Source organism: Achromobacter agilis (assembly GCF_900496965.1).
GTDB classification, from domain to species: domain Bacteria; phylum Pseudomonadota; class Gammaproteobacteria; order Burkholderiales; family Burkholderiaceae_B; genus Achromobacter; species Achromobacter agilis.
In genome coordinates this window covers 1-53,314 of sequence record NZ_UFQB01000007.1, presented here as the reverse complement: position 1 = coordinate 53,314, position 53,314 = coordinate 1, and the positions used below count along the sequence as shown (strand labels likewise).

The following is a 53,314-nucleotide window of genomic DNA, read 5'->3' as shown; positions in this document are numbered from 1 at the left end:
GACCGCCAGTCCGCCCAGCAGCGCGGGCCGGCGGCCCCAGGCGTCCGCCAGGTGCCCCCACAGCAGCACGCCCACGGCGAAGCCCAGGAAGAAAATGCCCATGACGGACTGGGCGGCGCCCGCGTCCAGCCGCCAGTGGCGGGCGAGATCCGGCAGGGCGGGAGCAAGAATGGTTTCGGCGATCTGGGGCAGTGCCAGCAGCGCGATGATCAGGCCGCGCGGCGGCAGGCCGTCGCGCAGGCGGAGGGCAGGAGACATCATGGACCTGGAGCAAAAGGGCACTAGCGTATCCAGGCGAGAGCAAGCAAAATCACGATATCTAGCCAAAAAACATCGCATATCTGACATGCCGCACTATTCGCCAGATGCCGTTGCCGATCCGGACACGGCCGCCTGCCCCGTGGTGGGCATGGCCGTCGACACGCGCGCGCACGCCTCCGATTGGCATGCGCACCGGCGAGCGCAATTGCTCTACCAGGCGGAGGGCGGCGTCACGCTGTATCTGCCGGACCGCGTCGGCCAGTTGGCGCCGCTGCAGGCCGCGTGGCTGCCCGCGGGGTGCGCGCACCGCACCGCCATGCACGGCAGGTTTGCCTATCGCAGCCTGTATTTCGACGTGGCGGCCTATCCCGGGCTGCCCGTCGAACCGATGATCCTGGACGTGAATCCGCTCTTGCGCGAGCTGATTCTGCGCGTGACGCAGTGGCCAGCGGACGCGGCGCTGGACGCGGGCCAGGCGCGCATCGTGGACACGCTGCTCGACGAGCTGGCCGCGGCGCCAGCGGCGCCCCTGCACCTGCCCATGCCGCGCGACCGCCGGCTGGCGCCCATCGCGCGCGAGCTGCTGGCCAACCCGGCCTGCCCCTTGTCCATCGATGACTGGGCCGGCCGCGTGGGCGCCAGCGGCCGCACGCTGGCGCGGCTGTTCCTGGCCGAAACCGGCCTGCCGTTCGGCCGCTGGCGCACCCAGTGCCGCCTGCTGGCGGCGCGGGCCCGGTTGGCCGAAGGCGCGTCCGTGACCGCGGTGGCGCATGCGATGGGATACGCCAGCGACAGCGCGTTCATTGCCATGTACCGGCGCACTTACGGCGAACCCCCAGGACGAAAAAAGGCGCCGGCACGATCCTGATGCCGGCGCCCGGTACCGCGCGGATGCTTAGAACGTGTGACGCACGCCCACGCCCGCGGCCGTGCTCTTCAGGCCGTCGATGAAGGCGTAGTCCTTGCCGTACGAACCGTAGGCGTACAGGTTGGTGCGCTTGGAGATGTCGTAGGTGTAGCCCACGCTCCAGACGTTCATGTTGGTGTCGCCGCCGGTGAGTTTGTCGTTGTTCGGCGAGACGTGCTGCCACGAGGTGAACAGGCTGCCGGCGCCGCCGACGGGCAGGGTGGCGCCCAGCATGTAGGAGTTGGCCTTGAAGCCGTCCACGAAGCGGTTGGTGCCGAACTCGTCGCTGAACGGCGTGCCGGCGGGCAGGTCCTGGCCGACGAACCAGCCGTCGGTGGTGCGGCCGTAGGCGGCCGCCAGCTTGACCACTTCCAGGTCGTACGACACGCCCAGGGCATATTGGCGCGGGGTGGCGTCGTGGTCGATGGCGGCGCGGTTGGAGCCGTTGAGCTGGTCGTACGTCAGCGCGATGTTCAGCGGGCCTTGCACGTAGCGCAGGCCGGCGGTGATGCCGCGGGTGTTGTCGGCGGTGCGGAAACCGGTCTGGTCCGCAGTTGTGTCGTCCGCGTTGAAGGAATAGCCGACGCCCATCTCGAAACCGTTCACCGAGGGGGTGCGGTACATGACCATGTTGTCCCAGCGCATGGTGTTGGCGGCGCTGAAGCCCAGGCCCAGGTTGGATTGCGTGTAGCTGGTGTAGAACGGATCGATGTCGGCGAGGTAGTTCGAGCCGATGGTGGCCTGGCGCCCGAATTCCAGCGAGCCCCAGGCGTCGTTGGCGAGGCCGATGGTGGCCTGGCGTCCGAACAGGCGACCGGACTGCCCGCGCTGCCCGTTGGCGGAGTCGAAGCCGCTTTCCAGCTTGAATACCGCACGCAGGCCGTCGCCCAGATCTTCGGAACCGCGCAGGCCCCAACGGGAGCCGGCCTGGATGCCGTTGATCATGCCGAGCTTGCTACCGCTGTAGCCATCGCCCTTGATCTTGTTGTAGCCAATGCCGGTGTCGATGACACCATAGAGAGTGACCGACGTTTCTGCCTGAGCGACGCCTGCAAAAGTGGTGAACATTGCGGCTGCGAGCAACGTCTTTTTCATCCGGGAGGACTCCTGTAGAAGGGTTGAAAAAACAAAAAGGGAACACCACGCAGCGCATAGCGCCAAGTGGTGTTCCCAGCCTTCATTGTAGGACACCGGCCTTGGCCGGCGGATTCAGCCCTTACGGCGAGCGCGCTTTTCCTCGCGCACGAAGATGAACGCGCCAACCAGCACCATGGCCGCCAGCGCATACCAGGTGATGGCGTACACCAGGTGATTGTTGGGGAACGTCAGCACCGTCAGGCCGCCGACGGGGGCCTTGCGGGCATCGCGTGCGCCATCCACGGCGTCCGCATCGATGAAGTACGGCGCCACGTCCGCCAAGCTGCGCGCGGCGGCGATCGCGGGAAGGTCGCGCGAGTACCAGAGGTTGGCCGCGGGATCGTTGTTGCGCAGGAAGCCGCTGCCCGGCTCGCCCATGCGCAGCAGGCCCGTCACGCTGGCCTGCGCGGACGGTTGCGCCGCATCCGCCTGGCCCTTGCGCCATTCCGGCAGCACGAAGCCGCGGTTGACCAGCACCGTGCCGCCGTCGGCAAGCTGCAAGGGCGTCATGACCCAATAGCCGCTGCCCAGTTCGGTCGCCGCCTGCACCAGCGTCTGGCGGTTGTATTGATAGACGCCGGTGACCGAGACGCGGCGGTATTCGGCGTTGTCGGAGGTCAGCGCGGACCATTCCCCGCGGCCCGGGGCCGGCGTGGCGGGCGCATGGGCGCGCGCGTCGACCTGCGCGATCAGGGCGTGCTTCCAGGCCAGGCGATGCACCTGCCAGGTGCCCAGGGCGCACAGGCCCGCGAAAATGGCGACGGCAACCACCCCCAGGATGACCAGGGTGGTTGCGCTGCGCGGATTACGGGGGGGGTCGCCGGAAGAAGATTCTTTTACTGCGGGCATCAGGGCATTTTGCGCATGTCGTGGGTGGACATGGGCATCATATTGGAGTTCAAGTGATACATGATCCAGATGGATCCGCTGAGCGTAATGACGACCAGCACCAGCGTGAATATTAACGCCAACATGTTCCAGCCGCTTTCCGACTTGGTGTCCATGTGCAGGAAGTAGACGATATGGACCACGATCTGCACCACGGCGAACGCCAGGATCACCAGCGCGGTGGTGCGCGAATCCGCGAAGACCCGCTCCATGACCAGCCAGAACGGAATGGCGGTCAGGATGGCCGCCAGCACGAAGCCGGTCATGTAGCTCTTGAGCGTGCCGTGGGCGGCGCCATCGTCGTCGTCATGGTGCCCGTCGTGGCCGCCCGGATGGGCCAGGTGATCCGTATGCGCGGTCATGGCAGGACTCCCATGAGATAGACAAAGGTGAACACGCCGACCCAGATCAGGTCCAGGAAGTGCCAGAACATGGACAGGCACATCAGGCGGCGGCGGTTTTCGGGGATCAGGCCATGCATCTGCACCTGGATCATCATCGTCACCAGCCACACGATGCCGAAGGTGACGTGCAGCCCGTGCGTGCCGACCAGCGTGAAGAAGGACGACAGGAAGGCGCTGCGCTGCGGGCCCGCGCCCTGGTGGATCAGGTGCGCGAATTCGTAGAGTTCCAGCGACAGGAAGCCCAGGCCGAGAATGCCCGTCACGGCCAGCCAGAGCTGCGTGGCGCCGATGCGGTTGCGCCGCATCTCCAGCATGGCGAAGCCGTAGGTGATCGATGACAGAAGCAGCAGCGAGGTGTTCACCGCCACCAGCGGCAGGTCGAACAGGTCGGCGCCCGACGGGCCCGCCGCGTAGTTGCGGCCCAGCACGCCGTAGGTGGCGAACAGGCAGGCGAAGATGAGGCAGTCGCTCATCAGGTATACCCAGAAACCCAGCAGCGTGCCGTTCTTGGGATGGTGTTCGCCCGGAACGTGGAATATGGGCTCCGAGGACGGCGTCGCGCCGCCGGGCAGGGTGGGGGCGAGGGTATCAGACATTATTTTTCACCAACAATTGCGTGCGGGCGTCTTCCGTGCGCACGACCTCGTCGGCGGGCACGTAGTAATCGCGCTTGTAGTTGAAGGTATGAACGATGGATACCAGGATCAGCGCCGCGAACGACAGCACCGCCAGCGGCCACATGTGCCAGATCAACGCAAAACCCATTACCACGCTGATGCCTGCCAGCACGATGCCCGCCCACGTGTTCTTGGGCATGTGGATGGGGATGAAGCCCTGCTGCGGCCGCTGGTAGCCGTGCTGCTTCATCTGCCACCAGGCGTCCAGGTCGTGCACGCGCGGCGTGAAGGCAAAGTTGTAGTTGGGCGGCGGCGAGGATGTGGACCATTCCAGGGTCCGGCCGTCCCAGGGGTCGCCGGTTTCGTCGCGCAGCGACTCGCGGCGGCGGTAGCTCACCACCAGCTGGATCAGGAAGCTGGCGATGCCGCAGGCGATCAGCAGCGCGCCGAAGGCCGCCACCTGGAACCAGATCTGCAGCGACATATCCTCGAAGTGGTTGACGCGGCGCGTCACGCCCATCAGCCCGAGCACATACAGCGGCATGAAGGCGACATAAAAGCCCACCAGCCAGAACCAGAATGAGCACTTGCCCCAGAAGGGATCGAGCCGGTAGCCGAAGGCCTTGGGGAACCAGTACGTGATGCCCGCCATCAGGCCGAAGAGCACGCCGCCGATGATCACGTTATGGAAGTGCGCGATCAGGAACAGGCTGTTGTGCAGGGCGAAGTCGGCGGGCGGCACGGCCAGCAGCACGCCCGTCATGCCGCCGATCACGAAGGTCACCATGAAACCCACCGTCCACAGCATGGGGACCTCGAAGCGGATGCGGCCGCGGTACATCGTGAACAGCCAGTTGAATATCTTGGCGCCCGTCGGGATCGAGATGATCATGGTCGTGATCCCGAAGAACGAGTTCACGCTGGCCCCGGACCCCATGGTGAAGAAGTGGTGCAGCCACACCAGGTACGACAGCACCGTGATCACGACCGTGGCGTACACCATCGAGGCATAGCCGAACAGACGCTTGCGGCTGAAGGTGGAAACCACCTCGGAGAAGATGCCGAAGGCGGGAAGGATCAGGATATAGACCTCGGGGTGGCCCCAGATCCAGATCAGGTTCACGTACATCATGGCGTTGCCGCCGAAGTCCGCCGTGAAGAAGTTGGTGCCGACGTAGCGGTCCATGGACAGCAGGGCCAGCACCGCGGTGAGGACCGGGAAGGCCGCCACGATCAGCACGTTGGTGCACAGCGCCGTCCAGGTGAAGATGGGCATGCGCATCATGCTCATGCCGGGGGCGCGCATCTTGACGATGGTGACCAGCAGGTTGACGCCGGATAGCAGGGTTCCCACCCCCGCTATCTGCAATGCCCAGATGTAATAGTCCACGCCCACATCCGGACTGCTCGCGATGCCGGATAACGGTGGATAGGCGAGCCAGCCGGTGCGCGCGAACTCGCCCACGAAAAGCGACATCATGACCAGTATCACGCCGCCGGTCGTCATCCAGAAGCTGAAATTGTTCAGGAACGGGAAGGCCACGTCGCGCGCGCCGATCTGCAGGGGAACGATGTAGTTCATGAGGCCCGTGACCAGCGGCATGGCCACGAAGAAGATCATGATCACGCCGTGCGCGGTGAAGATCTGGTCGTAGTGGTGGGGAGGCAGGTAGCCCGTCGAATCGCCGAACGCCACGGCCTGCTGCAAGCGCATCATGATGGCGTCGGCGAAGCCGCGCAGCAGCATCACGATGCCAAGCACGACATACATGATGCCGATCTTCTTGTGGTCGATGCTGGTGAACCATTCGTGCCACAAGTAGCCCCACTTGCGGTAGTACGTGATCGCGCCCAGAACCGCGATGCCGCCGATCGCCACCACGATGAAGGTGGCGAGAAGGATCGGCTCGTGGAACGGAATGGCGTCCCAGGTCAGTCGACCGAAGATCAGCTTGGTGAGGTCTGGTTGATCAGGCATCTCGATTCCACCATAAAGACCAGGATTTCATGAAGTCCGCGCCGCATCCGCACCGCCGCTGCCGCAACCCGCTACAGCACCAGTCCCTGCGTGGCCGTGCACATCGCGCCCACGTATTTGCGCGCCGGCGCGCCGTCGAGCCCCAGGCGCTGCCGCGTTTCCGGGTCCAGGGTCGTGACGTTGAGCGCGCCGGGGATGCCCATGCCGCCCTGCGCGTCGATGGCCATCGCATCGCGCATGCACATCCGGTTGGGTTCCACGCAGCGGTTCACAACCGCTTCGAACAGGCCGGGCGCGACGGACGCGTAGCGCTGGACGGGATTGCGTTCGCTGGGCTGTTCCAGCTTCAGGTAGGTGTCGCGGCTGAGCGCGGCGCCGGAAGCGCGCGCGTCGGCCACCCATTTGTCGAAGCCCTGCTGGTCCAGGCCATGGAACTTGAAGCGCATGCCGGAGAAGCCGGAGCCGCTGTAGTTGGCGGACAGGCCTTCATATTCGCCGGGATGGTTGATGACGGCATGCAGCGTTGTCTGCATGCCGGGCATGGCGTAGATCTGCCCCGCCAGCGCGGGGACGAAGAAGGAATTCATCACCGTCGACGAGGTGATCTTGAACTGGATCGGGCGGTCGACGGGGGCTGCCATTTCGTTCACGGCCGCGATGCCCTGTTCGGGGTAGACGAACAGCCATTTCCAGTCCAGCGCCACCACTTCGACCACCAGCGGCTTAGTGTCGGGAGGCACTTCGCGGCCTTCCGACAGGCGCGCGAGCGGGCGGTAGGGGTCGAGCTGGTGCGTGCTGACCCAGGTCAGGGCGCCAAGCGCGATGATGATAAGGAGCGGCGCGGCCCAGATCAGGAGCTCCAGCATGGTGGAGTGGTTCCATTCCGGATCGTAGCGGGCGGTCTTGTTGCTGGCGCGGTAGCGCCACGCGAACAGCAAGGTGAGGATGATGACCGGGACGATGATGAGCAGCATCAAGCCGGTCGAGATGAGGATCAGGTTCCGCTGCTGCACGGCCACGTCGCCCGAGGGCGAGAGCAGCACCGCATTGCATCCGGTGAGCAATGGCAGGGCGGTAAACAGGATCAATCCGCGGAGCCTTGGGAAGGACGGCATGACCATACCCCGAAACGTAACCGTGGGAAGTAAACGCAACACTACGCTGGAAGCCGCGAAAAATCTAGGGTAAAAAGAACAAAAATATGCGGGGCAAGGCATGCGGACCAGGGCTGCATCCCAGGAATGGGGCGGCTCTGCGCAAGACGGGCTCTCCGCGTACAGGTGTGTTGCAGGATCGTAGACAAGGCGTATTTCGAACCTCCTTCAGCGAGCAATCACATGGCGACCACCACGCAATATCCGGGCCACGCTCCTTCATTTCCCCAACCGCCCGCGGCGGGCGGCGGCAGCCACGCCAAGGTGGCGCCGGGCGAAATCGCGGTGGGCGTGGTGGTTGGCCGGGCCTCCGAATACTTCGATTTCTTCGTCTTCGGGATCGCCTGCGTGCTGGTGTTTCCGCAGGTCTTCTTCCCCTTCGAAGCGCCGCTGGAAGGCACGCTCTGGTCCTTCGTCATTTTCTCGTTCGCCTTCATCATGCGGCCCATCGGCACCGCGCTGTCGATGGCCGTGCAGCGACGTTGGGGCCGCGCAACGAAGCTGACCATCGCGTTGTTCCTGCTTGGCACGGCCACGGTGGGCATGGCGTTTTTGCCGAGCTACAACGCCATCGGCGTGCACGCCATCGTCCTGCTGTCGGCCTTCCGCTGCCTGCAGGGGCTGGCGCTGGGCGGGTCCTGGGACGGTCTGCCATCGCTGCTGGCGTTGAACGCGCCGCCCAACCGCCGCGGCTGGTACGCGATGCTGGGCCAGCTGGGCGCGCCCGTGGGCTTCATGGTGGCCAGCGCGCTGTTCCTGTTCCTGCACGTGACGCTGACGCAAGCCGACTTCCTCGAATGGGGCTGGCGCTATCCGTTCTTCGTGGCGTTCGCCATCAACGTGGTCGCCCTGTTCGCGCGGCTGCGCCTGGTCGTCACCGAGGAATACACGCAGCTGCTCGAAGAAGGCGAACTCGAACCCATCAGCACCGGCCAGATGGTGCGCGAACAAGGCTACAACCTCTTCATCGGCGCGTTCGCCGCGCTGGCCAGCTATGCCTTGTTCCACCTGGTCACGGTGTTCCCGCTGTCATGGATCGCCGTCAGCGCCACGCAGCAGATTCCAGACGTGCTGATCGTGCAGATCATCGGCGCGGCGCTGGGCATCCTCGGCACCATCGCCTCGGGATGGCTGGCCGACCGCATCGGCCGGCGTACCACGCTCGGCCTGCTGGCGGCGCTGATCGCGGTGTTCGCCCTGTTCACGCCGTGGCTGCTGGGCGGCGGGCCGAAGGCGCAGGACGCGTTCATCCTGGTGGGGTTCGTGCTGCTGGGGCTGTCCTACGGCCAGGCGTCGGGCACCGTCACCGCCAATTTCACCCGGCGCTTCCGCTACACCGGCGCGGCGCTCACCTCCGATATGGCATGGCTGATCGGCGCGGCGTTCGCGCCCCTCGTGGCCCTGGGCCTGTCGGCGCGCTTCGGGCTGGTCGCGGTCAGCATCTACTTGCTGTCGGGCGCGGCTTGCACGTTGCTCGCGCTGCGCATCAACAAGGTCCTGGAAACGCGGGACTAAAAAAAAGGCCGCGCTGTCCGCCAGCGCGGCCCGGCCGTGGCGGCCGGCTAGCGCACCGGCCAGCCGTACATCAAGCCGCCGTCGCGCCATTGCGCGTTCAGCGCGCGCGGCAGTTGCATCGGGCTGCTCATGCCCAGGTTGCGCTCATAGCTCTCGCCATAGTTGCCCACCTGTTTGACGATGTTGTAGGCCCAGCGGTCGTCCACGCCCATGTTGCGGCCCATGCCGGGCGTGACGCCCAGGATGCGCTGCACGTTGGGATTATTGACCTTCAGCTGCGCGTCGACGTTCGAGGAAGAAATGCCGAACTCTTCGGCCTCCAGCATGGCGTAGAACGACCACCGCACGACGTTGATCCAGTTGTCGTCGCCCTGGCGCACCATGGGGCCCAGCGGGCTCTTGGAAATGTTTTCCTGCAGGATCTCATAGCTGCCGGGGTTTTCCAGCGTCATGCGCGTGGCGGCCAGCTGCGACTTGTCGGAGGTGAAGGCGTCGCAGCGCCCGGCGGCAAAAGCCCGCACGATTTCATCGTATTTTTCGATGACCACCGGCTTGAAGTGCAGCGAGCGGGAACGGAACCAGTCGGCCAGGTCGAGTTCGGTTACGGTGCCGGGCTGCACGCAGATCGTGGCGCCGTCCAGTTCCTTCAATGCCTTGATCCCCAGCTTGCGCGCCACCATCACGCCCTGGCTGTCGTAGTAGTTGACCGCCACGCTCAGCAGGCCCAGCGTGGTGTCGCGCGCCATCGTGGGCGTGACGTTGCGTGTCAGCACGTCAACCTCGCCGGACTGCAGCGCGGTGAATCGCGCCTGCGTCGTAAGCGGCGTCAGGCGGAATTTCGTCGCATCGTTGAACACGGCCGCCGCGATTGCGCGGCACATGTCCACGTCCAGCCCGTGCCAGACGCCTTTGCTGTCCGGGGCGGAGAAGCCCTGGATGCCGGTCGAGACGCCGCATTGCAGGTATCCCCGTTTCTTGACCGCGTCGAGCGTGGGGCCGGCGAGCGCCTGGCTGGATACGGCGGCAAGCGCCAGGGCGCAGATGGCGAGTTTGCGTTGCGGCATGTCGTTCTCCTGGCGGCGGGGCGGGCCCGGCGCGGGATGGGTTGATGGAACAGGCATCAGGCGGCGCGCGCCGCCGGCTTCGACACTTTTTCCAGGCTTTCGGTCAGGGCCTGGTCCAGGATCGAGATGGCGCGGTCGATTTCCGCGTTGCTGACCGTCAGCGGCGGCGCGATCCGCCAGACGGAGCCGCGTTCCGGGCGGCGGCGGATGTTCATCGACAGGCCCAGCTCGAAGCAGCGCTGCGTGGTCAGGGCGCCCAGCTCATGAAAGGGCTGGCGCGTTTCGCGGTCCTGCACCAGCTCCACGCCCAGCAGCAGGCCCAGGCCGCGCACGTCGCCGATGGCTTCGTGGCGCTGCTGCAATTCGAGCAGGCCGCGGCGCAGGTAGTCGCCTTGGGTGCGGGCCCGTTCGATCAGGTGTTCGCGCTCGATGGTTTCGAGCACGGCCAGGCCCACCGTGGCCGGCAGCGGATCCGATACGTGGCTGGTGTAGAAGGTAAAACCCTTCTCGTGCACGTCCTGTTCGATCGCGGGCGTGGTGATGGCCGCGGCCAGCGGCAGCCCGCCGCCCAGCGTCTTGGACACGCTCATGATGTCGGGCGTGACGCCGAAGTACTCGGAGCCGCTGCGGTAGCCGATGCGGCCGAACGCGGTCTGGGCTTCGTCGAAGATCAGCAGCATGCCGCGCGCGTCGGCGGCCTCACGCAGCGCCTGCATGTAGGACTTGGGCGGGACCAGCACGCCGCCCGCGCTGATGACGGGTTCGACGATGATGGCGGCCGGCCTGCCGGCGGAGGCCATGTCGAACATCTTCAGGCCGATTTCCAGGCAGGCCAATGCGGACTGCTCGGCATCCATGCCCGTGATGTAGGGGCGGTAGGCGTTGGGCTCGGGCATGACGAATACGCCGGCGGGCGGAACGCCATAGCCCTTGCGGTCGCTGGCGTACGACACCGAACCCGCGCCGCTCGTGACGCCGTGCCAGGACCCGCCGATGGCCAGGATCTCGAATCCGCTCTTGTGCATCTTGGCCATGCGCAGGGCGATTTCGTTGCTCTCTGACCCGGTGTTGACGAAGATGGACTTCGTCAGCCCGGCGGGCATCCAGTCGCGCGCCACTGTCGCCGCCAGCTGGGCCACGGCTTCCGGAATCATGCCGCTGAAGAAATGGAAGGCGGTTTCGCCCGCGCGATGCACGGCGGCGACGATGGCGGGGTGATTGTGGCCGATGGTCGCGCACATCTGGCCCGAGGTGAAGTCCAGGATCTCGCGGCCCGTATCGTCGCGCACGACCGCGCCCTTGGCGGAGGTGAACAGGTTCGGGAAGGTATCGCCGCCGTAACGGACGAGATACTCGCGGGCAGCGTCGCGCAGGGTTTTTTCCATGTTTACACTCCGTGGCGGGTGGGCTCCAATGCGGAACCGACGGAGGCAGTGTCCGGCAGGGCGCGCAGGCCGTCCAATGCGAAGTAAGCATGCGTGGCGATGCGTCGCGCGCATGGCCGATGCGCAATACGCAAGGAGCCCCATGGATACCCGATGGTTGCAGGACTTCATCACGCTTTCGGAAGTGCGCAACTTTACGCGCGCGGCGGAGGCGCGCAATTTGTCGCAGGCCGCGTTCAGCCGACGCATCCAGAGCCTGGAGAACTGGGTAGGCGCGCGCCTGATCGACCGGTCCGCGTTTCCCACCCAGCTCACCGAGGCGGGCGAACGCTTCCGCGATGCCGCGATAGAGCTGGTCAACCAGCTTGCCGAGGCGCGCGCCGGCATCGCGGGGGTGCCTGCCCAGAATCAGCTGCGGCTGGCGACGTCCTATGCGCTGGCGACCACGCATCTGCCGAAATGGTGGCGCGCATGGACTGATGGCAAGCTGCTCAGCTGCAGCCTGCAGACGGGCAATGTGCACGACACCGTATCGGCGTTCACGTCGGGCGCGGCGGATTTCCTCATCTGCTTCCATCAGCTGGCCCAGCCGCTGCCGCTCGATCCGGCTCGCTACGACTGCCTGACGCTGGGCCGCGAGCTGATACGGCCGTATGCCGCGCGCGCATTGATCGCGCGGACGGGGCTGGACTTGCCCGGCACGGCGGCCAGGCCCGTGCCGCTGCTGATGTATTCGGCCAATGTGTATTTCGCCCGCCTGATCGACGCCGCGATAGAAGCGGCGGCCGAGCCGCTGCACGGCGTGCGCGTGTTCGAGGCCGAAATGTCGGACGTGCTGGGCGACATGGCCGCGCAGGAGCTGGGCGTGGCCTGGCTGGCCGACAGCGCGCTGCAGCGCCTGGCCGCGGCGGACCTGGCGCCGCTGCCCAACCGCGGCTGGGACATCGAGGTGTCGATCCTTGCGTTCAAGGACCGGGCCGACTCGCGCGCGTCGGTGGCAGCGCTATGGGAACGGATGCGGACGGCCGCTCAGCCGGCGTAGCCTTCCAGCACGTTCGCCACGTTGGTGCCCACGTCCGCCACCGCGTAACCGCCTTCCATGGTGAATACCGCAGGCAGGTCCAGGCCGGCCAGCAGGCGGCCGACCTGCAGGTAGTCGGCGCTCTTGAGCTTGAACCGGGAGATCGGGTCGCCTTCATAAGTGTCCACCCCCAGCGCGACCACGACCGCGTCCGCCTTGAAGGCGCGGACCGCGGCCAGGCCCTGTTTCAGCGCCCGCGTCCAGTCGGCAAAGCCTGTGCCGGCGGGCAGCGGCAGGTTCAGGTTGCAGTCGGCTCCCGCGCCCTGGCCGCGCTCGTCGGCGTAGCCCAGGTAGAACGGGTATTCGGTGGTCGGGTCGCCATGCACGGAGACGGTCAGCACGTCTGCGCGTTCGTAGAAGATGCTTTGCGTGCCGTTGCCATGGTGATAATCGACGTCCACGATGGCGACGCGGGCGGCGCCGGCTTCGCGCAGCGCCTGGGCGGCCAGCGCGGCGTTGTTCAGGAAGCAATAGCCGCCGAAGAAGTCAGGACCGGCGTGATGGCCGGGCGGGCGCGTCAGCGCCATGGCGGCGTGCTTGCCGCTCGTGGCCGATACCGCGCGCGCGGCGTCGATGGCACAGGCGGCGCCGGCAAGCGCGGCCTCCCAGGTGCCGGCGGTCAGCGGACAGCCGCTGTCGAACGAAAACAGCCCGACGCGCGCCGCGAAATTGGTGGGTTCGACATCGTGGCGAAAACCGCGTACCGGCCAGATCGACGGAAGCACGTCGAGCCCGGCGTTGGCCGGGTCGAGCGCGACCCATTCCTGCCAGGCGCTGGCGAGGAAATCCACGTAGCGCGGCGTATGCACGCGCTTGATCAGGGCGATGTCCGCCGCCGATGGGGCGCGCAGGTCCCCGATGCCGCGCTGCCGCAGCGCCTCCAGCACGTACTCCAGGCGCGCTGGTGTTTCGTGGCAGGGGACCAGCTTGCCGCGGAACATCTCCTGCCGGCCGGCATGTTTCTCGTGGACGGGGTTGTGGAAGATCTGCACGGCGTACGTGTCCTTGGCGGTAGCGGTTGAGGGCGGGAGCGCCACTGTACTACTGGCGGGCGGCTATTTCTTCGTTGCGGTCCGGCAAGTGCCGGCCTTCGGAGCGGGCGGGCGCAGCCGCGTGGTCGACTCGCCGCTGCGCCGGGACCAGGAGGTCGCCTGCGCCGTGCCATCCGGGCACACGGTGTAGTCCTCGAAGCCATAGTCGGTCGCGGCATAGCGGCACGCCACGGCGAACGCGGGCCGGGTGTCGTCGAAAACCGGATTGACGAAGCCATGGCAGGGGCTGGAGGCGCTGTCCGGGTGCCGCAGTTCGCGGAAAGCCCGGTCTTGCGGGCGGTACAGGAAAATGCGCGACATGACCTGCGCACCGCCGCCGCTCTGGCCGATGACGAAATCCCGGTAGCCGTCGTGGTCTATGTCCACGTCCTGGAACTGGTCGACTTCCTCGTCGCTACCGAACCGCGCGATTTCGCGTTCCGGGCCGTCGTTCACGCGCACGAGCAGGCGCTGTTCGTCCTGCAGTCCCGTCACGGTCACCACCGCGGACAGGCCGGGGGCGACGGCATAGGGGTGGTCGCGGGCGCAGGCCGTTTGGCCAAGCGCTGCCAGCACCGCTCCTAGCAGTATTCCTTTCACGTGCGGTCCTTTGCGCCGGAAGACATGCGGGGCATTATGCCGCAGCCTATCGCGGGTTTACGAGCGGGGTCCGCAGGCGGCCGCCGGGGCGATCCTGGGTAGAATTCCAGGAGAGGCCAGACTGATTGGAGCGCTCCCGCGCCATGAACCTTCCGTTTCCCATTCGCCAAGAATGCCCGCCGGGCGCCTGTGTGTGCGACCGCGAGCGGCTGCTGGCCGATCCGGTCGCGGACCTCCGCGTCTTGCGGCTGACCCGGGAAGAGGAGCGGCGCCTGGTCGCCCGGCTGGAGAACCTCGCCAGCCTGGACGACCTGAGGGCCATGCAGGGCCGCATCCAGGCGCAGCTGGGCATCGTGATCACGATCACGCCCAGCGACAACGAGGTGCGCACCTCGCGCGGTATTTCCATCCAGCTCGACGAGCAGCCGGGGTTGTGCCGCAAGACGCGGGCCGCCATTCCTGCCGCCATCCGGCGCAGTTTCGACAGCCGTCCCGAAATCGTCTATGCCCTGCTGAACGAGCGCGACCTGCTCCACGGCGCCTGAGCGTGTTTCAGGGCCGCTTGCCGGCCGCCGGCGCGCGGCAGGGCGCCAGGGGCACGACGTTGGCTGGCGTGCGGCCGGCTTCCGGCCGGGTGGCATCCGGTTTCTTGCCCGGGCGGGCGGGATAGATCAGCAACACCGCGCTGCCGGCATCCAGCTTCGGGCCGGCCTTCGAGCCATAGGCCACCGTCCAGCCGCGCACGGCCAGCGGCGCCAGGGTGTAGGGCAGGGCGGAGCCCGGCGAGACGTGCGCCACCTTGCCGGCATACAGGTCTTCCTGCCGGGTTTCGGCGCCTTGGACGGACACATAGGTTGCGATGCTGACCAGCGCGACGGAATCTCCGTGGCGGCCGAGCACCGCGGTCTTGTATTTGCCGGCGGGGATGTCGGCGAGCGAGACGCTGAGATGCTCGCCGGCCTGGCCGCCGGCATCCAGGCGGACGCCGGCGATGTCGGCGCGGGCCAGTGGCCCGGACCCGGTATTGCGCACGCGGACGCTGTATTCCCCGGAGGTGCCCGTCAGCGTGCAGACCTCGACGCCGTAGGCGGGCGAGGCCTGGGCGTTCGCCATGGCGGCGCTCGAGGCTGCCAGGATGAGGGGCAGGATACGCAGATGGACAACGGGCACGGCGGGCTCCTTTGAGGGGCAGCGCGCCGGGCTGCCGCGTTGCCTGCCCTATTACACCACTTGGCGGCCGGCGGCCTCGGCCTGCTCGCGCTTGCCGGCCAGCCAGTGGAGGATCAGCGCCAGCACGAGCAGGCCGGCGATGATGAAGCCCCAGAAGATCCAGCCCAGCACCGCGATCAGGGTGCCCAGGCTGCCGGCCATCGGCAGCACCTGGTTCAGGCCCTGCGCGGCCCAGACCAGGCCGGATTGCAGGGTCTGCAGCCAGGCGGGATCGACCCAGGCGGCCGCCCAGGCGGGCGCGACCCACTGGGAGGTGTCGAGCGCGGCGCCCGGCACTTGCGCGGAAGCAACCGAGGACAGGACCCAGTCGGTCAATTGCAGCGTCAGCGCCACCAGCCCGGTCCAGAGTGCGGCAAGCACGGCGAAGGCGAGCCAGATGATCTTTTTCATTGAAGTGGTACTCCGATATTCAAGGGAAGGCCACGATAAAGCGGATTCTATTTCCGAAAAACCAGAATTAGTGTGACAAACATTAAGAAAAAACCGAAGTCTGCGCGTGCATGAGCACGGATTGGACTAGCGGATGGTGCTGCCCCCGCCGGTTGCGGATCGCGTGGATTTCCTCATGCACGTCATCGCAGCGGGCCAGGGGGCGCAGGCCGCGCAGCAGGCCGATGTCGCCGCCGCCCAGCCGGCTCAGGGGGAACACGCCCAGCCCCCGGGCCGCGAATACGGACATGAGCGCGCTGTCTTCGAATTCTCCGACTACGTTGGGGTGGATGCCCAGTTCGCTGAACCAGCGGTCCAGCGTCTGGCGCAACACAGAATGCCCGGTGGGCAGCAGCACGGGCAGGCGCTCCAGGCAGCGCGGAAAATCGCGCGCGTCGGATTTGCGCACCCACTTGGCGGGGCCATACCAGTCCACGGGCGACGAGACCAGGCGGTCGCTGGTCAGGCGCAGGTTGGGGTTGGCCGGTGCGCCCTGGCCGGCCAGCACCAGGTCCAGGTGGTGTTGGGCGAGTTCGCCCAGCAGTTCCTGGACCTCGCCTTCGTGGCAGGTCAGGCGCAGGTCCGGCGTGTGCAGCACCGGGCCGAGCAGGGCGTGGACCGCCAGTTTCGAGATGCCGTCGGACAGCCCGACCGCCAGGCGCATGACGGGCTTGGTGGCGGCTGCGCGGACTTCCTGGGGCAGCGCGTGGCCGATCTGGAAGATTTCTTCGGCGCGGGCGAAGGCGGCTTCGCCGGCGTCGGTGAGCGCCACGCCGCGGCCTGCCGGCTTGAGCAATTGATGGCCCAGGCTTTTTTCCAGTTCGCGGACCTGGGCGCTGATGGTCTGGATGGCCATGTCCAGCCTTTCGGCGGCGCGCGAAAAGCCACCTTCCTTGGCGACCATCCAGAAATAGTAGAGATGTCGGTAGTTCAGCATGGCGCGGCTCACTTCGGTTTTTTCGAACCTTAACTCAATTTCAGGCTGATTTTTACATCACCGGCCGATCCGGATCATGAGGGCCTTCGAACACAAGCGGGACATCATGGAAACCTTATTGACCTTCCTGGCTGCCGATTTCCTCGGCACCCCCACCTGGAGCTGGCTGCTCTTCCTGGGCATCGTCGTGACGCTGTTGGCCTTCGACCTGGGCGTGCTGCACAAGGACGACCGCGAGATCGGCGTGCGCGAAAGCCTGCTGCTTTCCGCCGGCTACATCAGCGCCGCGCTGCTCTTCGGCGCCTGGGTCTGGTGGCAGATGGGCGCGGCCAGCGGCATGGCGTACTACACCGGCTTCATGATCGAAAAGTCGCTGTCGATGGACAACGTCTTCGTCATCGCGCTGATCTTCAGCTTTTTCGCGATTCCGCGCGTGTACCAGCATCGCGTGCTGTTCTGGGGCATTCTCGGCGTGATCGTGCTGCGCGCCATCATGATCGGCCTGGGCGCCGCGCTGGTCAGCAATTTCGGCTGGCTGTTGTATGTGTTCGGGGCGTTCCTCGTGTTCACCGGCATCAAGATGTGGATGATTGCGGACCAGACGCCCGATATCGCGTCCAATCCCATTCTCAAGTTCCTGAAGCGCCACATGCGGGTGACGGACGGCTTGCGCGGCAATGCGTTCTGGGTGCGCGAAGCGGACCCCGCGACGTCCAAGACGGTGCGCTGGGCCACGCCGCTGCTGCTCGCGCTGGTGCTGATCGAATTCGTGGACCTGCTGTTCGCAGTGGACTCGGTGCCCGCGATCTTCGCGATCACCACCGATCCGTTCATCGTCTACACCAGTAATATTTTCGCCATTCTGGGCCTGCGCGCGCTGTATTTCGCGCTGGCGGCGATGATCCATCGCTTCCACTACCTGAAGTACGCGCTGGCCCTGGTGCTGGTCTTCATCGGCACCAAGATATTCCTGGTGGGCTTCATCGGCAAGGTGCCGGCCGCCGTGTCCCTGTCGGTGACGTTCGGCCTGATCGCGGGCGGCGTGGTGTTCTCGCTGTGGAAAACCCGCTCGGAACGTTCCAAGCCCGAACTGGCGGCCGAATAAGGCTCGGGTCCGCCATATTTTCTGAATATGGCGGACTCCCTGAATTCGAATTTGTCGTATGGGTACGGCAGGCGTAGAGTGCTGACGAATCCATATGTAAGGAACCGCCATGACCAGTTGGTCCGCCAAACAGTATTCCGCCTTTGAAAACGAACGCACCCGTCCGGTGCGGGATCTGGTCGCGGCCTTGCCGAACCAGGAAGTGGCGCGAGCGGTGGATCTGGGCTGCGGCCCGGGCAATTCCACCGAGGTGCTGGCGGCGCGCTATCCGGACGCCGATCTGACCGGCATGGACAACTCCGAAGACATGATCCAGGCGGCCAGGAAGCGCCTGCCGGGCATGCAGTTCGAGCTCTCCGACATTGCGTCCTGGAATCCGGCGCAATCCTACGACGTGATCCTGGCCAACGCGTCGCTGCAATGGGTGCCGGACCACGAAACGCTGTATCCCCGCCTGGTCGGCAAGCTGGCTCCCGGCGGCAGCCTGGCGGTGCAGACGCCGGACAACATGGAAGAACCCGCCCACCGCCTGGCGCGCCAGGTCGCCGGCGAGGCGCCGTGGGCGGCCAGCATCGGAGGCTTCAAGCATCCGCCGCGCCACAGCGCGGCCTGGTACTACGAATTGCTCAAGCCGCATTGCGGCCGGCTGGACGTGTGGCGCACAACCTACCATCACCCGCTTGCGGGCGCTGCCGCCGTGGTCGAGTGGTTCAAGGGCACGGCCCTGCGGCCGTACCTGGACCGGCTGGACGCCGCCGGGCAGGAGGGCTTCCTGGCCCGCTACCAGTCGCTGATCGAAGCGGCCTATCCGGCGCTGGCCGACGGCACCGTGCTGCTGCCGTTTCCGCGGCTGTTCATCGTGGCGGGGGCGCGGGAGGGGTAAGCGCTGGCAGTGTCTGACACCCGTACGAAACGCCCTTCATTTCGCCTCGGCGCTTCCCGGGTGTCTGACACATCCACCCCAGTGTCAGACACCCGGGAAGACCGTCTCCACCTGGACCGGCAGTTCGTACGGGTGTCAGACACTTGCCTCACCCGGACCAGCAGTTCGTCAGGGTGTCGGAAACTTGCCTCAACCGGACCAGCAGTCCACCAGGGTGTCAGACACTTCGACGGCACGGCACTGCTGCCGTTTCCGCGGCTGTTCATCGTGGCGGGGGCGCGGGAGGGGTAAGCGCTGGCAGTGTCTGACACCCGTACGAAACGCCCTTCATTTCGTCTCGGCGCTTTCCGGGTGTCTGACACATCCACCCCAGTGTCTGACACCCGGGAAGACCGTCTCCACCTGGACCGGCAGTTCGTACGGGTGTCAGACACTTGCCTCACCCGGACCAGCAGTCCGTCAGGGTGTCAGACACTTGCCTAGCGCCGATGCCAGGGCGTCAGGCACTACCTAGGCTGCAACAATCAAGGCGCGCCGTCGGCCTTGTCTGCGAAGTAGCGGGCCGGGGTCTTGCCTAGCGTCTTGCGGAACATGGTGATGAAGGCGCTGACGGACTCATAGCCCAGGTCTTCGGCCGTGCGTTGCACCGAAACGCCGGCCGACAGGCGCTGCAAGGCCTGGATGAGGTGCATCTGCTGGCGCCAGCGGCCGAAGCTCATGCCGAGTTCCTGTTGCACCAGCCGCGCGAGCGTGCGTTCGCTCATCGCCACGCGTTTGCCCCATTGCGCCACCGTGCTGCGGTCGGCGGGGTCGGCGCGCAGCGCATCGGCGATCTCGCGCAGCCTGGGGTGATTCGAGATGGGCAGGTGCAGGTGTTCCGTCGGCATGCGCGCTAATTGATCCACCAGCACCTCCGCCAGTTTCCGGTTGGCGGGGCTTGCCGCGGCTTCGGCAGACAGGTCGGCCAGGTGCGCGATCAGTTCCCGCAGCAAGGGCGTGATGGCCAGCGTGCAGCATTGCCCGGGCAGGCCCGGCGCGTCCGGCGGCACGAACAGGAAGCACACGCGCCCGTTCGCCGTGACGCGGTTGCTGTGCGGTACGCCGCCGGGAATCCAGACGCCGCATTGGGGCGGCACCATCCACAGGCCTTGCGGCACGGAGCAGGTGACGCCGCCGTGCAGCGCCAGCACCAGCTGGCCCATGTGGTGCCGGTGCGCAGGGGATTCCTGGTCGTTCTCGGCCGCGTGCACGCGCATCGCATAGGTCCATTGCGATTCGACGTCGAGGTCGAAGAACGGGACGGGTTCTTCCAGGGAATGCATGGGAGGGTGGATTGGCTGAATTCAGGGATAGTTTGTCATTCTCTCGAAATTCGGTAAAGGCGGTTTTCCTTAAGCTAGGGTCTGTTCACTTTTCAAGGAGCCCCGCGCGGGCTCCAGGCGCATGACCTCCCTTTCCGTTTCCTCTAAGCGCCCCTCCGGCAAGCCCTTGCTGCTGATCGCGGGCATTCTCTGCATTGCAACCGCCCTGCGCGCGCCCGTCACGGGCGTGCCACCGCTGATTGGCATGATCCGCGAACAGCTGGCGTTGAACTCCACCGCGGCCGGCATGCTGATCACCCTGCCGCTGCTGGCGTTTGCGGTGGTGTCGCTGTTCGCGGCGGGTCTGGCGCGCCGCCACGGCCTGGAGCGCACCCTGTTCGCCGCCTTGCTGCTGATCGCGGGCGGCATCGTGGTGCGCACGCTGGGGTCGGCCTGGAGCCTCTACCTGGGCACGGCGGTCATCGGTTCCGGCATCGCCATCGGCAACGTGCTGCTGCCCAGCTTGTTGAAGCGCGATTTCCCGCAGCGCGTCGCGGGCCTGACCTCGGCCTATGTGCTGACCATGAGCGTGGCGGCTGGCGTCGCGTCCGCGATTGCGATTCCGCTGGCGGGCCTGTCCGACGCGACGTGGCGTTTCTCGACGGGCTGCCTGCTGCTGATTCCCGCCGTCGGCGTTCTGTTGTGGCTGCCGCAGCTGCGCAACCATACGGCGCCCGCCGCGTCCACGGCGCACGCGCCGCATGGCGGCCGCCTGTGGCGCTCGCCCCTGGCCTGGCAGGTGACGCTGTACCTGGGCATCAATTCCTTTGTGTTCTACGTGGGCGTGAGCTGGCTGCCGGCGATCCTGCGCGAGGCGGGCTATACCGCCGAACGCGCCGGCACGCTGCATGGGCTGTTGCAGCTGATGTCCGCTGTTCCGGCCCTGTTCCTGGCGCCGGTGGTGCGGCGCATGAAGGACCAGCGCGCCGCCGCGTTCGCTTCGGCCGCGGCATCGTTCGTCGCGCTCGCCGGCCTGATCGTCGCGCCGGGCTGGGCCACACTGTGGATCGTGCTGCTGGGCCTGGGCACGGGCGGCGGTATCATTCTCGGCCTTGCGTTCGTGGGCCTGCGGGCCAGCCATGCGCAACAGGCGGCGGCGCTGTCGGGCATGGCGCAATGCGTGGGTTATCTGTTCGCCGCGACCGGGCCCACGCTAATGGGCGCGCTGCACGACGCGCTGGGCGGCTGGGGCGTCGCGCTCGGCGTATGCGCCGCGCTGTGCGTGGCGATGGCGGTCACGGGCCTGTACGCGGGCCGCTCCATCCAGATCGGGCAATACCGCGGCAGCGCGCCGGCGGTGGCGGCACCGTCGCGGCGCTGAGGACGGCGGCGCCTTTCATTCCTGGGGCGCTTGCCCCTTCCAGAGGCGCACCAGGGTTTCGGGCGCGTCGGTTTCCGGCACGTCGAAGCTGACGTCTGCGACCTCGGCGCCGCCGTACACCACCTCCACGTGAAAGTAGCGTTGGTCGCCGCCGGCGCCCGGGGTGCATGCGACGGCGACGGGCGCGGCGTGCTGCAGGGCGTCGCAAACTTCCTGGCGCACATCGGGGGGGCAGGTGGCCAGGTCGATGCTGCGCGGCTGCGCCAGCCCCGGCAGATAGGCCAGGCCGCCTTCGCGGGTCAGGCGCACCAGCTGGGCAAGATCCAGGGAAGGCAGGTCGATCATGTTTGGACTCCCACGGCCTGCCACGCTTTCGCGACGGCATCCCGCTGGGCGGCGCCCTGGCGTTGAGCGGCCTCCAGCGTCAGCGCGGCAAACTGCTGGAAGTTCGCGTCATGGCGCAGCCGGTCGTCGCACAGCGCGTCGTACCAGACACGGCCCGCGACGGCCCAGGCAGGGCCGCCCAGCGCCGTGGCCGCCAGGTAGAAGGCGCGGTTGGGAATGCCCGAATTGATGTGCACGCCGCCGTTGTCGTTAGGCGTATCGGCGTAGTCGTTCATGTGGCCGGGTTGCGGATCCTTGCCCAGCACGGGGTCGTCGTAGGCGCTGCCGGGCTCCGCCATAGAGCGCAGCGCGCGGGCGCGCACCTTGGGGGTGAAGAGCCCGACGCCTATCAGCCAGTCGGCCTGCCGCGCGTCCTGTCCTAGGGCGTATTGCTTGACCAGGGAACCGAAGACGTCGCACAGGGATTCGTTCAGCGCGCCGGACTGCCCCTGGTACAGCAGGGCGGCCTCGGCGTCGATGACGCCATGCGTGAGCTCATGGCCGATGATGTCGGGCGCGACCGTGAAACGGTTGAATATTTCGCCGTCGCCGTCGCCGAACACCATCTGCGCGCCGTTCCAGAATGCGTTGTCGTAGTCTTCACCGTAGTGCACGGTGCCGATCAGCGGCAGCCCCTGGCCGTCGATGGAGTGGCGCTTGTAGATATCCCAGAACAGCTTGTAGGTCGCGCCCAGGTGTTCATAGGCCTCGTCCACTGCCGTGTCGCCGCTGGCCGGGCGGCCTTCGGCGCGCACCAGCTTGCCCGGCAGCGTGGTCGTGTTGGCGGCGTCGTGCACGGCCCGCTGAGGCGTGCCGGCGGGCGTGGCGTGCCTGGATGGGGCGGGCTTGGCGCGGGGCGGCTGCGCCGCCATTTCGCGCAACCCGCGCTGCTGCTGGTCGATGATCAGCGTTTTCACGGCGGGCATGCTGACCCGGGCGTCGGCGTGCTGGGCCAGGCGGTCCAGCATGTAGGGAGGGATCACACCGATCAGAGGCGCGGACTCGGAAGGACGTGGCATGCGAGGCTCCTATTAGTGTCACGGACCCTGGTCAACGGTAGCAGATGGGCGGGTCCGAGGGACGTAACAGGTTGCGGCCTGATGCTAGGAACTTTACCGGCGCGCCGGGCGCGATTGCCGTGCGCCGGCACGCGCAACAATCGCCACAATTCAAAGCGTGCGGACTCGCGCTAGAATCCCCTGCTTCTTTTCCGGGGGGAACGCTCGATGAGGTATTTCCTGATCTTGGTGGGAGCGGCTGTTGTCGCTTACTTGCTGGCGCGGGGCATTGCCGCCGTGCTCTCCGACCGTAAACGCTCAAAATCAGAAAGGGATTCCAAGTGAAGCCGACAGATATCCAGATGGTCAAATCGATAAACGCCGTAAAGCCGCGCAGCATCAAGATCGCGGTCATCGCGGCGCTGCTGTTCGTGTTGATCCTGTTCCTGGCTTTCGGTTCGTGGTTCCAGGTGGACCAGGGCGAGCGCGGCGTGGTGCTGCGCAACGGCAAGCTGGTGCGCGTGTCCGAACCCGGCCTGGACTTCAAGACCCCGTTCATCGACAGCGTGATGATGGTGTCCGTGCGCGACCATACGTTCGTGTTCGAGAAGCTGGAGGCATACAGCTATGACCAGCAGCCGGCGTCGCTGCGGGTGTCGGTGACCTATCGCGTGCCACCCGAACACGTGGCCGAGCTGTATTCGGAATACGGCACGATCAGCAACCTGCAGATGCGGGTGCTGGAGCGGAAGACGCCCGACTCCGTGAAGAATGTGTTCGGCCAGTACACTGCGGTGCGCGCCATCCAGGAACGCCAGAAGCTGGGCCTGGACGTGAACGAATCCGTGCGCAAGACGATGGAAGGCGCGCCCGTGCAGGTGGTGGGCGTGCAGATCGAGGAGGTCGGCTTCTCGCAGGCCTATGAACACTCCATCGAGCAGCGCATGCTGGCCCAGGTGCAGATCGAGACGACCCGCCAGCAGAAGGAAACGGCGACGATCAACGCCGAAATCCAGGTGGTCAAAGCCAAGGCCGAAGCCGATGCGCGCCGCCAGCAATTCACCGCCGAAGCCGATGGCATCCGCATGCGCGGCGAGGCCGAGGCGGCCGCGATCCGCGCCAAGGCCGAGGCCCTGGCCGCCAACACCAACCTGGTGAGCCTGAACGCTGTTGAGAAGTGGGACGGCGTGCTTCCGGCCACGCAGGTCCCGGGCGCGGCCTTGCCCTTCATCGGCATCAAGTAAGCGCCAGCGGTCGCGGCGCGTTCCGCCCGCGCCGCGATTTCCCCCCGGCCGGTCCCGGCCGTTTCGTACGATTTTCACCACATCCCGCCGCGGGGTTCTCCCGTGGCCGTCCCCGCCTTAGGGGATATCCCTCTGTCAAGAATTGCAAAGCAGGCGCATCTTGGCATCACAAGCAAGCGCAGCCAACGATACGATCACCGGAAGATCCCGAGGGATTCGCGCGCTTGCGCATAAGCTTCAGCAAGAAGGAGACGTGGATGTCTCAACTGGAATGGACGTCCGGCGACACGTTGCCGGCCCGTCATGGTTATTACGAAACGCGGTACGACACGGGGTGCACCGCGATCACGCTGTATAGCGTGCTGGGCTGGATGCCGATGAAGGCAACCGGCAATATGGTGAGTTGGCGGGCCCTGTCGCCGTCCGCCGAAAGGCAGGAAGCCGAACGGCACCTGGAGGAACTGAGGGCCGCCCAGTGCCACGTTCCGATGGATTACTAGGGCGAAGCGCCTCCGTTCCCGGCGGGGAGGGGATAAGATAGAATATAAATAGTTCCTATTTACGTTCTATCCAGGGTTGCGCCTTGCCTACGCCCGATTCCCTGAGCACCGACACCGTCACGAAGCTCTATCGTGCCCATCACGGCTGGCTGTCGGGCTGGCTGCGCAAGAAGCTGGGCAACGCTGTCGATGCGGCAGATCTGGCGCACGACACCTTTGTGCGCCTGATGGCCGGACGGCGCCAGCCAGGCGCGGGCCCCGAGCCGCGCGCGCTGCTGACGCACATCGCGAAGGGGCTGGTGGTGGACCACTGGCGGCGCCGCGCGCTCGAGGACGCGTATCTGGCGGCCGTCGCGCAGTTGCCGCCGCCGGAGGCGCCGTCGCCGGAAGTGCGGGCGCTTATCCTGGAAACGCTGCACGCCATCGACACCGCGCTGCGGGCCCTGCCCGCAAAAACGCGCGAGATCTTCCTGATGTCCCAATTCGACGGCATGGGCTACGAGGCCATTGCCCAGCGCGCGGGCGTGTCGCTGTCCACCGTCAAGCGCCATATGCAGGCGGCATTGACGGCTTGCCTTATCGCCTATCAGGCCGACGCGCCATGAGCGCCGCCATCGATCCCGCCATCCTGAAGGAGGCGGCCGGCTGGCTCGTGCGAATGCAGTCGGAAAATTTATCTGTTTCGGACCGCGCGGCGTTCGATCGTTGGCGCGAATGCAGCGCCGAGCACGCCGCCGCCTGGGCGCGGGCGGAGGAGATGCTGCGCGGATTCGGGCAACTGCCGCCGCGGATCGCGGGCGACGCCCTGCGCCGGCTGGATTCGCCGGGACGCCGGCAGGCCATGCGGGCCCTGGGCGGCGTGCTGGTCCTGGCGCCGGCGGCGTGGTGGGGCGCGCGCGAACTGCCGTGGCGGGCCTGGAGCGCGGATGCGCGCACAATGACCGGCGAGCGGCGCAGCATGGAACTGGCCGACGGCACGCAACTGGTGCTGAACACCGCCAGCGCGGTGGATATCGACTACACCCCGCAGCAGCGTCTGCTCTGGTTGCGGACGGGCGAGATTCTGCTGACCACCGGCAAGGACCCGGTGCCGGCCCAGCGCCCTTTCATCGTGCGCACCCGATTGGGCGCCATCCGCGCGCTGGGCACGCGTTTCATGGTGCGCGACGAGGGAGATACCGTGCGTGTCGCGGTGTTCGAAGGCGCGGTCGAGATCCGGCCCGCGTCGGCCGGCGCCACGCCCCTGCTGCTGCCGGCGGGCCAGCAGACGGTCTTCAACGAACGCGAGGCCAGGCTCCCGGCACCGGCCGACCTGTCGGCGGCATCCTGGGAGCAGGGCATGCTCGCGGTGCGCAACTGGGCGCTGGCGGACCTGGTGGATGAATTGGGCCGCTATCGCCGCGGCGTGCTGCGCTGCGATCCGGCGGTGGCCGCGTTGCGCGTGTCGGGGGCGTTCCCGCTGAGCGACATCGGCGCCAGCCTGCGGCTGCTGGAAAGCACCCTGCCCGTGAAGGTGAAGTCGATCACGCCCTACTGGACGACGGTGGCGCCCCGCAACGGCGTTACACATCAATCGCAGGCCGGGTGACACTTTTTTCCGCTTCGTCCGGTGTACCGGGTGAATCGCCGCGACTCGCGCGCCACCCGTACCCGACGAAGGATCGTTTCATGGTTTCCCGAATTTCCCGTTTGCCCCGCCCGCGCCGCGGGAAGGCCGCCCTGCCGTCCGTGGGCGCGATGGTCGGGGCCGCCGGCCTGGCCCTGGCCCTGCTGGCCGTGGCGGGAGCGCCCTCGATGGCCGGGGCGGCGGAGGCCGCCAGCGCTGCGGCGCGCAAATCCTACGCCATCGCCGGCGGCGCCCTGGGCGATGTGCTGGCCCAGTTCGCGGCGGCCGCGGGCGTGCCGCTCTCGTTCGATCCGGCGGTGCTGTTGGGGCGGCGCAGCGACGGGCTCAATGGCGCCTATACCGTGCAAGAGGGCTTTTCCCGCCTGCTGGCCGGCTCGGGCTATGCCTTGTCGGAGCAGGGCAATGGCGCCTACTCCTTGCGCAAGTTGCCCGCCGGCCTGGAGGGAGCGGCGACCGTGCTGCCCACGGTCACCGTCGCGGGGGCGAGCGTGGCGGGCGGCGCGCTGTCCGCCGAGTATCCGGGCGGCCAGGTGGCCCGCGGCGGCGGCCTCGGCCTGTTGGGCAACCGCGATGTGATGGATGCGCCGTTCAACATCACGAACTACACGTCCGAGCTGTTAGCGAATCGCCAGGCGGTGACGCTGGCCGATGCGCTGACCGTCGAACCCTCGGTACGCTTTACCGGCCAGATAGGCGGCGTGACCGATTCGTTCTATATCCGCGGCTTTCCCATCGGCGAGGGCAATCTCGGCGAGATCGCCTTCGATGGGGTCTACGGCGTGGCGCCCAACTACCACGTCTTTACCGACTACGTCGAGCGGGTCGAGGTGCTGAAGGGGCCTGCCGCGCTGCTCTACGGCATGTCGCCCAACAGCGGCGTCGGGGGGGTGATCAATATGGTGCCCAAGCGCTCGCTCCCCGAAGACCTGACCCGGGTGTCGGCCGACTACGTGGCCGATACGCAGTTCGGTGCCCGCGCCGATATCAGCCGCCGCTTCGGCACCGATGGCGAATGGGGCGTGCGGATCAACGGCATGCATCGCCAGGGCGACACGCCGCTGGACAACCTGTATTCCCGCACCGACATCGGCGCTTTGTCGCTGGACTATCAGGGCGAACGCCTGCGGGCCTCGCTGGACCTGCTGACGCAGAATGAAAAGCTCGATGCGCCGACGCGGCCTTTCCTGGTGGCCGCGGGCATCGACGTGCCCCATGCCGCGGACGGCCGGCGCAACGCGACGCAGCCCTGGGGCTGGTGGAAGTCCGACGGGCAGTCGGCGTTGTTGCGGCTGGAGTACGACCTCAGCGACCGCCTGACGCTGTTCGCCGACGCGGGCGGTTCGGACACCCGTGTGTCGCGCCTGTCCGACCAGACGCCCACCATCGTTAACGAAGCCGGCGACACGCTCGTCACGCCGAACAACTTCCGCTTCCAGGTGGACCGCAGCACCTACAACACGGGCTTGCGCGCCAAGCTGGACACCGGGCCGGTGCGCCACGCCATCAGCGTCATGGGCAGCCTGTACAGCGACCGGAACTCGCAGGCCAGCGTGACGGGCACGCCGCTTTCGTCCAACATCTATCACCCCGTCACGCGTCCGGAGCAGTACATCCCCGCGCCGGCCAACGTGCCCAAAGTGTCGTCGTCCGATCTCTCCGGCCTGGCGCTGGCCGATACCCTCAGCATCCTGGACGAGCGCGCGCAGCTGACCCTGGGCGTGCGCCAGCAACGCATCGAGTCCCGCAATTTCAATGCGGCGACGGGCGCGCGGACGGTCAGCTATGACGAGAGCGCGACCACGCCGATGGCGGGCCTCGTCGTCAAACCCTGGAACCATGTTTCGTTCTACGCCAACTACATCGAAGGATTGAGCAAGGGCGACGTGGCGCCCGCTACCGCCTCCAACGCAGGCCAGGTGTTCAAGCCCTATAAGGCCAGGCAGAAGGAAGTAGGCGTAAAGCTGGACCTGGACAGCGCCATGCTGACGCTGAGCGCTTTCGAGATCACCAAGCCCAGCGGCCAGCTGACCAACGGCGTGTACGGCGTGGACAGCGAGCAGCGCAATCGCGGGCTGGAGTTCAGCGTGGCGGGCGAGCCGCTGCGGGGGCTGCGCCTGCTGGGCGGGGTGACCTTCCTGGACGCGGAGCTGACGCGCACCGGCAATCGCGCCACCGTGGGCAACCGGCCCGTGGGCGTGCCCAAACTGTCGGTCAACCTGGGCGCGGAATGGGATACGCCGTGGGTGGCCGGCCTGACGTTCACCGGCAGCATGATCCACACCGGCAGCGAATACATCAACCAGGCCAATACGCAGTCCGTGCCGTCGTGGACGACCTTCGATCTGGGCGCGCGCTACGCGACCAAGGTCTACGGCAGGGACGTGACGCTGCGGGCCAATGTGGTCAATGTGTTCAACCGAGCGTACTGGTCCGGCGTGGCCTCGTACGGCACGATCTCGCAAGGCGTGCCGCGCACGGTGATGCTGTCGGCGTCCATGGATTTTTGAACCTGCGGCGGGGTCGCTAGCCCTGGCTGGGAGCGAACACCATGCACACCGGGCTGCCGACGCGCAGGGCGTAGCCGTCCTCGGCCAGGGCGCCGTTTTGCTGGTCGACCCGGAACCGCACCAGCGTGTCGCTGTCCTCGTTCAGCGCGAACAGGAAGCGGCCGTCGGGCGACAGCGTGAAAAAGCGCGGGGTCTTGCCCAGCGTCGGCGCGTGCTGGCGGGGCGTCAGCCTGCCGCTGGCCGGGTCTACGTCGAAGACGGCAATGCTGTCGTCGCCGCGGTTGGAGACGTACAGGCGCCTGCCGTGCGCGTCCATCGCGATGCCGGCGGCGCGGCTGTTGCCGGTGCAGGTGTCGGGCAGCGTCGGCAGCACCTGGAAAGGACGCAGCGCGCCATCCTCCAGCACATAGGCGGCCACGGTGTTGTCCAGCTCATTGACGACGTAGAGCCAGCCGCCGGACGGGTGGAAGACGGCGTGGCGCGGGCCGGCGCCTTCACGCGCGACGGCCGCGCACGCCGGCGCGGCGCCGACGCCGTGCGCGTCCAGCGCGAACAGGAACACGCGGTCCAGGCCCTTGTCCGGCACCACGACGTAGCGGCCGGACGGGTCGACCAGGTTGTAATGCGGCTTGGCGAAAGGCTGTTCCTTGCGGTGCGGCCCGGGCTGGCCGTCCAGGCGCACCGTTTGCGCCACGGCATCGAGCGCGCCGTCGGCGGCCACGGGCAGCACGGCCAGCGTGCCGGTCAGGTGGTTCGACACCATCAGGTAGCGGCCCGAGGGGCCCAGCGCCAGGTGCACGGGATTGCGTCCTTCGCAAGCCTGCGTGCGCCACGGAACGAGGGACCCGTCGCGCACGTCGCGGCGCAGCGTGCTGACGTCGTGGCCGTCGCCATGCACCGTGTACAGGACGGGCAGGGAGGGATGTGGCAACAGGTAGGACGGATTGAGCAGGCCGCCCACCACCTGCGTCAGGGTGAGCGCGCCGGTGTCGGGGGCGTAGTCGAAAACGCTGATGCCGTCGCCGCGGGCATTGCGTTCGCGCGTGGTGCGCGAGCCGATATAGACATGCATGGCGCGAGCCTCTTCAGATGGGAATGGAATCGGCCTTGCGCGGCGTCCTAGGCGAGGATGCCGCGGATGCGGGCCAGGTTGTCCAGTGTGCTGCGCAGATGGCCGGCCAGCGCCTCGGCGGCCGCTTCATTGCGCTCGCGTTCGAGCAGATCCAGGATCGCCAGGTGCTGGTCGCAATGCTGTTTGTAGCGGCTGCGGTCCTGCATGGAGCGATACGAAAGCAGGCGGCGCACGCGGTTGACGCGCTTGATCGTGTCGATGAAGAAGGGATTGCCCGAGGCCTCAACCAGCGATTCGTGGAAGCGCACGCCGCGTTCGTGCAACTGGTCCGCCGTGTCGGTATCGATGCCGCCGTCCAGCAGGTGCTTTTCCGCGGCCCGGCAGCGCGCCAGCACGTGCTTGTCGATGCGGAACGTGGGTTCGAGCAGCGCCGCGGGTTCAAGCGCGAGGCGCAGGCGGTAGGACTGCAGCAGGCTGTCCGGCGTCGTCATCATGGACGAGAATTCCCAGCCGTAACCCGGGCGGCGATCCGCCCAGCCTTCCTGCGAGATGCGCGCCAACAGGGCTTGCGTCTGCGCGTTCGTCAGCGCGTAGCGCACGCGCAGCTGGGCCTCGCTGCATTGCATGGGCAGCTCGCCGCGCAGCAGGTCGTCGGCCAGCCGGAAATAGCTTTGGGTGACGATGTCGTCCACGGAAGGCGGCGCGAGCCCGGCATGCGCGTCAGGCAGCGCATCGGCGTCGTGGCACAGGAAGTAGCCGCGGTTGGGTTTGCGCGTCACGACGCCGTGCCGCTCAAGGATGCCCAGCGCGTCGTTGACGGGCGAACGGGACAGCCGCAGCCGGTCCGCGAGCTTCTGCGCCGTCAGGTGCGCGCCTTCAGGCAGGCGCTCTTCCTTGATCAGCTCCAGGATTTTGTTGACGGTATTGGTTTGCGCGCTCATGGGTTCGGGACGGCCGATTTGATCGTGTCCGAAAGAATAGCGGGAATGACGCCGCCCATCCGCAACAATCGGACTTCCAGCCGGGTTTCGACGGCCGCGGCGGCCTGCAGGGTTTCGACCTGGCCGCCCGCGCGCAGGATGCGCACCGGTACCGGCGCGCGCGGGGCCAGCGCGGCAGCCTCGGCGCCGACCTCGATCCGGTCGCCGGACCGGATCCGCAGGCTGGCTGGCGTCACGCCTTCGGGCAGACGCAGCGGCAGGATGCCCATGCCGATCAGGTTGGAGCGGTGGATGCGTTCGAAGCTGACCGCCAGCACGGCGCGAATGCCCAGCAGGCGCTGGCCCTTGGCCGCCCAGTCGCGCGACGAGCCGGTGCCGAAGCGCTCGCCCGCCAGCAGCACGACGGGCTGCCCGGCCCGCGCGTAGCGGGCGGCCGCGTCCCAGATGGGTTCGACCCTGCCGCTGGGCGCGTGCCGCGTATGGCCCACCGGCGCCTCGGGGCAGAGCAGGTTGACAAGGCTCTTGCTGTAGAACGCGGCCCGCATCATGACCTGCCAATTGCCCCGGCGCGACGCGAAGACATTCAGATCGTCGCGCTTGTCGCCGCGCTCGACCAGGAAGTCGGCGATCAGGCTGTCCGGGGGAATGGCGCTGGCGGGCGACAGGTGGTCCGTGGTTACGTCGTCGCCCAGCACCAGCAGCGGATGCGCCGCGTAGCGGCCCAGCTGGCTGGCTTCGTCGAGGGACGCGAAGGGCGGGCGGCGCAGCGCCGTGGACGCCGGATCCCAGGGGAAGCGCGCCGAATCGGGCGACTGCAGCGCCTGCCAGGCCGGGTTGGCGCTGGCGATCTTGAACGCCCTGGCGTAGTCCGTGGGCCGTTGGCCGGCGGACAGCGCGGCGTCGATCTCCGCCTCGTCCGGCCAGAGGTCGCGCAGGTGGATGGCGCGGCCGTCCGGCGCGATCTGCACGGGCTCCTGGCCGAGGTCGCGCTCGGCGTCGCCTGCCAGCGCGAACGCGATGACCAGCGGCGGCGACATCAGGAAGCCCAGGTCGAGGTCCGGATGGATGCGGCCCGGGAAATTGCGGTTGCCGGACAGCACCGCGACGGGGTGCACCGTGCCGGCCGCCATGGCTGCGCGCACGGGAGCGGGCAGGGGGCCGGCGTTGCCGATGCAGGTGGTGCAGCCGTAGCCCACGATGTCGAAGCCCACGGCGGCCAGGTCGCCCAGCAGCCCGGCGCGGGCCAGGTAGTCCGTGGCGGCGGGCGAACCCGGCCCCAGGGATGTCTTCACCCAGGGCGGCACGCGCAGGCCGGCCTGGCGGGCCTTGCGCGCCAGCAGGCCCGCCGCCGTCAGCAGCCGCGGGTCGGAGGTGTTGGTACAGCTGGTGATGGCCGCGATCGCGATGGCGTGGCGGGGCAGGCCGTCCGACGGCGCCCGGGGTGTGAAATCCAGGCCAGCCAGCAGGGCCTTCGTGTCGGTGTAGGGGTGCAGGTCTTGCGGCCGTTTGGGCCCCGCCACATGCATCCGCACGCGGTCCAGCGCAACCTCGACCACGCGGGTATAGCGCGGCGCGGCGTCGGGATCCAGGGCGATGCCGGCGCGTTCGGCGTACTCGCGCACCAGCGCGATGTGCGATTCGGGCCTGCCCGTCTGGCGCAGATAGGCCAGCGTTTCGCCGTCGATGGGGAAGTAGCCCGTCGTGGCGCCGTACTCCGGCGCCATGTTGGCCACCACGCAGCGGGCGCCCGCCGATAGCGTGCCGGCGCCGGGACCAAAGAACTCCACGAACTCGCCCGACACGCCGATGGCGCGCAGGCGCTGGGTCACGGTCAGGGCCAGGTCGGTTGCGGTCACTCCCGGCGCCAGGGCGCCGGTCAGGCGCACGCCGATGACGTCGGGAATGCGCAGGAGCGTCGGCATGCCGAACATGACGGTCTGGGCTTCCAGCCCGCCCACGCCCCAGCCCAGCACCCCGATGCCATTGATCATGGGCGTGTGGCTGTCCGTGCCGATCATCATGTCCGGGTGCAGCGCGACGCTTTCGGCGCCTGCCTTCCGGCAGACCACCGTGGCCAGCTGCTCTAGGTTGATGGTGTGCATGATGCCGGTGCCAGGCGGATGGATGCGCACGTTGGACAGGGCCTTGGACGCCCACCGCAGGAAGCGGTAGCGCTCGGCGTTGCGGCGCAGTTCCAGGTCCAGGTTCAGCGCGGCCGCATCGGCGCGTGCATAGGCCTCCACCGCCAGCGAGTGGTCCACCGATACGTCCATGGGCAGCATCGGGTTCAGCACGCGCGGGTCGACGCCGGCCTCGGCCAGGGCGTCGCGCATGGCGGCGATGTCGACCAGCGCCGGGGTGCTGGTGGTGTCGTGCATCAACACCCGCCCGGGCTGGAAGGCGACCTCGGATTCGCTCGTGCCGTGCTCTAGCCAGCCGAACAACGCGGCCACCGCCGCGTCGCGCTCGGCATCCTGCATGTTGCGCAGCGCGTTCTCCAGCAGCAGCCGCAGCACCACGGGCAGCCGGTAGTAGGCCTGGCCATACATGCCCGGCAAGTCCAGATAGGTGTACAGGGTGCCGTCCAGCGTGAAGCTGGCCTGGCGCGGCGTCGCATTGGTGTTTTCCATAGCTGCCATTTTTGCATATTAAATCTATAAAATGCAATTGAGTAAAAACCCGGCCGCGATCCGAAGCGGCCGCACAGGAGACAGACCATGCATGCAATCCGTACATTGGCCGCCACGGCGGCCCTGGCGCTCGCAGCGGCGGCCCCGCTACACGCCGCCGGCCCGGCCGGGGGCCGCCCCGTCACCCTGATCGTGCCCTTTGCCGCCGGCGGTGGTGTCGACGGGATGGGCCGGCTGCTGGCCGAACGCCTGCGCAGCGAGATGCCGCAGGGCGTGGTGGTCGAAAACAAGCCGGGCGCCAGTGGCATGCTGGGAGCGCAGACGGTGGTGCGTTCCTCCCCGGACGGCACGACCCTGCTGCTGGGGTCGGCGGGCGAAACCGCGATCAATCCGCTGGTCTTCAAGAGCAAGATGCAGTACCAGCCGGACAAGGATCTGGCGCCGATTGCGCTGATCGCCCGCGTGCCCAACGTGCTGGTCGCCAATCCCAAGCTGCCGGCGTCCAGCGTGGAGCAGCTGGTCGCGTACGGACGCGCCCATCCCGACCGGCTGACCTATGCGACCAGCGGCGTGGGCAATCCGCAGCACCTGAACGGCGAACTGCTGCAGTCGCTGGCCGGGATCAAAATGGTGCACGTTCCGTACAAGGGGGCGTCCGCGCAACTGGTGGACGTGGCCGCCGGCAGCGTGGACCTGACTTTCGTCAGCCTGGCCGGCGCCCTGCCTTTCATCAAGAGCGGCAAGGTCAAGCCGTTGGCCGTCACGTCGGCCAAGCGGGCCTCGTTCGCGCCCGACATCCCCGCCGTGGCAGAGTACGCGCCGCTCAAGGATTACGCGCTGGAGAATTGGTTCGGCGTGTTCGTGCCCGCCGCGACGCCGGCGGACGTGCAGCAGGAGCTGGCCGCGGCGATCGGCCGCGCGCTGAAAGACGAAAAACTGGTGGCGAGCCTGCGCGATCTCGGCGGGGAAGTGCAGCCGATGAGCCAGGCCGAATTCCGCGATTTCATCAAGGCGCAGACCGCGGTGTTCGCCAAGGTCGTGGCCGACGGCCACATCACGGCGGAAAACTGAGCGGCGTCCGCGCGGGGGAAGCGTTGTCCGCTTGAAGTATGCTTACCCGCTTCATCGATCTTCCCCGGTTTGCCGCAATGACTGATTTTCCCTTTGACGCCGTGCTGTTCGACTGCGATGGCGTCCTGGTCGATTCCGAACCCATCACCAGCCGCGTGCTGGCCCAGATGCTCAACGAGCTGGGCTGGGACATCACGCACGCGGAAACGATGCGCATCTTTACCGGGAAGGCGGTCAGGGACGAATTGCCGCAGATCGAGGCCCGCACCGGCGCCACGCTCGGTCCGGAGTGGTTTGCCCAGTTCCGCCAGCGCCGCAACGACGCGCTGGACCGCGACCTGCTGGAAATCCCCGGCGCGCCGGACGCGGTGCGCGCCTTGCACGGCGCGCTGGACGGGCGCATCGCCGTGGCCTCCGGCGCCGACCGCCGCAAGGTGGAGCTGCAATTGGCCAAGGTGGGCATCGCCGATTGTTTCGACGGGCGCGTCTTCAGCGGCCACGAAATGCCGCGCAGCAAACCTTATCCGGACGTGTACCTGGCGGCCGCCGAAGCCCTGGGTGTGGATCCCCGGCGTTGCGCCATCGTGGAAGACACGGTAACCGGCGCCACCGCGGGGGTGGCCGCGGGCGCCACGGTGTTCGGATACAGCCCCGACGCCAATGGCCACAGCGGGGCCGAAGCCTTGCGCGGCGTGGGCGTGGCCCATGTGTTCACCGACATGAGGCAGCTGCCGGCCGTGTTGGCCGGATGGCGGGGAACGGGCGCGACAGGCGTCTGATACCCGATGCCGCGCCGGTAGGGAGGAAGCCGGCCTTCCCCGGGGGATTGAGATTGCGAGCGATGGGTTGTGTCAGACACCCGGGCGGCGTCGGGGCAAGATGAAGCGCATCTCGTACGGGTGTCAGACACTGTCCCGGGCGGCCGTTCACCGGCCATGGTTTGCGTACTGCTCGCCGCCGTCCAGGTCGACGACCGTTCCGCTCAGGTAGCCCGCGCGCGGGGAGGCGCCGAAGACGATCATGTCGGCCACTTCTTCCGGTTCCATCAGGCGGCCGAAGGGCAGGTCCGACAGCGTTTCCTGCCAGCGGCTTTCATCGCCCCAGCGCGCCTGCGCGCGCTGGCGGGCCAGGGTCAGCACACGGTCGGTGCGGGTGCGCGAAGGATTGACGCCGAAGACGCGAACCCCATGGCGCGGCGCCTCGCCGCCGAGCGCGCGCGTGAAGGCGATGAGCGAGGCGTTGGCCGCCGCGCCGCAGATGTAGTCCGCGCGCGGCGCGGACCCCGCCATGCCGATGATGTTGGCGATCACGCCCGTGCCGGCCTCGCGCATGCGCGGGTAGTAATGGCGCGCCAGGGCGATGTAGCCATGCACCTTCAGTTCCCAGCCGGCGCGCCAGCGTTCGTCCTGCACCTGGTCGAGAGCGCCGCCCGGCACCGCGCCGGCATTGTTCACCAGGATGTCGATGTCGCCCGCTTCCTGGCTCAGGCGTTGCGCCGCGCCGGGCTGCGCCAGGTCCAGCGTGTGCACGCGGGCCTGCCTGCCGGTCTGTTCGCTGATCGCCTGCGATGCGGCATGCAGGGCGGCGTCGTCGCGGGCCACCAGGATGGGCTCGGCGCCTTCGCGGGCGAATGCGACGGCGCAGGCCAGGCCGATGCCCTTGGATGCGCCCGTGATGAGCACGCGTTTACCGCCAAGCTGCAAATCCATGAAACCCTCCGGTCGATGCACGCCCGCGCCAATGCGGGACATCAGGACGTTGTAAACCAGTTGTGCCCATATGTGCCAGTGCATGCAAGGCATGGCGGGCCGCCTGCGGCGGCTGCTATGCTGCTTTGACCTTGTCCCTCGAGGAGGCGGCGATGTCGGAAGTCTGGCTGGAAATCTGGTCTACCGTGCGGAGCGAGTTTGCCGACATCCCCGATGCGGGCGAGGCGACCCGGATCGTGCTGCGCCTGGGCATGGCCGTTTTCCTGGGCGGCCTGCTGGGCTACGAGCGCGAGCGCAGCGGCAAGGCGGCGGGCTTGCGCACCCATATGCTGGTGGCGTTGGGAGCGGCCATTTTCGTACTGGTGCCGCTGCAGGGCGGCATGCAGGTCGGCGATCTGAGCCGGGTGCTGCAAGGGGTGATCGCCGGTATCGGCTTCCTGGGCGCGGGCGCCATCATCAAGCTTGGCGCCGAACGCGAAATCCATGGGTTGACGACCTCGGCCGGCATCTGGATGACGGCCGCCATCGGCGTGGCGGCGGGCATGGGGCGCGAAGCCACCGCGGTCGTCAGCACCCTGATGGCCCTGTTCGTGCTGGCGGTGCTGCGGCGCGTCGAGGCGCGCATTGCCTCGAAGGAGCGGAACCGGGTCATTTCGCCAGGTCCCAAGTAGCCCGGACGAGGCGGCCTCAGTTGCCGCCGGACACGTCGATGAACGACCCGCTGGTGTAGCCGGCTTCGTCCGAGAACAGCCACATCACCGCGCCCGCGACTTCTTCCACGGTGCCGCCCCGGCGCAGCGGTATCACGCTCTTCAGGCGGTCCACGCGGCCCGGTTCGCCGCCGCTGGCGTGCATGTCGGTATAGATGGTGCCGGGGCGCACGCCATTGACGCGTATGCCTTCCGGCGCCACTTCCTTGGACAGGCCGATGGTCATCGTGTCCATCGCGCCCTTGGAGGCGGCGTAGTCCACGTATTCGTTGGGCGAACCCAGGCGGGCCGCGGCGGACGAAACGTTGACGATGGCGCCGCCCTGGCCGCCATGGCGCGTCGACATCCGGCGCACGGCTTCGCGGGCGCACAGGAACGAGCCGACGACGTTGGTGGACAGCACCCGCAGCAGGCGCTCGGCGCTCATGCCGTCAACGCGCATCTGCTGTTCCAGGATGCCCGCGTTGTTCACCAGCGCGTCGATGCGCCCCAGCTCGTCGTCCAGTGCGCGGAACATGCGCACCACCTGATCTTCCTGCGAGACGTCGGCCTGCAGGGCGACGGCGCGGCCGCCGGCCTGGCGGATTTCTTCCACCACTGCCTGCGCGGCGTCGGCCCGGGCATGGTAGTTGACGCCCACTGCGTAGCCGCGCCGGGCGGCCAGCCTGGCGACGGCGGCGCCGATGCCGCGGCTGCCTCCCGTGACCAGCATGACTTTGGACATGGTTGTCTCCTGGCGGGGCTTCCCGCTCACTGCTTCATCTGGACCAGTACGAATTCATTGCCGTACAGGTCGATGAAATGGGCGTATACGGCGCTGGCCTCATGGACCGGCTCCTTGGTGAAGCGCACGCCACGGGCAGCAAAGCGGGCGTGGTCGCGTACGACGTCGTCGGTATAGAAGACGCCCACCGGCTGGCCGCCGGTCTGGTCGCCGACACGGTCGCGCTGCGCCTGGGTCAGCGCCTGCAACAGCCATACGCCCATCGAAGGCTGCTCGGGCAGCCGCAGGTGCACGTAGCGCTGCTGGCCCACGGGCAGATCCGCGTAGACCTCCATCTCCAGTTTGTCGCGGTAGAAGGCGATGGCGGTGTCGTAGTCGTTCACGAGCAGGACGAGACGGCCCAGCGAATGCATGTCAGGATTCTCTTTGAGGTTGAGCTTGCGGCTATGCTAACCCGTAAGACGGCGGCGCTTTGTCAATCGGCCTCCCGCAGCAGCCGCAGGCCTACCAGCGGGTAGCGCGTTTCCTGCGTATTCCAGTTGCGGAACGAGGCGCGCGTGTAGAGCGCCCAAGTGTGCCAGGAGCCGCCCCGCCGCACGCGCACGTTGCCGCTGGCGGGGCCCTGCGGGTCGTCCGGGGGCGAATGCGCGTAATAGTCCTCGCCATACCAGTCCGACACCCATTCCCACGCGTTGCCATGCATGTCGTACAGGCCGAAGGCGTTGGGCGCGTAGCTGGCGACCGGGGCGGTGAACGCATGGCCGTCGCCGCGGGCCGACGCGAATGCGGCCCACTTGGGCCAGTACGGCCCGGCCTGCGCGTCGAAACCGTTGCCGGCGTCGGGCATGGCCGCGGGATCGTCGCCGTTCTGGTAGCGCGTGCGCGCGCCGGCGCGGCAGGCGTATTCCCATTCGGCCTCGGTGGGCAGGCGGTAGACCTTGCCTTCCTGCTGCGTCAGCCAGCGCGCCAGCGCCGTGGCGTCGTTCCAGCTGATGTTCACGACGGGATGGTCGTCGCCCTGTGCGAAGCCGGGGTTGCGCCAGGAGTAGCGGCGATCGCGCCCCTCGAAGGCGTCGCCGCTTGCGGATTTGTCGGCGTCGTACAGCGGGTTGTAGCCGTAGCCCCCCGTTCCGTCGGCTTCGGATTCGGGAACGTAGCCGGACGCTTCGATGAAGCGGCGAAACTGCCCCACGGTGACTTCTGTGCGTTCCAGGTAGAACGCGCGCGTGATGCGCACCGCATGCACGGGGGCCTCGTCGGACAGCTGGGCGTAGCGCTCCGGGGGATACAGGGGATAGGCGCGCGCCAGCGCTTCGGGCGTTTCATCGCTGCCCATCAGGAAGGTGCCGGCGGGGATGCGCACGAAGGCCATGCCCAGCGAGTTTTCGATCAGGGACGGGGGCGGCTCGGCGGACCCGGCGGGCGCCTGGATCAGGGAGCACAGCAAGGCCAGGATGGAGCGTGTACGCATGGGGTTCCGGGGCGCGGGGACAGGGGTGCGCCATCGTAGAGCCGCCGGGTCGGGCCGGCCAGACGTGGAGAACCCGCATGCGGGGCGGTCAGCTCGCCTTGCGGATGGTGAAGTTGATGCGGACGCTGCCGAGCCGGGGATGGGGCAGATCCTTCATGGGCATTACGCCGTGATAGCGCAACCGGTCGACGCCGCCCCAGACGACCACGTCGCCATGGAACAGCGGCGTGCGAGATGCCTTGTCTGCGCGCGCGTCGCCGCCGAACAGAAAGACCGCGGGCATGCCCAGCGATACCGACACGATGGGCGCGCCGTAGTCGCGTTCGTTCCTGTCCTGGTGCAGCGACAGGCGCGACCCCGGTTCGTACCGGTTCACCAGGCAGGCGTCCGGCGCGAAGCCGGGAAAGCCGGCTTCGGCCGCTGCGGCCTGAGCCAGCCGGAGGAACGCCTCGGGCATGCCGGGCCAGGGCTGGCCCGACAGCGGATCCTGGCGGGTGTAGCGGTAGCCGTGGGCGTCGCTCGTCCAGCCCAGGGCGCCGCAGTTGGTCAGCGCCACCGACATGGTGTAGCCGCCGGGCGTTTCCATGTGCCGGAAGGGCGCCCGGGCCGTTACGGCGTCCACGCCGGCGAGCAGCGCATCGACCTGCGGCAGGGCATAACCGCGCAGCACCATGGCCTGCGGGCCTAGCATGACGCGTCCGTCTTGCGCGGGCGTGTCGTCGCCGAAAAGATCCAGGTTCGAAGCCATGTCCGGACGCCTATAACAGCGGCTCCAGCGGCAGCAGCGACACAAACCATACCGAGATGCGCTGCCACAGCGTGGTGCCCGGCTCGGTATCGTGGCGGATGGTCTGGCCGCCACGCTGTTCCTGCCAGTAGAGCTTGCCCTGGCCGTCCAGGCTGACGCGGTAGGCGGCGGAGGGAAGATCGCGTTCGAAAGACTCGGCGATGCGGCCCGCCAGCGTGGGGCTGTTGATGACGAACCCCAGCTCGGTATTCAGCCTGGCCGAGCGCGGATCGAAGTTGAACGAGCCCACAAAGACCCGCTTGCCATCGACGGCGAAGGTCTTGGCGTGCAGGCTGGAGCCGGAACTGCCGAAGGGCCCCATGCTTTTGTGGCGTTCCACGCCCGTCGATATGCGCTTCATTTCGAACAGCTCCACGCCGTTCGCCAGGAGATCCTTGCGGCGCTTCGCGTAGCCGGAATGCACCACCGCCACGTCCGTCGCTTCCAGCGCGTTGGTCAGCACCTTGACCTTGACACCGCTTTGCGCCATTTGCGCGAACGCCTGGGTGCCGCTGGCCGTGGGCACGAAATAGGGCGAGACCAGTTCTAGGTTGGTCGCGGGCGTGCCCACGATTTCGTACAGCTGGTGCGGCAGCATCGCCTCGGGCGGCGCGGTGCCCAGGGTCTTGCGCGGATCGTCGCTCACCATGCGCGTGTCGGCCCATTCCAGCGTCAGTTCGCCTTGCAGCAGCTGCTTGATGAAGGGCAGCTTGCGCATGGCTTCGGCATAGGCCGCGGCTTCGGGGGACTGTTCGACCCGCAAGGCGGTCTGCTCCAGTTCGTCCAGCCTGCCGGGCTCGGGTTTCTTCAGCAAACGGTCCACGGGGTAGGCGGAGTCGCTGGCCCAGTACCGGTCGAAATCCATGGATACGTCATTGACCGCGGCGCCGATGGCCAGCACATCCAGATCCGTGAAGAGCACGCCGCTGGCCGCCCCGAAGTACTCGTCGCCGATATTGCGGCCGCCGACAATGGTGGCCTGGTTGTCGGCGGTGAACGACTTGTTGTGCATGCGGCGGTTCAGGCGGCTGAAGTCCGTCACGTAGCCCAGCATCTTGGGCCAGCGCAGCACGAAGGGGTTGTACAGCCGCACCTCGATGTTCGGGTGCGCGTCCAGCGCGGAGAGCTCGCTGTCCAGCCCGGAGGTGCCGTTGTCGTCAAGCAGCAGCCGCACGCGCACGCCGCGGTCGGCCGCGTCGTGCAGGGCCTCCAGCAGCATGGTGCCCGTCATGTCGTTGTGCCAGATGTAGTACTGCACGTCCAGGCTGCGCTCGGCCGCCCGCGCCAGCATCATGCGCGCGGCGAATGCGTCGTACGCGTCGGGCAGCGGATGGATGCCGGACTTGCCGGGGTGGGAAGCCGCCATGGGCGCGATCGCCCGGCCCAACGGGGTGTCTTGCGACGCCTCGGGCGTCAGGGCGCGGGACTCGCTGCGTTTGTCCAGGGGAGGCAAGCCGCAGCCGCTCAGGAAGCTCAGGGTGAGGGCGGTCATGATGAGGGGTTTGGCCAAGTGCATGACCCGTATTGTGCCGAAATCGCGGTGAGGGCCGCGGCCGGTGCTTGACGGATTTCCGTATTTGAGAGAAATTCCCGGATATGGAAAATTCTATCGCGTCCGACGCCGGCCTGGACCGGCGCATTGCCGACCGGCTCAAGGCGCTGCGCCAGGAGCGCGGCTGGCCGCTGGATGAACTCGCCGGCCGGGCGGGCGTCAGCCGCGCCACGCTGTCCCGGCTGGAGAACGCCGAAGTCAGCGCCACCGCCGGCGTGCTCGGCAAACTCTGCGCCGCCTACGGCATGACCATGTCGCGGCTGATGCTTATGGTCGAGGACGATTTCGTGCCGCTGGTGCCCCAGCAGGCGCAGGCCGTGTGGGTGGACGAGAGCGCGGGCTTTCGCCGCCGCTCGGTGTCGCCGCCCACGCAGCAGCTGGCGGGCGAGGCGCTGGCCTGCGAGCTGGACGCCGGCGCGCGCATCGCCTATGAACGTTCGCCGCGGCCGGGCCTGGAGCATCATCTATTGATGCTGGAAGGTGAATTGGACATTGCCGTCGACGGCCAGGCGTATCGCCTGGGCCCCGGCGACTGCCTGCGCTACCAGCTGTTCGGCGCCAGCGCGTTTTCCACCCCGCCGCACATCGGCGCCCGATATCTGCTTTTCATCGTCTGAGCCTGCCATGCCGCAATCGAATCTTGAAATGACACTTCTGTCGGCGGATGCCGCCGGCGCCATGCTGGCGGACCTGGCCGACCTGCTGCACGCTTGCGTGCAAGGCGGCGCCAGCGTCAGCTTCGTATTGCCGTATGCGCCGGAGGATGCGCAGGCCTTCTGGCGCGCCAAGGTGCTGCCGGCCGTCGCCGAGGGCACGCTGGCGCTGTGGGTGGCGCGGCAGGACGGGCGGGTTGCGGGGTCGGTGCAGCTGGACTGCGATACCCCGCCCAATCAGCCGCATCGCGCCGAGGTTCGCAAGCTGCTGGTGCATCCGGATTTCCGCCGCCGCGGCATCGCGCGCGCCCTGCTGAGAGAGGCCGAGGCCCTGGCGGTTCGCCGTGGGCGCAGCCTGATCACGCTGGACACGCGCACGGGAGACAGCGCGGAACCGCTGTATGCGTCGATGGGCTACCGGACCGTGGGCGTGATCCCCGGGTTCAGCCGCGACCCGCGCGACGCGGGCAGGCTGGACGGAACGACGATCATGTACAAGCAGCTATAAGCGCTCAGGCCAGGGGCTTGATGCCCACGCTGTACGGAGGGGCGTTGCCGCGCGCGGCGGCTTTGATCTTCAGCATCGAGCCGCCGGGTGTGAACTCGAATTCCTGGTAGGGCACTTCGAACCACTGATGGAAGCTGGTGCGCGAGAATTCCGGCACCCAGACCTTGGCCCGCTTCGGGTCGCAGTGGAATTCCACGAGCGTGCGGTCTATGCCGAGAGGCCGGGTATTGCCGATGCGGTAGCTGACTTTCAGCTCGGCGCGTTCGGTCGCGCCGGGGCGCCAGTTCAGGCCGATGGATTCCATGAAGTGTTCGATCGCCTCAATGCCGCGATACATAGCTGACTCCAAATGCGGGCGGGCGCGCCGCGCCCTCCAAAAAAATACCCCTGCCAACGCCGTGGCGGGAAACAGACGGATTATCCGTCATTCCCGTTACGGCCGCCTGGCCGCAGGCAGGGGCGCCGCTCGCGCTGCTCAAGCGCCGGCGGCCCCGCAGAACTTCAGAATGGCGTCCGCCACGGTATGCGGCGCTTCGCGCTGGGGGAAATGGCCTACGCGGTCCAGCACCCGCCGTTCATAGCCGCCGCTGAACCAGGCCTCCTTGCCTTCGGACGTGGCGGGCTGGTTGCAGGCGTCGGCGCCGCCGTGCAGCACAAGGGTAGGCACCGTCAGGACCGGCGCGGGTACGAGGCGCGCCGTGTCCGAGGCGTATGCCGGGTCGCCCTCGGCCAGGCCCCAGCGGTGGCGGTAGGAGTGCAACACGACCTCCGGCCAGTCGGGGTTGTCGAAGGCGCGCGCGGCTTCCTCGAATTGTGCGGCCTCGTACCAGCCGGGCGGCGACCAGGTATCCCACATGTAGCGGGTGAATTCGCGCCGGTTCTCCCGCAGCGCGTCGGCGCCGCGCGGCGTCGCCATGAACCAGTGATACCAGTAGTTGCGCGCCTGGGCCAGCGACAGGGCCTGGTTCGGGTCGTTGGTGCCGTAGCCGACGGACAGCAGCACCAGGTGCGACGCTACGCCGGGTTGCAGGCCGCAGGCATTGGCCGTGGCGCGCGCGCCCCAATCGTGGCCCACCAGGACGGGGCGATGCAGCGAGAGGGCGGCGATGACGTCGAGCAGATCCCGTCCCAGCGCGGCGAGCTCGCCGCTGCGCGGAGTGTGGGCGTGGCGGTAGCGGGTTGCCCCGAAACCGCGCAGGGCGGGGCACAGCACCCGGTAGCCGTCGGCCGCCAGGCGTTCGGCGACGGGGCTCCAGGATTCGGGGCTGTCGGGCCAGCCATGGACGAGCACTGCGGTGCGCAGTCCTCCGGCGTTCCATTCCAGGCAGGAGATCTCCAGCAGGGGTGTCTGGACGAGCAAGCGGCGGGGCGATGTCATGCGGATTCCTTCAGGGGCGGATGTTGCCAAGATAGCCTCGCCGCTTGTGATGATTCATGAAGAATTCAAAGTTATTATCATCAAATCGTTAATAGACGGGCGGTAACCATGGATGTTTCGAACGAACCCGCAGGCGCCATCCTGGACCTGACACTGCTGCGCACCTTCCTGGAGGTTGTGGATTGCGGCGGGTTCGCATTGGCCGCAGACGCGCTGGCCTTGACGCCTTCGGCCGTCAGCGGCCACATTAAGCGGCTGGAGTCCTCGGCCGGCGCCACGCTGCTCGACCGCACGACGCGCAGCTTCGAACTGACGCCCGCCGGCGAGACGCTCTACACCTATGCGCGCAATATCGTCGAGCTGGAAAAAGAGGCGCGCGCCCGGCTGAGCGGCGCGCGGCTGAAGGGCCGGCTGCGTGTCGGCTCCTCCGAGGATTTCGCCGGCGCCTGGCTGGCCGAGGTGCTGCAGGCGTTTCACCGGGCGCATCCCGGCGCGTCCATCGAGTTGAAGGTGGGCGTGACCGCGGACCTGCTGCGCCAGCAGGCGCGCGGCAAACTGGACGTGGTGTTCGGCAAGCAATGCGCGCGTGTGCCGGACGACGGCGAACTGCTCTGGGAAGAAGAGCTGGTATGGGCATGGGGCGACGAAAAGCCGTGGCGGCAGGAGCCGCAAGTGCCGCTGGCGGTGTTTCCCGAACCCTGCGTCTACCGTGAAGCGGCGATTGCGGCGCTGGCGCAGGCCGGGCGCGCATGGCGGGCGGTATTCGAGAGCGCCAGCATGGCGGGCTGCCTGGCGGCCGCGCAGGCGGGCTTCGCCGTCGCTCCGGTGGCGCGCAGCCAGTTGCGCGCCGGCTTGCGGGCCTTGTGCGCGGACGAGGGCATGCCCGGGCTGCCGCCGGCGCGCTTCTACGCCTACGCGCGTTCCGCCGAACCCGCCGCGCAGGCGCTGGTGTCCGCGGTCCGGCAGACCGGCCAGCGGCGGCGCTTCGCGCGCTGACGCCGCCGGGCCGCGTCCCGTGGCTTGCATCCGCTCAATCGCCGCCATTGAGTAAAGCAAATGGACGCGCCGCGCGAGGCCCCGCACCATGGCGCCTAGGTCCTCTATAAGACCGGCGGCTTCCGCGCCGGTCCGGACGCAATACCCAAGGAGTCGTCATGGCGAATTTCATACTTGCATTGGTCAACGCGGAACTTTCCCTTTTCGGCGTCGCGACGCCCGCTGAGCCGGTCGCCGAGCCCGCCGCGGTGGACGCGGGCACCGCGCCGCGCTTCGATAGCGAGCACTACCGCAGCGCCCTGGGCTGAAGGACCCGGATCGCATCGGCGCAGGAATAGGCAGATTTCACGCAAGAACGAGCCTGTACGCCCGGGCTCGCGATTCTTACCATTCCTACACGGAATCGGGGACCTCCGCGCGCTTGCCGGATGCCCCGCTCCGCCAGACATGCGGGCATGTGGCCGGCATGGCAAGCAAGGGAAGGGAATCGCATGAATACCGAGAAAATCTGGTTGGTGACGGGTGCGTCGGCGGGGCTGGGCCTGATCCTGGTAAAGATGCTGCTGGACCAGGGGCACAAGGTGGCCGCGACGTCCCGCGATGGCGGTGCGCTGCTGGACGCCGTGGGCGCCAAGCTGGAAGGCAGTTTCCTGCCGCTGACGGTGGACCTGGCGGACGAGCGCAACGTCCGGCGGGCGGTGGACGCCACGGTTACCGCGTTCGGCGGGCTGGACGTAGTCGTCAATAACGCGGGCTACGGTGTGCAGGGCGCGCTGGACAGTCTGTCGGATGCCGACCTGCGCGGCAATTTCGACGTCAATGTGTTCGGGGTGCTGAACGTGATCCGCGCCGTGCTGCCGCGCATGCGCGAACAGCGCGGCGGACACGTCTTCAATATTTCGTCGATCCTGGGCTTCGATGGCGGCTGCGCCGATTGGGGCGCCTATAGCGCCACCAAGTTCGCCGTCAGCGGCTTGACCGAAGCCCTGGCGGTGGAGGCCGCGCCCCACGGCATCCGCGTATCGCTCGTGTATCCCGGCCCGATGCGCGAGGCGCGCAATGCGCACGGGCATAAGCCGGGCGGCGACCCCGCCAAGATGGCGCAGGCGCTGATCAACGCGGCTCAGGCGCAGTACGCGCCCTTGCACCTGTTCCTGGGGCGCGATGCCTTCGACCAGGCGCGCGCCAAGATCCAGTCGGTGCAGCAGGAACTGGCGCGCTGGCGCGAGATGTCCGTGTCGATCGGGGTCGCGGACGAACGGCGCCTGGCCGCGTGACGCGGCCAGGCCGCGCGCTCTTGCGCATGGGGCCGCCGGCGCGTCCTAGGGAGCGAGGCCGCGCGCGACCTGGTATGCGCCCAGCAGGGCCAGGCTGATCATGAAGCACAGCTTGAACGTCCGCGCCGATAGCCTGGCGCGCAGCCACTGGCCCAGGGCCATGCCGATCAGCGCGGGCAACAGCATCAGGACCGACGCGCCCGCCGCCTCTGGCGTATAGCCGCCGTTGAACCAGAGCCCCGCGGCCAGCGCCACGGTGGAGACCGTGAACGAAATCCCCATGGCCTGTATCAGGGCGTCCTTGCCGAGGTTCAGGGCCTGCAGGTAAGGCACGGCGGGGATCACGAACACGCCCGTGGCCGCCGTGACCACGCCGGTGACTGCCCCGACGGCTGCGCCCAGCCAGCCTTCGTGACGAGTCGGCGCCCGGGGCGGGGATCCGAACAGGCCCCAGGCGGCGTACGCCACCAGCGCCACGCCGAGGCAGACGCCGGCCCATTGGCCGGAAGGCGCGCCCAGCCACAGCGCTGCGGCGATGGTGCCGGCGCAGATGCCGGCCTGCATGCCCGCGATGCGGCGCAAGACCGCAGGCAGCGTGGGCCACGGCCGGGCCTGCCACAGATTGGTGATGAGCGACGGCACGATGAGCAGGGCGGCCGCCTGGGCCGGCGCCATGACCAGCGCCAGCATGGCCATGGAAATGGTGGGCAGTCCCAGCCCCACCACGCCCTTCACCACGCCGGCGAGGATAAAGACAGATACGACGGCGGCGAGCAGCGCGGGCGTGCCGCCGGGCAGCAGGTCGAACGGATTCATGAAGCCTCGCAGGGGGCGGTCAAGGCATCGCCACGGGGACGGCCGAACAGGGCGTAGGCCATGTCGGCGGTTCCGGCGGGCACCTGGCGCGCGGCGCGCAACAGCCAGCGCCGCCCTTCGCACAGGTCGGCGGGCACGGCCGGGCCGTAGAGCGCCGGGCCGCCGATCAGCGCCATGCCCAGCATGCGTTGGGCCGGCGCGTGGCCGCCGCGGGCGGCGGCGCGCAGCCATTGCGCCATGCCGGCGTAGTCGCCCAGGGTCTGCGCCTCCAGCGCCAGCGCATATTGCTGCGCGGGGGAGAGCGCGGGGCCGAGGCTGCTATCGGCTTCGGCCGAGCCTGAGGCGTGCAGCGCCAGGGCAATCAGGGCGAGCCCGGGCCATCGTGCCGTGGCGCGCCGTATTTTCCGGGTTTTCATGGGTTTCCCCGCAAGGTGAATGAACAGGGACTCATTGTCGTTCCAGGAGGGCCGGAATCGGAATCGGGATCTCGCGTAGCTAGCCTATGGCAGGGCCTGAGTCTCGCATGCTACGCTTTTTGCATGCGATTCGACCTCACCGACCTGCGGCTCTTTCTCAACGTACAGGAAACGGGCTCCATTACGGCCGGCGCCCGGCGTTCCCACATGACGCTGGCTTCGGCCAGCGAGCGCGTCCGCGGCATGGAGGACACACTGGGCGTGCCCTTGCTGCTGCGCGGCCCGCGCGGCGTCGAACCCACGCCCGCGGGGCGCACGCTGGCGCATCATGCGCGGGTGGTGCTGGCGCAGATGGACCGCATGCGGGGCGAACTGGACCACTACGGGCAGGGCCTGAAGGGGCATGTGCGGGTGCTGCGCAACACCGCCGCGCTGAGCGAATACCTGCCGCCCGTCCTGGGCGCATTTCTCAAGGACCATCCCCGCGTGTCCGTCGACCTGGAGGAGCGCCTGAGCCACGAGATCGCCGATGCGCTGCGCGCGGACGCCTGCGATATCGGCGTGCTGGCGGATTCCGCCGACCTGCACGGCCTGCGGACGGTCACCTTCCGGCATGACCCCTTGACGCTCATCGTCCCGGCGGACCACCCGCTGGCCGGGAGCCCGGCGGTTGCGCTGGCGGACGTGGCGGACCAGGAATTCGTGGGCCTGGTGGAGGGCAGCGCCCTGCAGGAGCACATAGCGCACCATGCGCGGCGTGGCGGCAAGACGCTGTCGTACCGCGTGCGGCTGCGTAGTTTCGACGCGGTGTGCCGGATGGTAGGGCAGGGCGTGGGCATCGGCATCGTGCCGCGCGTGGCCGCGGCGCGCTACGGGCGCGCGGCCGGCGTGCGGCGGGTGGCGCTGGCCGACGGCTGGGCGTCGCGCGATCTGGTGCTGTGCGTGCGGGACACGCTTCCGGCCTACGCGGCGGAACTGGTGGAATATGCATTGCGCAACGCGCCGGCCTCCCGGGGGACGGGGCGCGGCGGCGCTGCACCCTAGACGCGGACGCTTCCCGGCGTTAGCGTTAAGCCCTTGCCGGTGTCCGCTCCTCTTTCCGAGCCTGTCATGCCCGACCGCCCGTCTCCCGCCGCTCCGTTCAATGCCCCCGATCCGCTGGTCTGCAACGGCGCGGCGCTGCGCAAGGCGACCCGCCGGGTGTCGCAGCTATATGACGCGGTGCTCGCGCCCTGCGGGTTGAAGGTGTCGCAGCATTCGATCCTGATGCACATCGCGCGGGCGGGCACGCCGTCGATGACGGACCTGGCGCGGGCCATGGTGCTGGACCGTTCCGCGCTTGCCCATAATCTCAAGCCGCTGGAGCGCGACGGCTATGTGCAGACCTCGCGCGACCCGCTGGACGGCCGCAGCCGCCGCGTGGCGCTGACCGAGGCGGGCTGGGCCAAGCTGGCGGAATCCAGGCGCCTGTGGAAAGAGGCGCAGCGCCGCTTCGAGGCCGCCTACGGCGCGGAGCGGGCAAGCGCCTTGCGGCGTTCGCTGGGCGAGATTTTCTCCGAGGAGTTCGCGCTGGCCTTCAGCCGCGGCTAGGATTTGCCGCGGGCGGTTCCCAGGATCGCGACGGCGCCCAGCACACAGGCCATGCCGGACAGCTGCTGGCGCGCGAGGGGCTCGCCGAGCAGGCCGGCGGCCAGCGCCACCGCGGACACCGGGGCCAGGGCGGTGAAGAGCGCGGCCTCCGCGCCCTTCACCCGTGCCGCGCCCGCATACCAGAGCAGGAAGCCGCCCACCGTGGGCACCAGCGCGTAATAGGCCGTGGCCGCCAGCGCGGGGGCGGACAGGGAGAGGGTCCAGGGCGCTTCGGCGATGCTGGCCAGCGCCGAGAACGCAAAGCCGAAGGCCGCCATGATGGCCGACAGCGCCAGCGGCGCCACCGGCACGCGCAGCCGCTTGTTGAGCAGGATGAACAGGCCTTCGCAAAGCACCGCGCCCAGGATCAGCGCATTGCCCGCGAGCGAGGAGCCGCCATCCGCGGCGGCGGCATGGCGCGTCATGAGCCAGACGCCGAAGCCGGCCGCGGCGATGGCGGCCAGGGTAGCCTTGCCCGGGCGTTCGCCCAGCAGCAGGATGGCGATCGCGGCCGAAACCAGGGGCAAGGTGCCCAGGATGATGCCGCCATCGACCGCCGAGGCACGCTGCAGGCCGGCGATCAGCAACGCGGTGTAGCCCACGCTGCCCGCGATGGCCTGCGCCGCCAGGAGCAGCCCGTCGCGCCGGCCCAGCCTCGGCAGCCGCGCGCCGGTCAGGGCCATCAGCAGGCCGAAGCAAGGCAGGGCGATGGCGAACCGCAGGGCGGTCGCGGTAAAGGGCGGCAGGCCCGTTCCGATGATCTTGCTGGCGACCACCGTGCTGCCCACCAGCACCATGGCGGCCGCCAGGCAGCAATAGCCCTGCATCCGGCTGTTCATGACGTCGTCCGCGCCTTTCCCGTGAAAAGCCGCAGCGTAGGGGCCGGATGGCGGCCCGGTCTTGAATGAAATTGCAGGGATCAGCGCGCGGCCAGCGCGTAGCGTCCTGGGGAAACGCCATAGGCGCGCACGAACAGCCGGGTCATGTGGCTCTGGTCGGCGAAACCGCCCGCCGCGGCGGCGTCGGCCAGGGCCGTTCCCTGCCGGATCAGGCTGCGCGCCAGCAGCAGCCGGCGTTGCATCTGGTAGGCATGAGGCGTCAGCCCGGTGGCGCGGGCGAACGCCCGCAGCACCTGGTAGCGGCTCAGGCCGCTGGCCGCGGCTAGGTCGGCCAGCGACAGCACGGCGGCGGGGTCGTCGTCGATCAGGCCGCGGGCTTGGCGGATGGCATCGGGGACGGTGCGCGCCTCCTGGCGGCGGGCGCTGGCGGATGGGACGCCGGCCTGCGCGAGGATGCGCAGCAGCAGGGCGTCGCAAGCCAGCGGCGCCGCGCCGGCCGTTGCCTGCGCATAGAGCGCCAGCACGTCGCGGGCCAGCCCGGGGCGGTCCTGGGCGGGGAGCTCGAATTCGAAGCTGCGTCCGTCGGCGCGGAGGTCTTCCGCGGCTTGCGCCACCACGGCCGGGTCCAGGTACAGCATCTGCCAGGCGCGCACGCCGCCGCCTATCGGGGCGCCGTCATGGACTTCGCCCGGATTCACCGTGATCACATGCCCGGGGCCGGCCTGGACCTGGCCGCGGCCGCTGTGAGAGACCTGGGCGCCCTGGCGGATGACACCGATGCCGAATTGCTCGTGCGTGTGCCGCGCGAAGGCGAGCCGGCTGTGCGCGGCCACGGCCTGCACGCCGGCGAGCGCGCTGCGATGCATGACGAACTGGCCTGGGCTCATGGGGGAAGGATGCGTAAGGGCTTGCGGGCAGTATCGCCCGCGGAGCCCGGCCCGAGCAAGCCGCTATTGCAGCCCGTTCCAGCGCGCCACGGAGGGCTCCGCCGCGGCCCATTTCCACTGGCCGCCGGGCTGCTGGCAGATCAGGCTGGCGTAGGCGGGCGCGGGAGCGTCGTCCTGCTCCACGGTGAACAGCACTTCCCGGCAACGGGTCAGCGGCGTATCGATGTCGCGCACGACCTGGATGCCGCCGCGCTCGTTGCCCACGGGCAGCGTGTGGCGGATCTGCCATTGCCGGACCTGGCCGATGGGCAGCTCGCCCGCGGCGTTGGCCATCACGTTCTGCTGGTCGTTCTTCCACTCGCGCAGGACGTACTTCACGGTCGCGTCCACCGCCGCCTGCACGGTGACGCCGATGGCGTAGCCCGCGACCGGGTTGGCGGTGGCGGCTCCGCTGACGGTGCCCACGACGGCGCCTGTCGCGCCGCCAATGGTGGAGCTCTGGCATCCGGCCAGTCCCAGGCTGGCGGCCGCCAGCAGGCAGGCTGCGCGCATCACTGCAGGGAGCCCCAGCGGGCGGTGGCCGGTTCCGCGCTGGCCCAGCGCCACTGGCTGCCGTCGCGGCAGACGGTGGTGACGTAGAACTCGCGGACGGGCGGGTCGCCAGCCTTGTCGGCGGGGGTATCGATGGAGAAGACGACTTCCTTGCACTCCAGGTCCACGCCGCCGATCAGCCGGCTGACCGTGACCTGGCCCTGCGCGTCGCTCTCGATGGGAAGCTGGTGCTTGACCTGCCAGTTGGCGACTTTCCCGACCGCCAGCGGACCCGCGGCCATGGCGATCGCATCCTGTTCTTCGCCGCGGGTCTTGCGTTGCGCATAAGCCAGCGCGGCTTTCGCGCCAGCCTGCACGCCCAGGCCGATGCCGGTGGCCACCGTAGCGTTGTCCGTAACCTTGTTGGCGATGGCGGTGCCGGCGATACCGGCGGCGGCGCCCGTGCCCTCGCTCAGCATCGAATTGCATCCGGACAGCGCAACCAGCGTGGCCAAGCCGGCGAGGGCTACCGCGCCGCGGCGCGCGGCGATAGGCGGAAATGTGAACGACAAGCTGCTTGCCCTCCTGCGTGATGCTTGGCGCGGCAAGTATAGGAGGGCGCGCGGCCGCGCAGAGAGCGGATTTGCATTTCTTGGCAATTTTCTGCCGGCGGCCTACGCGGGCGGACGCGTTCCTTTCGTGTAAACCTCGCGCAGCGCGGCCGCGAACAGCGCGTCCACGTTGCGGCGCAGCCCGTCGGAGCGCGTGAACAGCGAGATCGGCGGCAAGGTCCAGTCGAACGAATACGGCACGATCGCCGCGCCGGCGATGCGCACCAGTTCGTCGGCGATGTCGGCGGGCAGGATGGTGACCGCCCGGTCGCTGGCGACGATCATTTCCCCGATCAGCTTGGACGAGTCGCTTTGCACCGAGGGGGGCGGAGGCGCCAGCCCGGCGCGCAGGAAGATGTCGGCCACCTGTTCGCGGATCGGGCTGCCCGGCGTGCCGAGGATCCAGTCCAGGTCGGCCAGCCGGTTCCACTCCAGGCGCGACCGGCCGAGCCGGGCGGCCAGCCGGCGGCTGGCGATCAGCCGGGGCTGCTGGCGGTAAAGCACTTCGAAGGCAATGTTCGTCATATCCACGGAGGGCGTGGCCCAGCCCACCACCATGTCCAGCGTGTGGTCGCGCAGCTGGCGCAGCAGGGCGGGGCCCTGGCCTTCGTGGATGGTGGCGGTGATCTGGCGGCCCTGAGGCAGGGTGCGGCTGATCGCGGCCGACAGCATCTGGCCCGAGACGAACGGAATGACGCCGATGTGCAGGTGGGCCGCATGGCCGGCCGCCACCGCCTCCATTTCCTGGACCAGGTGTTCCAGGTCGTGGACCAGGGCGCGGGCCCGGGTCAGCACCACGGCGCCCAGGGGGGTGGGCGTCATGCCGCGCACCGAGCGTTCGAACAGGGGTACGTCGAACATGCTTTCCAGTTCGGCCAGCGCGTTGGTGACGGCGGGCTGGCTGGTGGCCATGTGCTCGGCCACCCGGGTCAGGGAACCATGCTGCTCGATCTGCAACAGCAGCATCAGGTGGCGCATCTTCAGCCGCGAGGTCAGTTTCCGGACGACGAGGTCCGGATCGAAGGCGGTCATAGGTAATGCATAAGGTAAAGGTGATGGGACAATATTAAATCCGAATGATCTCCTTATGTCTTGGGGCCTAGAATTTTTCCAACATCAAGACAAGGAGGCCTTGCCCCATGAACAACCAGTCGGACCGCCAGGCGGCATTGGATTATCACGAATACCCCACCCCGGGAAAGATCTCCGTCATGGCCTCCAAGCCGCTGGTCAACCAGCGCGACCTGGCGCTGGCGTACTCCCCCGGCGTAGCGGCGGCCTGTGAAGAAATCGTGGCCGACCCGACCAACGTGTTCCGCTACACCGCGCGCGGCAACCTGGTTGGCGTGATCACCAACGGCACGGCGGTGCTGGGGCTGGGCAACATCGGCGCGCTGGCCTCCAAGCCGGTGATGGAAGGCAAGGCGGTGCTGTTCAAGAAGTTCGCCGGGCTGGACGTGTTCGACATCGAAATCAACGAGACCGACCCGGACAAGCTGGTCGAGATCATCGCGGGGCTGGAGGCCACCTTCGGCGGCATCAACCTCGAAGACATCAA

General features: G+C 68.0%; 57 protein-coding genes and 1 pseudogene (1 of these 58 cut by a window edge). 23 read left to right on the top strand and 35 right to left on the bottom strand.

Going from position 1 to position 53,314, the window contains the following annotated elements; all coding sequences use genetic code 11:
• Window positions 1–261 carry the beginning of an MFS transporter gene (locus tag AGI3411_RS10620; RefSeq protein ID WP_244240313.1) on the bottom strand. It extends 918 nt beyond the left edge of the window, so only the first 261 of its 1,179 coding nucleotides appear in the window; it begins with the start codon at window positions 259–261; the stop codon falls past the left edge of the window.
• A gap of 85 nt (window positions 262–346) precedes the next feature.
• On the opposite strand from AGI3411_RS10620, the gene AGI3411_RS10615 reads away from it, so the two are divergent.
• Window positions 347–1,129: an AraC family transcriptional regulator gene (locus AGI3411_RS10615; protein ID WP_129527336.1), complete on the top strand. Its 783-nt coding sequence runs from the start codon at window positions 347–349 to the stop codon at window positions 1,127–1,129.
• Between the two features lie 27 nt (window positions 1,130–1,156).
• Here AGI3411_RS10615 and AGI3411_RS10610 read toward each other — a convergent pair whose 3' ends face one another.
• The 6 genes from AGI3411_RS10610 to cyoA form a co-directional block, all read right to left on the bottom strand.
• On the bottom strand, window positions 1,157–2,263 hold the full coding sequence (locus AGI3411_RS10610) for a porin (RefSeq protein WP_129527335.1): 1,107 nt from the start codon (window positions 2,261–2,263) through the stop codon (window positions 1,157–1,159).
• 114 nt (window positions 2,264–2,377) lie between these two features.
• Window positions 2,378–3,154: an SURF1 family protein gene (locus AGI3411_RS10605; RefSeq protein ID WP_129527334.1), complete on the bottom strand. Its 777-nt coding sequence runs from the start codon at window positions 3,152–3,154 to the stop codon at window positions 2,378–2,380.
• The gene (cyoD, locus tag AGI3411_RS10600; protein ID WP_129527333.1) at window positions 3,154–3,555 is read right to left on the bottom strand and encodes a cytochrome o ubiquinol oxidase subunit IV; all 402 of its coding nucleotides are present in this window, start codon (window positions 3,553–3,555) and stop codon (window positions 3,154–3,156) included. The genes AGI3411_RS10605 and cyoD overlap by 1 nt, the downstream gene beginning before the upstream one ends.
• Window positions 3,552–4,193 (bottom strand): cytochrome o ubiquinol oxidase subunit III, encoded by a 642-nt coding sequence (gene cyoC / locus AGI3411_RS10595; RefSeq protein WP_129527332.1) that lies wholly within the window; start codon window positions 4,191–4,193, stop codon window positions 3,552–3,554. The genes cyoD and cyoC overlap by 4 nt, the downstream gene beginning before the upstream one ends.
• Window positions 4,186–6,192: a cytochrome o ubiquinol oxidase subunit I gene (gene cyoB / locus AGI3411_RS10590; protein WP_129527331.1), complete on the bottom strand. Its 2,007-nt coding sequence runs from the start codon at window positions 6,190–6,192 to the stop codon at window positions 4,186–4,188. Before cyoB ends, cyoC begins: the two co-directional genes overlap by 8 nt.
• Window positions 6,193–6,263: 71 nt before the next feature.
• A complete protein-coding gene (gene cyoA, locus AGI3411_RS10585) occupies window positions 6,264–7,307 on the bottom strand; it encodes a ubiquinol oxidase subunit II (RefSeq protein WP_129527330.1) in 1,044 nt (347 codons plus the stop codon).
• A gap of 222 nt (window positions 7,308–7,529) precedes the next feature.
• Here cyoA and AGI3411_RS10580 point away from each other — a divergent pair, with 222 nt between their 5' ends.
• A complete protein-coding gene (locus AGI3411_RS10580) occupies window positions 7,530–8,861 on the top strand; it encodes an MFS transporter (RefSeq protein ID WP_129527329.1) in 1,332 nt (443 codons plus the stop codon).
• Between the two features lie 47 nt (window positions 8,862–8,908).
• Here the strand turns inward: AGI3411_RS10580 and AGI3411_RS10575 are convergent, their stop codons facing one another.
• Together AGI3411_RS10575 and AGI3411_RS10570 are read right to left on the bottom strand one after the other, a co-directional pair.
• Window positions 8,909–9,925, bottom strand: coding sequence for an amino acid ABC transporter substrate-binding protein (locus AGI3411_RS10575; protein ID WP_129527328.1), 1,017 nt, complete (start codon window positions 9,923–9,925; stop codon window positions 8,909–8,911).
• 56 nt (window positions 9,926–9,981) lie between these two features.
• Window positions 9,982–11,310 (bottom strand): aspartate aminotransferase family protein, encoded by a 1,329-nt coding sequence (locus tag AGI3411_RS10570; RefSeq protein WP_129527327.1) that lies wholly within the window; start codon window positions 11,308–11,310, stop codon window positions 9,982–9,984.
• 142 nt (window positions 11,311–11,452) lie between these two features.
• On the opposite strand from AGI3411_RS10570, the gene AGI3411_RS10565 reads away from it, so the two are divergent.
• Window positions 11,453–12,352 (top strand): LysR family transcriptional regulator, encoded by a 900-nt coding sequence (locus AGI3411_RS10565; RefSeq protein ID WP_129527326.1) that lies wholly within the window; start codon window positions 11,453–11,455, stop codon window positions 12,350–12,352.
• On the opposite strand, the gene AGI3411_RS10560 is transcribed toward AGI3411_RS10565, so the two are convergent.
• Complete coding sequence (locus AGI3411_RS10560; protein ID WP_129527325.1) at window positions 12,340–13,383, bottom strand: histone deacetylase family protein; 1,044 nt, start codon at window positions 13,381–13,383, stop codon at window positions 12,340–12,342. The two genes, AGI3411_RS10565 and AGI3411_RS10560, sit on opposite strands and share 13 nt — an antisense overlap.
• A 63-nt stretch (window positions 13,384–13,446) precedes the next feature.
• Window positions 13,447–14,022, bottom strand: a complete 576-nt coding sequence (locus tag AGI3411_RS10555) for a hypothetical protein (RefSeq protein ID WP_129527324.1) — start codon at window positions 14,020–14,022, stop codon at window positions 13,447–13,449.
• A 143-nt stretch (window positions 14,023–14,165) separates the two neighbouring features.
• Here AGI3411_RS10555 and AGI3411_RS10550 point away from each other — a divergent pair, with 143 nt between their 5' ends.
• A complete protein-coding gene (locus AGI3411_RS10550; protein WP_129527323.1) occupies window positions 14,166–14,567 on the top strand; it encodes a hypothetical protein in 402 nt (133 codons plus the stop codon).
• 7 nt (window positions 14,568–14,574) lie between these two features.
• Here AGI3411_RS10550 and AGI3411_RS10545 read toward each other — a convergent pair whose 3' ends face one another.
• The 3 genes from AGI3411_RS10545 to AGI3411_RS10535 form a co-directional block, all read right to left on the bottom strand.
• Window positions 14,575–15,192 (bottom strand): hypothetical protein, encoded by a 618-nt coding sequence (locus AGI3411_RS10545; protein ID WP_341867910.1) that lies wholly within the window; start codon window positions 15,190–15,192, stop codon window positions 14,575–14,577.
• 51 nt (window positions 15,193–15,243) lie between these two features.
• Entirely contained in the window at window positions 15,244–15,642 is a 399-nt protein-coding gene (locus tag AGI3411_RS10540) for a hypothetical protein (protein ID WP_129527322.1), read from the bottom strand.
• Window positions 15,643–15,724: 82 nt separating this feature from the next.
• Window positions 15,725–16,618, bottom strand: a complete 894-nt coding sequence (locus AGI3411_RS10535; protein WP_129527321.1) for a LysR family transcriptional regulator — start codon at window positions 16,616–16,618, stop codon at window positions 15,725–15,727.
• Between the two features lie 106 nt (window positions 16,619–16,724).
• Between AGI3411_RS10535 and AGI3411_RS10530 the strand changes: the two genes are divergently transcribed.
• The gene (locus tag AGI3411_RS10530; protein ID WP_129527493.1) at window positions 16,725–17,723 is read left to right on the top strand and encodes a TerC family protein; all 999 of its coding nucleotides are present in this window, start codon (window positions 16,725–16,727) and stop codon (window positions 17,721–17,723) included.
• Window positions 17,724–17,832: 109 nt separating this feature from the next.
• A complete protein-coding gene (gene tam, locus AGI3411_RS10525) occupies window positions 17,833–18,606 on the top strand; it encodes a trans-aconitate 2-methyltransferase (RefSeq protein WP_129527320.1) in 774 nt (257 codons plus the stop codon).
• A gap of 524 nt (window positions 18,607–19,130) precedes the next feature.
• Here tam and AGI3411_RS10520 read toward each other — a convergent pair.
• Window positions 19,131–19,928, bottom strand: coding sequence for an AraC family transcriptional regulator (locus AGI3411_RS10520; protein WP_129527319.1), 798 nt, complete (start codon window positions 19,926–19,928; stop codon window positions 19,131–19,133).
• Between the two features lie 121 nt (window positions 19,929–20,049).
• Between AGI3411_RS10520 and AGI3411_RS10515 the strand changes: the two genes are divergently transcribed.
• Window positions 20,050–21,288, top strand: a complete 1,239-nt coding sequence (locus AGI3411_RS10515) for an MFS transporter (protein WP_129527318.1) — start codon at window positions 20,050–20,052, stop codon at window positions 21,286–21,288.
• A gap of 15 nt (window positions 21,289–21,303) precedes the next feature.
• Here AGI3411_RS10515 and AGI3411_RS10510 read toward each other — a convergent pair whose 3' ends face one another.
• Complete coding sequence (locus AGI3411_RS10510; protein ID WP_129527317.1) at window positions 21,304–21,633, bottom strand: protealysin inhibitor emfourin; 330 nt, start codon at window positions 21,631–21,633, stop codon at window positions 21,304–21,306.
• Window positions 21,630–22,691 carry a M4 family metallopeptidase gene (locus AGI3411_RS10505; protein ID WP_129527316.1) on the bottom strand — a complete coding sequence of 354 codons (1,062 nt, stop codon included), beginning with the start codon at window positions 22,689–22,691 and terminating at the stop codon, window positions 21,630–21,632. The genes AGI3411_RS10510 and AGI3411_RS10505 overlap by 4 nt, the downstream gene beginning before the upstream one ends.
• 341 nt (window positions 22,692–23,032) lie before the next feature.
• On the opposite strand from AGI3411_RS10505, the gene AGI3411_RS10500 reads away from it, so the two are divergent.
• The 5 genes from AGI3411_RS10500 to AGI3411_RS10480 all read left to right on the top strand — a co-directional run bounded on the left by AGI3411_RS10500 (window position 23,033) and on the right by AGI3411_RS10480 (window position 28,548).
• Window positions 23,033–23,914 (top strand): prohibitin family protein, encoded by an 882-nt coding sequence (locus tag AGI3411_RS10500; RefSeq protein ID WP_129527315.1) that lies wholly within the window; start codon window positions 23,033–23,035, stop codon window positions 23,912–23,914.
• Between the two features lie 257 nt (window positions 23,915–24,171).
• Entirely contained in the window at window positions 24,172–24,414 is a 243-nt protein-coding gene (locus AGI3411_RS10495; RefSeq protein ID WP_129527314.1) for a hypothetical protein, read from the top strand.
• Window positions 24,415–24,497: 83 nt separating this feature from the next.
• Window positions 24,498–25,019: a sigma-70 family RNA polymerase sigma factor gene (locus AGI3411_RS10490; protein WP_129527313.1), complete on the top strand. Its 522-nt coding sequence runs from the start codon at window positions 24,498–24,500 to the stop codon at window positions 25,017–25,019.
• The gene (locus AGI3411_RS10485; RefSeq protein ID WP_129527312.1) at window positions 25,016–26,002 is read left to right on the top strand and encodes a FecR domain-containing protein; all 987 of its coding nucleotides are present in this window, start codon (window positions 25,016–25,018) and stop codon (window positions 26,000–26,002) included. Before AGI3411_RS10490 ends, AGI3411_RS10485 begins: the two co-directional genes overlap by 4 nt.
• 80 nt (window positions 26,003–26,082) lie before the next feature.
• Window positions 26,083–28,548: a TonB-dependent receptor gene (locus tag AGI3411_RS10480; protein WP_129527311.1), complete on the top strand. Its 2,466-nt coding sequence runs from the start codon at window positions 26,083–26,085 to the stop codon at window positions 28,546–28,548.
• 16 nt (window positions 28,549–28,564) lie between these two features.
• Here the strand turns inward: AGI3411_RS10480 and AGI3411_RS10475 are convergent, their stop codons facing one another.
• The 3 genes from AGI3411_RS10475 to acnA are packed head-to-tail and all read right to left on the bottom strand — an operon-like array spanning window position 28,565 to window position 33,191.
• On the bottom strand, window positions 28,565–29,620 hold the full coding sequence (locus tag AGI3411_RS10475) for a lactonase family protein (RefSeq protein ID WP_129527310.1): 1,056 nt from the start codon (window positions 29,618–29,620) through the stop codon (window positions 28,565–28,567).
• Window positions 29,621–29,667: 47 nt separating this feature from the next.
• Window positions 29,668–30,561 (bottom strand): GntR family transcriptional regulator, encoded by an 894-nt coding sequence (locus AGI3411_RS10470; RefSeq protein ID WP_129527309.1) that lies wholly within the window; start codon window positions 30,559–30,561, stop codon window positions 29,668–29,670.
• Window positions 30,558–33,191: an aconitate hydratase AcnA gene (acnA, locus tag AGI3411_RS10465; RefSeq protein ID WP_129527308.1), complete on the bottom strand. Its 2,634-nt coding sequence runs from the start codon at window positions 33,189–33,191 to the stop codon at window positions 30,558–30,560. Before acnA ends, AGI3411_RS10470 begins: the two co-directional genes overlap by 4 nt.
• A gap of 87 nt (window positions 33,192–33,278) precedes the next feature.
• Here acnA and AGI3411_RS10460 point away from each other — a divergent pair, with 87 nt between their 5' ends.
• Window positions 33,279–34,262: a Bug family tripartite tricarboxylate transporter substrate binding protein gene (locus tag AGI3411_RS10460; RefSeq protein WP_129527307.1), complete on the top strand. Its 984-nt coding sequence runs from the start codon at window positions 33,279–33,281 to the stop codon at window positions 34,260–34,262.
• 77 nt (window positions 34,263–34,339) lie between these two features.
• The gene (locus tag AGI3411_RS10455) at window positions 34,340–35,041 is read left to right on the top strand and encodes an HAD family hydrolase (RefSeq protein WP_165359143.1); all 702 of its coding nucleotides are present in this window, start codon (window positions 34,340–34,342) and stop codon (window positions 35,039–35,041) included.
• Window positions 35,042–35,188: 147 nt separating this feature from the next.
• On the opposite strand, the gene AGI3411_RS10450 is transcribed toward AGI3411_RS10455, so the two are convergent.
• Window positions 35,189–35,971 carry an SDR family oxidoreductase gene (locus AGI3411_RS10450; RefSeq protein ID WP_129527305.1) on the bottom strand — a complete coding sequence of 261 codons (783 nt, stop codon included), beginning with the start codon at window positions 35,969–35,971 and terminating at the stop codon, window positions 35,189–35,191.
• A gap of 152 nt (window positions 35,972–36,123) precedes the next feature.
• Between AGI3411_RS10450 and AGI3411_RS10445 the strand changes: the two genes are divergently transcribed.
• A complete protein-coding gene (locus AGI3411_RS10445; RefSeq protein WP_129527304.1) occupies window positions 36,124–36,642 on the top strand; it encodes an MgtC/SapB family protein in 519 nt (172 codons plus the stop codon).
• Between the two features lie 16 nt (window positions 36,643–36,658).
• Here AGI3411_RS10445 and AGI3411_RS10440 read toward each other — a convergent pair whose 3' ends face one another.
• The 5 genes from AGI3411_RS10440 to AGI3411_RS10420 form a co-directional block, all read right to left on the bottom strand.
• Window positions 36,659–37,405, bottom strand: coding sequence for an SDR family oxidoreductase (locus AGI3411_RS10440; RefSeq protein WP_129527303.1), 747 nt, complete (start codon window positions 37,403–37,405; stop codon window positions 36,659–36,661).
• A gap of 26 nt (window positions 37,406–37,431) precedes the next feature.
• On the bottom strand, window positions 37,432–37,818 hold the full coding sequence (locus AGI3411_RS10435) for a VOC family protein (RefSeq protein WP_129527302.1): 387 nt from the start codon (window positions 37,816–37,818) through the stop codon (window positions 37,432–37,434).
• Window positions 37,819–37,880: 62 nt separating this feature from the next.
• A complete protein-coding gene (locus AGI3411_RS10430; RefSeq protein ID WP_129527301.1) occupies window positions 37,881–38,876 on the bottom strand; it encodes a formylglycine-generating enzyme family protein in 996 nt (331 codons plus the stop codon).
• 88 nt (window positions 38,877–38,964) lie between these two features.
• On the bottom strand, window positions 38,965–39,624 hold the full coding sequence (gene alkB / locus AGI3411_RS10425; RefSeq protein WP_129527300.1) for a DNA oxidative demethylase AlkB: 660 nt from the start codon (window positions 39,622–39,624) through the stop codon (window positions 38,965–38,967).
• A 10-nt stretch (window positions 39,625–39,634) separates the two neighbouring features.
• On the bottom strand, window positions 39,635–41,179 hold the full coding sequence (locus AGI3411_RS10420) for a phospholipase D family protein (RefSeq protein WP_129527299.1): 1,545 nt from the start codon (window positions 41,177–41,179) through the stop codon (window positions 39,635–39,637).
• A gap of 80 nt (window positions 41,180–41,259) precedes the next feature.
• On the opposite strand from AGI3411_RS10420, the gene AGI3411_RS10415 reads away from it, so the two are divergent.
• Both AGI3411_RS10415 and AGI3411_RS10410 read left to right on the top strand, forming a co-directional pair.
• Window positions 41,260–41,832 (top strand): helix-turn-helix domain-containing protein, encoded by a 573-nt coding sequence (locus AGI3411_RS10415; RefSeq protein WP_129527298.1) that lies wholly within the window; start codon window positions 41,260–41,262, stop codon window positions 41,830–41,832.
• 28 nt (window positions 41,833–41,860) lie between these two features.
• Window positions 41,861–42,376, top strand: a complete 516-nt coding sequence (locus tag AGI3411_RS10410; protein ID WP_244240312.1) for a GNAT family N-acetyltransferase — start codon at window positions 41,861–41,863, stop codon at window positions 42,374–42,376.
• Window positions 42,377–42,380: 4 nt separating this feature from the next.
• Here the strand turns inward: AGI3411_RS10410 and AGI3411_RS10405 are convergent, their stop codons facing one another.
• Together AGI3411_RS10405 and AGI3411_RS10400 are read right to left on the bottom strand one after the other, a co-directional pair.
• Entirely contained in the window at window positions 42,381–42,713 is a 333-nt protein-coding gene (locus tag AGI3411_RS10405) for a hypothetical protein (protein WP_129527296.1), read from the bottom strand.
• A gap of 138 nt (window positions 42,714–42,851) precedes the next feature.
• A complete protein-coding gene (locus AGI3411_RS10400) occupies window positions 42,852–43,754 on the bottom strand; it encodes an alpha/beta fold hydrolase (protein WP_129527295.1) in 903 nt (300 codons plus the stop codon).
• A gap of 108 nt (window positions 43,755–43,862) precedes the next feature.
• Here AGI3411_RS10400 and AGI3411_RS10395 point away from each other — a divergent pair, with 108 nt between their 5' ends.
• The 3 genes from AGI3411_RS10395 to AGI3411_RS10390 all read left to right on the top strand — a co-directional run bounded on the left by AGI3411_RS10395 (window position 43,863) and on the right by AGI3411_RS10390 (window position 46,027).
• The gene (locus AGI3411_RS10395) at window positions 43,863–44,750 is read left to right on the top strand and encodes a LysR family transcriptional regulator (RefSeq protein ID WP_129527294.1); all 888 of its coding nucleotides are present in this window, start codon (window positions 43,863–43,865) and stop codon (window positions 44,748–44,750) included.
• A 158-nt stretch (window positions 44,751–44,908) separates the two neighbouring features.
• Window positions 44,909–45,058 (top strand): hypothetical protein, encoded by a 150-nt coding sequence (locus AGI3411_RS30090; RefSeq protein WP_165359142.1) that lies wholly within the window; start codon window positions 44,909–44,911, stop codon window positions 45,056–45,058.
• Between the two features lie 183 nt (window positions 45,059–45,241).
• Window positions 45,242–46,027, top strand: coding sequence for an SDR family oxidoreductase (locus AGI3411_RS10390; RefSeq protein ID WP_129527293.1), 786 nt, complete (start codon window positions 45,242–45,244; stop codon window positions 46,025–46,027).
• A gap of 45 nt (window positions 46,028–46,072) precedes the next feature.
• Here the strand turns inward: AGI3411_RS10390 and AGI3411_RS10385 are convergent, their stop codons facing one another.
• Together AGI3411_RS10385 and AGI3411_RS10380 are read right to left on the bottom strand one after the other, a co-directional pair.
• Window positions 46,073–46,843, bottom strand: coding sequence for a sulfite exporter TauE/SafE family protein (locus AGI3411_RS10385; RefSeq protein ID WP_129527292.1), 771 nt, complete (start codon window positions 46,841–46,843; stop codon window positions 46,073–46,075).
• Window positions 46,840–47,259 (bottom strand): SEL1-like repeat protein, encoded by a 420-nt coding sequence (locus AGI3411_RS10380; RefSeq protein ID WP_129527291.1) that lies wholly within the window; start codon window positions 47,257–47,259, stop codon window positions 46,840–46,842. Before AGI3411_RS10380 ends, AGI3411_RS10385 begins: the two co-directional genes overlap by 4 nt.
• 123 nt (window positions 47,260–47,382) lie before the next feature.
• On the opposite strand from AGI3411_RS10380, the gene AGI3411_RS10375 reads away from it, so the two are divergent.
• Window positions 47,383–48,303, top strand: a complete 921-nt coding sequence (locus tag AGI3411_RS10375; protein ID WP_129527290.1) for a LysR family transcriptional regulator — start codon at window positions 47,383–47,385, stop codon at window positions 48,301–48,303.
• 66 nt (window positions 48,304–48,369) lie between these two features.
• Window positions 48,370–48,849 (top strand): MarR family winged helix-turn-helix transcriptional regulator, encoded by a 480-nt coding sequence (locus AGI3411_RS10370; RefSeq protein WP_129527289.1) that lies wholly within the window; start codon window positions 48,370–48,372, stop codon window positions 48,847–48,849.
• Here AGI3411_RS10370 and AGI3411_RS10365 read toward each other — a convergent pair.
• The 5 genes from AGI3411_RS10365 to AGI3411_RS10345 form a co-directional block, all read right to left on the bottom strand.
• Window positions 48,846–49,727 (bottom strand): DMT family transporter, encoded by an 882-nt coding sequence (locus tag AGI3411_RS10365; protein ID WP_129527288.1) that lies wholly within the window; start codon window positions 49,725–49,727, stop codon window positions 48,846–48,848. The genes AGI3411_RS10370 and AGI3411_RS10365 overlap by 4 nt on opposite strands.
• An 80-nt stretch (window positions 49,728–49,807) precedes the next feature.
• Complete coding sequence (locus AGI3411_RS10360) at window positions 49,808–50,614, bottom strand: AraC family transcriptional regulator (RefSeq protein ID WP_129527287.1); 807 nt, start codon at window positions 50,612–50,614, stop codon at window positions 49,808–49,810.
• Window positions 50,615–50,677: 63 nt separating this feature from the next.
• On the bottom strand, window positions 50,678–51,166 hold the full coding sequence (locus tag AGI3411_RS10355; RefSeq protein ID WP_129527286.1) for a hypothetical protein: 489 nt from the start codon (window positions 51,164–51,166) through the stop codon (window positions 50,678–50,680).
• Entirely contained in the window at window positions 51,166–51,717 is a 552-nt protein-coding gene (locus AGI3411_RS10350; protein WP_425265333.1) for a hypothetical protein, read from the bottom strand. Before AGI3411_RS10350 ends, AGI3411_RS10355 begins: the two co-directional genes overlap by 1 nt.
• 102 nt (window positions 51,718–51,819) lie before the next feature.
• Window positions 51,820–52,788: a LysR substrate-binding domain-containing protein gene (locus tag AGI3411_RS10345; RefSeq protein WP_129527285.1), complete on the bottom strand. Its 969-nt coding sequence runs from the start codon at window positions 52,786–52,788 to the stop codon at window positions 51,820–51,822.
• 107 nt (window positions 52,789–52,895) lie between these two features.
• On the opposite strand from AGI3411_RS10345, the pseudogene AGI3411_RS10340 reads away from it, so the two are divergent.
• A pseudogene (locus AGI3411_RS10340) lies at window positions 52,896–53,314 on the top strand (NADP-dependent malic enzyme); the annotation flags it as partial.

What these genes read in the sequence shown, in the direction of transcription:
- AGI3411_RS10380 (WP_129527291.1), bottom strand. Translation starts at nt 47,259, where the DNA reads ATGAAAACCCGGAAAATACGGCGCGCCACGGCACGATGGCCCGGGCTC.
- cyoD (WP_129527333.1), bottom strand. Translation starts at nt 3,555, where the DNA reads ATGACCGCGCATACGGATCACCTGGCCCATCCGGGCGGCCACGACGGG.
- AGI3411_RS10565 (WP_129527326.1), top strand. Translation starts at nt 11,453, where the DNA reads ATGGATACCCGATGGTTGCAGGACTTCATCACGCTTTCGGAAGTGCGC.
- AGI3411_RS10535 (WP_129527321.1), bottom strand. Translation starts at nt 16,618, where the DNA reads ATGCTGAACTACCGACATCTCTACTATTTCTGGATGGTCGCCAAGGAA.
- AGI3411_RS10415 (WP_129527298.1), top strand. Translation starts at nt 41,260, where the DNA reads ATGGAAAATTCTATCGCGTCCGACGCCGGCCTGGACCGGCGCATTGCC.
- AGI3411_RS10405 (WP_129527296.1), bottom strand. Translation starts at nt 42,713, where the DNA reads ATGTATCGCGGCATTGAGGCGATCGAACACTTCATGGAATCCATCGGC.
- AGI3411_RS10575 (WP_129527328.1), bottom strand. Translation starts at nt 9,925, where the DNA reads ATGCCGCAACGCAAACTCGCCATCTGCGCCCTGGCGCTTGCCGCCGTA.
- AGI3411_RS10365 (WP_129527288.1), bottom strand. Translation starts at nt 49,727, where the DNA reads ATGAACAGCCGGATGCAGGGCTATTGCTGCCTGGCGGCCGCCATGGTG.
- AGI3411_RS10520 (WP_129527319.1), bottom strand. Translation starts at nt 19,928, where the DNA reads ATGCATTCCCTGGAAGAACCCGTCCCGTTCTTCGACCTCGACGTCGAA.
- AGI3411_RS10550 (WP_129527323.1), top strand. Translation starts at nt 14,166, where the DNA reads ATGAACCTTCCGTTTCCCATTCGCCAAGAATGCCCGCCGGGCGCCTGT.
- AGI3411_RS10480 (WP_129527311.1), top strand. Translation starts at nt 26,083, where the DNA reads ATGGTTTCCCGAATTTCCCGTTTGCCCCGCCCGCGCCGCGGGAAGGCC.
- AGI3411_RS10470 (WP_129527309.1), bottom strand. Translation starts at nt 30,561, where the DNA reads ATGAGCGCGCAAACCAATACCGTCAACAAAATCCTGGAGCTGATCAAG.
- AGI3411_RS10530 (WP_129527493.1), top strand. Translation starts at nt 16,725, where the DNA reads ATGGAAACCTTATTGACCTTCCTGGCTGCCGATTTCCTCGGCACCCCC.
- AGI3411_RS10485 (WP_129527312.1), top strand. Translation starts at nt 25,016, where the DNA reads ATGAGCGCCGCCATCGATCCCGCCATCCTGAAGGAGGCGGCCGGCTGG.
- AGI3411_RS10510 (WP_129527317.1), bottom strand. Translation starts at nt 21,633, where the DNA reads ATGATCGACCTGCCTTCCCTGGATCTTGCCCAGCTGGTGCGCCTGACC.
- AGI3411_RS10440 (WP_129527303.1), bottom strand. Translation starts at nt 37,405, where the DNA reads ATGTCCAAAGTCATGCTGGTCACGGGAGGCAGCCGCGGCATCGGCGCC.
- AGI3411_RS10500 (WP_129527315.1), top strand. Translation starts at nt 23,033, where the DNA reads ATGGTCAAATCGATAAACGCCGTAAAGCCGCGCAGCATCAAGATCGCG.
- AGI3411_RS10515 (WP_129527318.1), top strand. Translation starts at nt 20,050, where the DNA reads ATGACCTCCCTTTCCGTTTCCTCTAAGCGCCCCTCCGGCAAGCCCTTG.
- AGI3411_RS10455 (WP_165359143.1), top strand. Translation starts at nt 34,340, where the DNA reads ATGACTGATTTTCCCTTTGACGCCGTGCTGTTCGACTGCGATGGCGTC.
- AGI3411_RS10450 (WP_129527305.1), bottom strand. Translation starts at nt 35,971, where the DNA reads ATGGATTTGCAGCTTGGCGGTAAACGCGTGCTCATCACGGGCGCATCC.
- AGI3411_RS10390 (WP_129527293.1), top strand. Translation starts at nt 45,242, where the DNA reads ATGAATACCGAGAAAATCTGGTTGGTGACGGGTGCGTCGGCGGGGCTG.
- cyoC (WP_129527332.1), bottom strand. Translation starts at nt 4,193, where the DNA reads ATGTCTGATACCCTCGCCCCCACCCTGCCCGGCGGCGCGACGCCGTCC.
- AGI3411_RS10570 (WP_129527327.1), bottom strand. Translation starts at nt 11,310, where the DNA reads ATGGAAAAAACCCTGCGCGACGCTGCCCGCGAGTATCTCGTCCGTTAC.
- cyoB (WP_129527331.1), bottom strand. Translation starts at nt 6,192, where the DNA reads ATGCCTGATCAACCAGACCTCACCAAGCTGATCTTCGGTCGACTGACC.
- AGI3411_RS10610 (WP_129527335.1), bottom strand. Translation starts at nt 2,263, where the DNA reads ATGAAAAAGACGTTGCTCGCAGCCGCAATGTTCACCACTTTTGCAGGC.
- AGI3411_RS10360 (WP_129527287.1), bottom strand. Translation starts at nt 50,614, where the DNA reads ATGAGCCCAGGCCAGTTCGTCATGCATCGCAGCGCGCTCGCCGGCGTG.
- alkB (WP_129527300.1), bottom strand. Translation starts at nt 39,624, where the DNA reads ATGGCTTCGAACCTGGATCTTTTCGGCGACGACACGCCCGCGCAAGAC.
- cyoA (WP_129527330.1), bottom strand. Translation starts at nt 7,307, where the DNA reads ATGCCGTCCTTCCCAAGGCTCCGCGGATTGATCCTGTTTACCGCCCTG.
- AGI3411_RS10410 (WP_244240312.1), top strand. Translation starts at nt 41,861, where the DNA reads ATGACACTTCTGTCGGCGGATGCCGCCGGCGCCATGCTGGCGGACCTG.
- AGI3411_RS10605 (WP_129527334.1), bottom strand. Translation starts at nt 3,154, where the DNA reads ATGCCCGCAGTAAAAGAATCTTCTTCCGGCGACCCCCCCCGTAATCCG.
- acnA (WP_129527308.1), bottom strand. Translation starts at nt 33,191, where the DNA reads ATGGAAAACACCAATGCGACGCCGCGCCAGGCCAGCTTCACGCTGGAC.
- AGI3411_RS10445 (WP_129527304.1), top strand. Translation starts at nt 36,124, where the DNA reads ATGTCGGAAGTCTGGCTGGAAATCTGGTCTACCGTGCGGAGCGAGTTT.
- AGI3411_RS10540 (WP_129527322.1), bottom strand. Translation starts at nt 15,642, where the DNA reads ATGAAAAAGATCATCTGGCTCGCCTTCGCCGTGCTTGCCGCACTCTGG.
- AGI3411_RS10345 (WP_129527285.1), bottom strand. Translation starts at nt 52,788, where the DNA reads ATGACCGCCTTCGATCCGGACCTCGTCGTCCGGAAACTGACCTCGCGG.
- AGI3411_RS10385 (WP_129527292.1), bottom strand. Translation starts at nt 46,843, where the DNA reads ATGAATCCGTTCGACCTGCTGCCCGGCGGCACGCCCGCGCTGCTCGCC.
- AGI3411_RS10505 (WP_129527316.1), bottom strand. Translation starts at nt 22,691, where the DNA reads ATGCCACGTCCTTCCGAGTCCGCGCCTCTGATCGGTGTGATCCCTCCC.
- AGI3411_RS10375 (WP_129527290.1), top strand. Translation starts at nt 47,383, where the DNA reads ATGCGATTCGACCTCACCGACCTGCGGCTCTTTCTCAACGTACAGGAA.
- AGI3411_RS10370 (WP_129527289.1), top strand. Translation starts at nt 48,370, where the DNA reads ATGCCCGACCGCCCGTCTCCCGCCGCTCCGTTCAATGCCCCCGATCCG.
- AGI3411_RS30090 (WP_165359142.1), top strand. Translation starts at nt 44,909, where the DNA reads ATGGCGAATTTCATACTTGCATTGGTCAACGCGGAACTTTCCCTTTTC.
- AGI3411_RS10395 (WP_129527294.1), top strand. Translation starts at nt 43,863, where the DNA reads ATGGATGTTTCGAACGAACCCGCAGGCGCCATCCTGGACCTGACACTG.
- tam (WP_129527320.1), top strand. Translation starts at nt 17,833, where the DNA reads ATGACCAGTTGGTCCGCCAAACAGTATTCCGCCTTTGAAAACGAACGC.
- AGI3411_RS10430 (WP_129527301.1), bottom strand. Translation starts at nt 38,876, where the DNA reads ATGCGTACACGCTCCATCCTGGCCTTGCTGTGCTCCCTGATCCAGGCG.
- AGI3411_RS10580 (WP_129527329.1), top strand. Translation starts at nt 7,530, where the DNA reads ATGGCGACCACCACGCAATATCCGGGCCACGCTCCTTCATTTCCCCAA.
- AGI3411_RS10475 (WP_129527310.1), bottom strand. Translation starts at nt 29,620, where the DNA reads ATGCATGTCTATATCGGCTCGCGCACCACGCGCGAACGCAATGCCCGC.
- AGI3411_RS10400 (WP_129527295.1), bottom strand. Translation starts at nt 43,754, where the DNA reads ATGACATCGCCCCGCCGCTTGCTCGTCCAGACACCCCTGCTGGAGATC.
- AGI3411_RS10495 (WP_129527314.1), top strand. Translation starts at nt 24,172, where the DNA reads ATGTCTCAACTGGAATGGACGTCCGGCGACACGTTGCCGGCCCGTCAT.
- AGI3411_RS10420 (WP_129527299.1), bottom strand. Translation starts at nt 41,179, where the DNA reads ATGCACTTGGCCAAACCCCTCATCATGACCGCCCTCACCCTGAGCTTC.
- AGI3411_RS10615 (WP_129527336.1), top strand. Translation starts at nt 347, where the DNA reads ATGCCGCACTATTCGCCAGATGCCGTTGCCGATCCGGACACGGCCGCC.
- AGI3411_RS10355 (WP_129527286.1), bottom strand. Translation starts at nt 51,166, where the DNA reads ATGCGCGCAGCCTGCCTGCTGGCGGCCGCCAGCCTGGGACTGGCCGGA.
- AGI3411_RS10435 (WP_129527302.1), bottom strand. Translation starts at nt 37,818, where the DNA reads ATGCATTCGCTGGGCCGTCTCGTCCTGCTCGTGAACGACTACGACACC.
- AGI3411_RS10460 (WP_129527307.1), top strand. Translation starts at nt 33,279, where the DNA reads ATGCATGCAATCCGTACATTGGCCGCCACGGCGGCCCTGGCGCTCGCA.